Annotated in this window: 61 protein-coding genes, 2 pseudogenes and 1 riboswitch (1 of these 64 only partly in view); of the genes and pseudogenes, 44 read left to right on the top strand and 19 right to left on the bottom strand. The window is 46.0% G+C overall.

Going from position 1 to position 56,088, the window contains the following annotated elements; genetic code table 11:
* From FZD51_RS26865 to FZD51_RS08065, 4 genes and pseudogenes are all read right to left on the bottom strand, one after another.
* Positions 1–106 (bottom strand): annotated as a pseudogene (locus FZD51_RS26865) (methyl-accepting chemotaxis protein) (its annotated part extends 527 nt beyond the left edge of the window); the annotation flags it as partial.
* 342 nt (positions 107–448) lie between these two features.
* A pseudogene (locus FZD51_RS26860) lies at positions 449–1,039 on the bottom strand (CHASE3 domain-containing protein); the annotation flags it as partial.
* Between the two features lie 300 nt (positions 1,040–1,339).
* On the bottom strand, positions 1,340–1,732 hold the full coding sequence (locus FZD51_RS08070; protein WP_148974320.1) for a hypothetical protein: 393 nt from the start codon (positions 1,730–1,732) through the stop codon (positions 1,340–1,342).
* Positions 1,733–1,870: 138 nt separating this feature from the next.
* On the bottom strand, positions 1,871–2,134 hold the full coding sequence (locus FZD51_RS08065; protein ID WP_420886221.1) for a YuzF family protein: 264 nt from the start codon (positions 2,132–2,134) through the stop codon (positions 1,871–1,873).
* A 163-nt stretch (positions 2,135–2,297) separates the two neighbouring features.
* Between FZD51_RS08065 and FZD51_RS08060 the strand changes: the two genes are divergently transcribed.
* The 9 genes from FZD51_RS08060 (at position 2,298) to FZD51_RS08020 (ending at position 12,012) form a co-directional block, all read left to right on the top strand.
* The gene (locus FZD51_RS08060; RefSeq protein WP_187445681.1) at positions 2,298–3,677 is read left to right on the top strand and encodes an aspartate aminotransferase family protein; all 1,380 of its coding nucleotides are present in this window, start codon (positions 2,298–2,300) and stop codon (positions 3,675–3,677) included.
* A complete protein-coding gene (locus FZD51_RS08055) occupies positions 3,674–4,366 on the top strand; it encodes a CoA transferase subunit A (RefSeq protein WP_148974318.1) in 693 nt (230 codons plus the stop codon). The genes FZD51_RS08060 and FZD51_RS08055 overlap by 4 nt, the downstream gene beginning before the upstream one ends.
* The gene (locus FZD51_RS08050; RefSeq protein ID WP_148974317.1) at positions 4,351–5,013 is read left to right on the top strand and encodes a 3-oxoacid CoA-transferase subunit B; all 663 of its coding nucleotides are present in this window, start codon (positions 4,351–4,353) and stop codon (positions 5,011–5,013) included. Before FZD51_RS08055 ends, FZD51_RS08050 begins: the two co-directional genes overlap by 16 nt.
* 21 nt (positions 5,014–5,034) lie before the next feature.
* Positions 5,035–6,294: a peptidase gene (locus FZD51_RS08045; protein WP_148974316.1), complete on the top strand. Its 1,260-nt coding sequence runs from the start codon at positions 5,035–5,037 to the stop codon at positions 6,292–6,294.
* A gap of 104 nt (positions 6,295–6,398) precedes the next feature.
* The gene (locus FZD51_RS08040) at positions 6,399–7,820 is read left to right on the top strand and encodes an aldehyde dehydrogenase family protein (RefSeq protein ID WP_148974315.1); all 1,422 of its coding nucleotides are present in this window, start codon (positions 6,399–6,401) and stop codon (positions 7,818–7,820) included.
* A gap of 74 nt (positions 7,821–7,894) precedes the next feature.
* Positions 7,895–8,761 carry a putative beta-lysine N-acetyltransferase gene (gene ablB / locus FZD51_RS08035; protein ID WP_148974314.1) on the top strand — a complete coding sequence of 289 codons (867 nt, stop codon included), beginning with the start codon at positions 7,895–7,897 and terminating at the stop codon, positions 8,759–8,761.
* A 52-nt stretch (positions 8,762–8,813) separates the two neighbouring features.
* Complete coding sequence (locus tag FZD51_RS08030) at positions 8,814–10,196, top strand: sigma-54 interaction domain-containing protein (protein ID WP_148974313.1); 1,383 nt, start codon at positions 8,814–8,816, stop codon at positions 10,194–10,196.
* A 128-nt stretch (positions 10,197–10,324) separates the two neighbouring features.
* Positions 10,325–11,740, top strand: coding sequence for a lysine 2,3-aminomutase (kamA, locus tag FZD51_RS08025; protein ID WP_148974312.1), 1,416 nt, complete (start codon positions 10,325–10,327; stop codon positions 11,738–11,740).
* A complete protein-coding gene (locus FZD51_RS08020) occupies positions 11,737–12,012 on the top strand; it encodes a YokU family protein (RefSeq protein ID WP_148974311.1) in 276 nt (91 codons plus the stop codon). Before kamA ends, FZD51_RS08020 begins: the two co-directional genes overlap by 4 nt.
* A gap of 107 nt (positions 12,013–12,119) precedes the next feature.
* Here the strand turns inward: FZD51_RS08020 and FZD51_RS08015 are convergent, their stop codons facing one another.
* Entirely contained in the window at positions 12,120–13,025 is a 906-nt protein-coding gene (locus FZD51_RS08015; protein WP_262380804.1) for a Ppx/GppA phosphatase family protein, read from the bottom strand.
* A gap of 290 nt (positions 13,026–13,315) precedes the next feature.
* On the opposite strand from FZD51_RS08015, the gene FZD51_RS08010 reads away from it, so the two are divergent.
* From FZD51_RS08010 to FZD51_RS07995, 4 genes are all read left to right on the top strand, one after another.
* A complete protein-coding gene (locus FZD51_RS08010) occupies positions 13,316–15,544 on the top strand; it encodes an RNA degradosome polyphosphate kinase (RefSeq protein WP_276528727.1) in 2,229 nt (742 codons plus the stop codon).
* 96 nt (positions 15,545–15,640) lie between these two features.
* Positions 15,641–15,832 carry a hypothetical protein gene (locus FZD51_RS08005; RefSeq protein WP_148974309.1) on the top strand — a complete coding sequence of 64 codons (192 nt, stop codon included), beginning with the start codon at positions 15,641–15,643 and terminating at the stop codon, positions 15,830–15,832.
* Between the two features lie 181 nt (positions 15,833–16,013).
* Complete coding sequence (locus tag FZD51_RS08000; protein WP_022544087.1) at positions 16,014–16,241, top strand: YozE family protein; 228 nt, start codon at positions 16,014–16,016, stop codon at positions 16,239–16,241.
* Positions 16,242–16,409: 168 nt separating this feature from the next.
* Positions 16,410–17,105, top strand: a complete 696-nt coding sequence (locus FZD51_RS07995) for a hypothetical protein (protein ID WP_022544086.1) — start codon at positions 16,410–16,412, stop codon at positions 17,103–17,105.
* 2 nt (positions 17,106–17,107) lie between these two features.
* On the opposite strand, the gene FZD51_RS26085 is transcribed toward FZD51_RS07995, so the two are convergent.
* Positions 17,108–17,272 (bottom strand): hypothetical protein, encoded by a 165-nt coding sequence (locus tag FZD51_RS26085; protein WP_187445680.1) that lies wholly within the window; start codon positions 17,270–17,272, stop codon positions 17,108–17,110.
* Positions 17,273–17,416: 144 nt separating this feature from the next.
* Here FZD51_RS26085 and FZD51_RS07990 point away from each other — a divergent pair, with 144 nt between their 5' ends.
* A complete protein-coding gene (locus FZD51_RS07990; RefSeq protein WP_009795467.1) occupies positions 17,417–17,587 on the top strand; it encodes a YozD family protein in 171 nt (56 codons plus the stop codon).
* 76 nt (positions 17,588–17,663) lie between these two features.
* Here FZD51_RS07990 and FZD51_RS07985 read toward each other — a convergent pair whose 3' ends face one another.
* On the bottom strand, positions 17,664–18,797 hold the full coding sequence (locus tag FZD51_RS07985; protein ID WP_187445679.1) for a DUF2515 domain-containing protein: 1,134 nt from the start codon (positions 18,795–18,797) through the stop codon (positions 17,664–17,666).
* Between the two features lie 154 nt (positions 18,798–18,951).
* Between FZD51_RS07985 and FZD51_RS07980 the strand changes: the two genes are divergently transcribed.
* The gene (locus tag FZD51_RS07980) at positions 18,952–19,722 is read left to right on the top strand and encodes a sporulation protein (RefSeq protein WP_148974307.1); all 771 of its coding nucleotides are present in this window, start codon (positions 18,952–18,954) and stop codon (positions 19,720–19,722) included.
* Between the two features lie 253 nt (positions 19,723–19,975).
* Here the strand turns inward: FZD51_RS07980 and FZD51_RS07975 are convergent, their stop codons facing one another.
* Positions 19,976–20,974 carry a glycerophosphodiester phosphodiesterase gene (locus FZD51_RS07975; RefSeq protein ID WP_187445678.1) on the bottom strand — a complete coding sequence of 333 codons (999 nt, stop codon included), beginning with the start codon at positions 20,972–20,974 and terminating at the stop codon, positions 19,976–19,978.
* A 219-nt stretch (positions 20,975–21,193) separates the two neighbouring features.
* Between FZD51_RS07975 and FZD51_RS07970 the strand changes: the two genes are divergently transcribed.
* Complete coding sequence (locus tag FZD51_RS07970; protein ID WP_009795472.1) at positions 21,194–21,508, top strand: YodL domain-containing protein; 315 nt, start codon at positions 21,194–21,196, stop codon at positions 21,506–21,508.
* Between the two features lie 47 nt (positions 21,509–21,555).
* On the opposite strand, the gene FZD51_RS26560 is transcribed toward FZD51_RS07970, so the two are convergent.
* Positions 21,556–21,681, bottom strand: a complete 126-nt coding sequence (locus FZD51_RS26560; protein ID WP_009795473.1) for a hypothetical protein — start codon at positions 21,679–21,681, stop codon at positions 21,556–21,558.
* A gap of 31 nt (positions 21,682–21,712) precedes the next feature.
* On the bottom strand, positions 21,713–21,841 hold the full coding sequence (locus FZD51_RS26555; protein ID WP_009795474.1) for a hypothetical protein: 129 nt from the start codon (positions 21,839–21,841) through the stop codon (positions 21,713–21,715).
* A gap of 157 nt (positions 21,842–21,998) precedes the next feature.
* Between FZD51_RS26555 and deoD the strand changes: the two genes are divergently transcribed.
* The 8 genes from deoD to FZD51_RS07930 all read left to right on the top strand — a co-directional run bounded on the left by deoD (position 21,999) and on the right by FZD51_RS07930 (position 29,204).
* Complete coding sequence (gene deoD / locus FZD51_RS07965) at positions 21,999–22,700, top strand: purine-nucleoside phosphorylase (RefSeq protein ID WP_009795475.1); 702 nt, start codon at positions 21,999–22,001, stop codon at positions 22,698–22,700.
* A 146-nt stretch (positions 22,701–22,846) separates the two neighbouring features.
* The gene (locus FZD51_RS07960) at positions 22,847–23,701 is read left to right on the top strand and encodes a M15 family metallopeptidase (RefSeq protein WP_148974305.1); all 855 of its coding nucleotides are present in this window, start codon (positions 22,847–22,849) and stop codon (positions 23,699–23,701) included.
* Between the two features lie 76 nt (positions 23,702–23,777).
* Entirely contained in the window at positions 23,778–23,984 is a 207-nt protein-coding gene (locus FZD51_RS07955; protein WP_262380803.1) for a heavy-metal-associated domain-containing protein, read from the top strand.
* A 248-nt stretch (positions 23,985–24,232) separates the two neighbouring features.
* Complete coding sequence (locus FZD51_RS07950) at positions 24,233–25,636, top strand: lmo1851 family serine protease (RefSeq protein ID WP_222928615.1); 1,404 nt, start codon at positions 24,233–24,235, stop codon at positions 25,634–25,636.
* A gap of 147 nt (positions 25,637–25,783) precedes the next feature.
* Positions 25,784–26,686, top strand: coding sequence for an LCP family protein (locus FZD51_RS07945; protein WP_148974303.1), 903 nt, complete (start codon positions 25,784–25,786; stop codon positions 26,684–26,686).
* Between the two features lie 163 nt (positions 26,687–26,849).
* The gene (locus FZD51_RS07940) at positions 26,850–27,761 is read left to right on the top strand and encodes a CobW family GTP-binding protein (RefSeq protein ID WP_148974302.1); all 912 of its coding nucleotides are present in this window, start codon (positions 26,850–26,852) and stop codon (positions 27,759–27,761) included.
* A gap of 56 nt (positions 27,762–27,817) precedes the next feature.
* Positions 27,818–28,219, top strand: coding sequence for a MarR family winged helix-turn-helix transcriptional regulator (locus tag FZD51_RS07935; protein WP_148974301.1), 402 nt, complete (start codon positions 27,818–27,820; stop codon positions 28,217–28,219).
* A gap of 151 nt (positions 28,220–28,370) precedes the next feature.
* Positions 28,371–29,204: a hypothetical protein gene (locus tag FZD51_RS07930; protein ID WP_148974560.1), complete on the top strand. Its 834-nt coding sequence runs from the start codon at positions 28,371–28,373 to the stop codon at positions 29,202–29,204.
* A 70-nt stretch (positions 29,205–29,274) separates the two neighbouring features.
* Here the strand turns inward: FZD51_RS07930 and FZD51_RS07925 are convergent, their stop codons facing one another.
* On the bottom strand, positions 29,275–29,517 hold the full coding sequence (locus tag FZD51_RS07925; RefSeq protein ID WP_022544079.1) for a hypothetical protein: 243 nt from the start codon (positions 29,515–29,517) through the stop codon (positions 29,275–29,277).
* A gap of 131 nt (positions 29,518–29,648) precedes the next feature.
* Between FZD51_RS07925 and FZD51_RS07920 the strand changes: the two genes are divergently transcribed.
* From FZD51_RS07920 to FZD51_RS07895, 6 genes are all read left to right on the top strand, one after another.
* Positions 29,649–29,918 carry a hypothetical protein gene (locus FZD51_RS07920; RefSeq protein WP_148974300.1) on the top strand — a complete coding sequence of 90 codons (270 nt, stop codon included), beginning with the start codon at positions 29,649–29,651 and terminating at the stop codon, positions 29,916–29,918.
* 124 nt (positions 29,919–30,042) lie between these two features.
* Entirely contained in the window at positions 30,043–31,029 is a 987-nt protein-coding gene (locus tag FZD51_RS07915) for a YncE family protein (RefSeq protein WP_148974299.1), read from the top strand.
* On the top strand, positions 31,022–31,705 hold the full coding sequence (locus tag FZD51_RS07910) for a response regulator transcription factor (RefSeq protein WP_148974298.1): 684 nt from the start codon (positions 31,022–31,024) through the stop codon (positions 31,703–31,705). The genes FZD51_RS07915 and FZD51_RS07910 overlap by 8 nt, the downstream gene beginning before the upstream one ends.
* Positions 31,702–33,093 carry a sensor histidine kinase gene (locus FZD51_RS07905; RefSeq protein WP_148974297.1) on the top strand — a complete coding sequence of 464 codons (1,392 nt, stop codon included), beginning with the start codon at positions 31,702–31,704 and terminating at the stop codon, positions 33,091–33,093. Before FZD51_RS07910 ends, FZD51_RS07905 begins: the two co-directional genes overlap by 4 nt.
* Before the next feature lie 527 nt (positions 33,094–33,620).
* Positions 33,621–34,394, top strand: coding sequence for a CAP domain-containing protein (locus FZD51_RS07900; protein ID WP_148974296.1), 774 nt, complete (start codon positions 33,621–33,623; stop codon positions 34,392–34,394).
* Positions 34,395–34,601: 207 nt separating this feature from the next.
* The gene (locus FZD51_RS07895) at positions 34,602–35,099 is read left to right on the top strand and encodes a GNAT family N-acetyltransferase (RefSeq protein ID WP_148974295.1); all 498 of its coding nucleotides are present in this window, start codon (positions 34,602–34,604) and stop codon (positions 35,097–35,099) included.
* A 13-nt stretch (positions 35,100–35,112) separates the two neighbouring features.
* On the opposite strand, the gene FZD51_RS07890 is transcribed toward FZD51_RS07895, so the two are convergent.
* A complete protein-coding gene (locus FZD51_RS07890) occupies positions 35,113–35,580 on the bottom strand; it encodes an Hsp20/alpha crystallin family protein (RefSeq protein WP_148974294.1) in 468 nt (155 codons plus the stop codon).
* A 50-nt stretch (positions 35,581–35,630) separates the two neighbouring features.
* Complete coding sequence (locus FZD51_RS07885; RefSeq protein ID WP_148974293.1) at positions 35,631–36,119, bottom strand: Hsp20/alpha crystallin family protein; 489 nt, start codon at positions 36,117–36,119, stop codon at positions 35,631–35,633.
* 227 nt (positions 36,120–36,346) lie between these two features.
* Here FZD51_RS07885 and FZD51_RS07880 point away from each other — a divergent pair, with 227 nt between their 5' ends.
* On the top strand, positions 36,347–37,126 hold the full coding sequence (locus tag FZD51_RS07880) for an SDR family oxidoreductase (RefSeq protein ID WP_148974559.1): 780 nt from the start codon (positions 36,347–36,349) through the stop codon (positions 37,124–37,126).
* A 167-nt stretch (positions 37,127–37,293) separates the two neighbouring features.
* Positions 37,294–38,787 (top strand): HD-GYP domain-containing protein, encoded by a 1,494-nt coding sequence (locus tag FZD51_RS07875; protein WP_148974292.1) that lies wholly within the window; start codon positions 37,294–37,296, stop codon positions 38,785–38,787.
* A gap of 121 nt (positions 38,788–38,908) precedes the next feature.
* Here the strand turns inward: FZD51_RS07875 and FZD51_RS07870 are convergent, their stop codons facing one another.
* Positions 38,909–40,018, bottom strand: a complete 1,110-nt coding sequence (locus tag FZD51_RS07870) for a mechanosensitive ion channel family protein (RefSeq protein ID WP_148974291.1) — start codon at positions 40,016–40,018, stop codon at positions 38,909–38,911.
* A gap of 419 nt (positions 40,019–40,437) precedes the next feature.
* Between FZD51_RS07870 and FZD51_RS07865 the strand changes: the two genes are divergently transcribed.
* Positions 40,438–40,593 carry a YflJ family protein gene (locus FZD51_RS07865; RefSeq protein WP_022544074.1) on the top strand — a complete coding sequence of 52 codons (156 nt, stop codon included), beginning with the start codon at positions 40,438–40,440 and terminating at the stop codon, positions 40,591–40,593.
* Positions 40,594–40,737: 144 nt separating this feature from the next.
* Complete coding sequence (locus FZD51_RS07860) at positions 40,738–41,526, top strand: hypothetical protein (protein WP_148974290.1); 789 nt, start codon at positions 40,738–40,740, stop codon at positions 41,524–41,526.
* 58 nt (positions 41,527–41,584) lie between these two features.
* Here FZD51_RS07860 and FZD51_RS07855 read toward each other — a convergent pair whose 3' ends face one another.
* From FZD51_RS07855 to FZD51_RS07840, 4 genes are all read right to left on the bottom strand, one after another.
* Complete coding sequence (locus FZD51_RS07855) at positions 41,585–42,148, bottom strand: GNAT family N-acetyltransferase (RefSeq protein ID WP_148974289.1); 564 nt, start codon at positions 42,146–42,148, stop codon at positions 41,585–41,587.
* Positions 42,149–42,474: 326 nt separating this feature from the next.
* Positions 42,475–43,596 (bottom strand): amidohydrolase, encoded by a 1,122-nt coding sequence (locus tag FZD51_RS07850; RefSeq protein ID WP_148974288.1) that lies wholly within the window; start codon positions 43,594–43,596, stop codon positions 42,475–42,477.
* A gap of 24 nt (positions 43,597–43,620) precedes the next feature.
* A complete protein-coding gene (gene uptA / locus FZD51_RS07845; protein WP_187445693.1) occupies positions 43,621–44,199 on the bottom strand; it encodes an undecaprenyl phosphate transporter UptA in 579 nt (192 codons plus the stop codon).
* A gap of 24 nt (positions 44,200–44,223) precedes the next feature.
* On the bottom strand, positions 44,224–45,006 hold the full coding sequence (locus FZD51_RS07840; protein WP_148974286.1) for an undecaprenyl-diphosphate phosphatase: 783 nt from the start codon (positions 45,004–45,006) through the stop codon (positions 44,224–44,226).
* Between the two features lie 261 nt (positions 45,007–45,267).
* Here FZD51_RS07840 and FZD51_RS07835 point away from each other — a divergent pair, with 261 nt between their 5' ends.
* The 5 genes from FZD51_RS07835 to FZD51_RS07815 all read left to right on the top strand — a co-directional run bounded on the left by FZD51_RS07835 (position 45,268) and on the right by FZD51_RS07815 (position 49,301).
* Positions 45,268–45,567: a DUF4870 domain-containing protein gene (locus tag FZD51_RS07835; RefSeq protein ID WP_050767316.1), complete on the top strand. Its 300-nt coding sequence runs from the start codon at positions 45,268–45,270 to the stop codon at positions 45,565–45,567.
* A gap of 148 nt (positions 45,568–45,715) precedes the next feature.
* Positions 45,716–46,567 carry a patatin-like phospholipase family protein gene (locus FZD51_RS07830; RefSeq protein WP_148974285.1) on the top strand — a complete coding sequence of 284 codons (852 nt, stop codon included), beginning with the start codon at positions 45,716–45,718 and terminating at the stop codon, positions 46,565–46,567.
* 792 nt (positions 46,568–47,359) lie between these two features.
* The gene (locus tag FZD51_RS07825; protein ID WP_148974284.1) at positions 47,360–48,139 is read left to right on the top strand and encodes a hypothetical protein; all 780 of its coding nucleotides are present in this window, start codon (positions 47,360–47,362) and stop codon (positions 48,137–48,139) included.
* Between the two features lie 84 nt (positions 48,140–48,223).
* Positions 48,224–48,550, top strand: a complete 327-nt coding sequence (locus FZD51_RS07820) for a four-helix bundle copper-binding protein (protein WP_148974283.1) — start codon at positions 48,224–48,226, stop codon at positions 48,548–48,550.
* 175 nt (positions 48,551–48,725) lie between these two features.
* Positions 48,726–49,301, top strand: a complete 576-nt coding sequence (locus FZD51_RS07815) for a TlpA disulfide reductase family protein (RefSeq protein WP_148974282.1) — start codon at positions 48,726–48,728, stop codon at positions 49,299–49,301.
* A gap of 3 nt (positions 49,302–49,304) precedes the next feature.
* Here the strand turns inward: FZD51_RS07815 and FZD51_RS07810 are convergent, their stop codons facing one another.
* Positions 49,305–50,141 carry an EcsC family protein gene (locus tag FZD51_RS07810; protein ID WP_148974281.1) on the bottom strand — a complete coding sequence of 279 codons (837 nt, stop codon included), beginning with the start codon at positions 50,139–50,141 and terminating at the stop codon, positions 49,305–49,307.
* Positions 50,142–50,302: 161 nt separating this feature from the next.
* Positions 50,303–50,449: riboswitch (FMN riboswitch) on the top strand.
* Between the two features lie 140 nt (positions 50,450–50,589).
* Between FZD51_RS07810 and ribD the strand changes: the two genes are divergently transcribed.
* From ribD to FZD51_RS07785, 5 genes are all read left to right on the top strand, one after another.
* Positions 50,590–51,705, top strand: coding sequence for a bifunctional diaminohydroxyphosphoribosylaminopyrimidine deaminase/5-amino-6-(5-phosphoribosylamino)uracil reductase RibD (ribD, locus tag FZD51_RS07805; RefSeq protein ID WP_148974280.1), 1,116 nt, complete (start codon positions 50,590–50,592; stop codon positions 51,703–51,705).
* Entirely contained in the window at positions 51,686–52,336 is a 651-nt protein-coding gene (ribE, locus tag FZD51_RS07800) for a riboflavin synthase (RefSeq protein WP_148974279.1), read from the top strand. The genes ribD and ribE overlap by 20 nt, the downstream gene beginning before the upstream one ends.
* A gap of 97 nt (positions 52,337–52,433) precedes the next feature.
* A complete protein-coding gene (locus FZD51_RS07795) occupies positions 52,434–53,627 on the top strand; it encodes a bifunctional 3,4-dihydroxy-2-butanone-4-phosphate synthase/GTP cyclohydrolase II (RefSeq protein WP_148974278.1) in 1,194 nt (397 codons plus the stop codon).
* Positions 53,628–53,641: 14 nt separating this feature from the next.
* Complete coding sequence (gene ribH, locus FZD51_RS07790; RefSeq protein WP_148974277.1) at positions 53,642–54,112, top strand: 6,7-dimethyl-8-ribityllumazine synthase; 471 nt, start codon at positions 53,642–53,644, stop codon at positions 54,110–54,112.
* 114 nt (positions 54,113–54,226) lie between these two features.
* Positions 54,227–55,522: an NCS2 family permease gene (locus FZD51_RS07785; protein ID WP_148974276.1), complete on the top strand. Its 1,296-nt coding sequence runs from the start codon at positions 54,227–54,229 to the stop codon at positions 55,520–55,522.
* Positions 55,523–56,088 lie beyond the last annotated feature (566 nt).

Here is a 56,088-nt window from a genome sequence, read left to right as displayed (position 1 = left end):
GTTCTGAAATTGTGCTGATGATGGAATTGATATCAGCAGATTTTCTTCCAAGTGCTTCGATCAGTACTGTATTCTGCTGCATCCTTTTTTCAATCAATCTGATCTTGTCAGAAGCGAGCTGGACATTCTGCTGTCCCTCATCTGCAGCCAGCTGCATGGATTGAGAAGCAGAGCTGACCGAATCGGCACTCTCCTGGAGGGAGGCTGATGCCTGATTGAGCTTTTCCATTGCGATAAGGGAAGCAGACATTTTACTATTGGTTTCTTCTGAACCGCTGGCTATCTGGCCTGCGCTGGCAGCGATCTGTGAAATTGTTTTGGATGTTTCCTCGCTGGAAGCATACAGCTCCTGGCTGCTGGATGAAACATTGTCAGCCAGGGAGGATACTTCCCTTACCAGCCCCGCAATTCCTTCTATCAGCATATTGGCATCAGAAGCCAGCTTTGCCAGCTCATCTTTGGACTTTACCTCGATCCTTTTCGTCAGGTCTCCGCCTGCCTGGGCGATCTCAATCATGGATAAGCTGATTGCACTTGAGCTCCGTTTAATATTTCTGGATAAAGTAAATCCAAACAGTGCCGAAAGCAGAAGTGCTGCAACGGCAAGGACCATGGTGCCGGTCTGTGCAGCTGACACCTGGCTGTTCAGATGAGCAATCCTTTCTTCAGAAGCCTTCAGCTCATCTTCCTCAAAAGACTGAATCTGGCTTTTCAGCTTATCCATTGTTTCTTTGCCCTTTGCTGATTCAACAAGCTGGGAAGCCTCTTCTTTTGAAAAGTCCCTGCGTGTTTCAATTACAGTATCAATCCAGACGAGCCATTCTTTGTATGTATTTTCAATTTCAGTGATCTTGTCCATTCTTGCTTTGCTGCCGGCACTCAATTCCTTGAGCGTTTTCAGATTGTTATCAACCATATTTTTGCCATTGCCATATGAAGCAAGAAACGACTCTGAGCCTGTGATAACGAAACCGCGTTCCCCGGTTTCAATATCTGAGTAGGCTTTGGACATTTGCTGGAGCTGTTTGTGGAATTCCATATCATGCCCGATGATATAATTCGTTTCTTTTTTCAGATTGTGAATGCTCAAAATAGACCCTGCAGATAGCGCAGCAATGACGACCAGCAATATTCCAAAGGATAGATTGACCTTCCCTCTGATCGTTTTAAAATATGAAATCACTTTTTTCATGGTGAACGCTCCCCCTCTAGGTAAAAAGACCTTTACAGGCTCATAGATCAAAAGACTGCCAATATAGAAAATTATAGCAGGTTTTAGAGGGGGACTCTGCAAAAATTAGCGAAATTCAGAAAAAAATCTGCAGCAGGGTTTTTTCTTTTATTTTAAAGTGAGCTGAAGTCTTTCTTGTTTGCCATCCAGATTGATCAGAACTGTAAAATTCTCTTCAATGTCAGCAGGGAATTTGACGTGTTCAAAAACATGTTCTACAGATGCTTCTTCTTTGCTTGAAAAATCGGTTTGGTAGGCTGCTTTAGAATGGCCGGGAAGTGAAACCCAAAAGGCAAGCTCTTTTTCTTCCTGGATTTCTTCGCCGTCATACATCAGTTTAAGAGTGATTGAGGCCTCGCTGATTGTTTCATCTGCCTTTATTTCCATCTCGCCGTCCCAGTTCTCGCTCTCCCCCTCGTATGTATAGTAGGAAGGTGTTCCGCATCCCGCAATCAACAACAGAAATAAACTGGCTGCAATCATGACTTTCTCCAGGCCCATTCCAATTCCTCCTTTGTATCCGGACACTGTAATCTTTTTCTATTCTTACCCCCGATGGAGAATTTAAATGACATGTCCAGCCTGAATTTAAAAATAAATAAAGAAGCCATGCACTTAACATGGCTTCCTGTTTTCATCTCAATCGGGCATGATTGTCACAATCTGTGCAATTCTGATAAAAAAGATTTCATCTCCGGACTTAACAGCTATATGATCCGGCTTTACATCCATCAATCTCCCCCGCAGTGTATCTTTCACCGTTTCGACAACGAGATTCCTGCCAAATACACTTTGAAGCGTCTGATAAACATAAGGGTCGAAATGAAAAACGGGGGCGGGCGCCTGCATTTGCTGAGTGCCCATCATATTTACATCTGCAGGGATGTTTCTATGATACTGCATTTTTTACATCTCCTCCTGTTCAGTTAACAATATGCACTGGCCAGGCCTACGGTGCCCGGAATGATGCATGAGAGTGGTGAGCGTGGAATTTATTCAGAAAGATTCCCGGTGGACATTCATATAATGAAGCGAGCGGGGCAGCACACGCGAGACCAGTGAGTGAATGGGGGAAGCGACATTGGATCAGCCGTCGTTTTTGATAAAACCTATGCTGGATGCCGATTATCCAACGATTGAACGGGGCAGAGGCATCTACTTATATGACAAAGAAGGCAAGAAATATCTGGATGCCTGTTCAGGAGCTGTGACAGCGAACATCGGGCACGGAAACGAAGAAGTGATCCAGGCCATGATGGAACAGGCTAAAAAAGTTTCATTTGTATACAGATCCCAATTCACCAGCGATGCAGCCGAGAATCTTGCCAGGAAAATAGCAGAAATTTTGCCGGGTGATCTGAATTGGTCATTTTTTGTGAACAGCGGCTCAGAAGCCACAGAAACTGCGATGAAAATAGCCATCCAATACTGGCAGGAAAAAGGGATAAGAACAAAGACAAAAATTTTATCCCGATGGGTCAGCTATCATGGCATCACATTAGGGGCGCTTTCCATGTCAGGCCATCCGGGGAGGAGGGCAAGATTTGTCCCGCTCCTGGAGGATTTCCCTTCCGTTCATCCGCCATACTGCTACCGCTGTCCATATGGGCTGGAGGCGCCTCAATGCGGACATCTGTGCGCAGCAGAACTCGAAACGGCGATTAAACGCATTGGAGCCGATAGGATTGCAGCTTTCATTGCAGAGCCGGTCATCGGGGCAGCGGGAGGAGCAATTTCCCCTCCAGACGGCTACTATAAAGTCATAAAAGAAATCTGCGAGAAACATGATGTTTTATTCATAGCCGATGAAGTGATGACAGGATTTGGACGGACCGGTACGATGCTCGCCTGTGAGAGCTGGGCGATCCAGCCTGATATAGCGGCTTTTGGCAAAGGCATGGGAGCAGGCTATGCACCGATAGCAGCTGCTGTAGTCTCCGACAAAATAATGGAGCCTATTATGGCAGGAACAAAGTCAATCATGAGCGGACATACATTGAGCGCCAATCCGCAATCTTGCGCTGTTTCTCTGGCAGTGCTTGAATATCTGGAAAAAGAGCAAATCATCCCAGAGGTGGTCAGGAAGGGTAAGTACCTGAGTGACCATCTCCGAAGACTGGAGAAGAAGTACAGCTTCATTGGCGACATCAGGGGGAAGGGACTGCTTCTTGGTGTAGAACTGGTTAAGGACAAAGTGTCAAAGGATCCATTCAGCCGGTCCCTGATGGCAGGACAAAAGCTGGTCAGTGCTGCCCAGGAGCAGGGCATCCTGCTGTACCCCGCCGGTTCAGGGATAGATGGCATACATGGGGATGCGGTCATCATTGCACCTCCTTTGAACATCACCATGGAGGAGCTGGACGAATTGGCAGCACTCCTAGACAGGGCTTTGTCTGAATTCCACAGAATCATTGAACAGGAAAGCCTGAAGGGAGGGGGCTCATGAACAGCTCTTTTAATAAAATCGTGACTGCAGCAAAGGCAATGAATGATTTTCATGATGGCATGTCCATAATCGCAGGAGGATTCGGAGGAATTGGCACGCCGCCGACCCTCATAGAGGAATTGATAGAAAAAGGGACAAAAAATATCACCCTTATCTGCAATGATGCCGGATTTCCCCACATAGGCGCAGGAAGGCTTGTTACATTGGGGAGGGTCAAAAAATTGATTGCCTCGCATATAGGCTCCAACCCGGAGGCTGGCCGCCTGATGAATGAAGGCAAGCTCGAAGTGGAGTTCTCACCCCAGGGAACGCTTGCTGAAAGGATCAGGGCTGGAGGTGCCGGCATTGCCGGAATATTGACAGATATCGGCATATCAAATGAGATGGTTTCAGCGGGGAAGGCAACTCACACTATCAGCGGGACAGAATATCTGATTGAAACGGCGATCACAGCTGACGTCTCGATTGTGTATGCAAAAAAGGCGGATCCGTTCGGCAATCTTATTTTTGACAAAAGTGCACGGAATACCAACCCCCTGGCAGCCATGGCAGGGAATAAGACGATTGCCGAGGTGGAGGAAATCGTCCCTTTAGGCGCTATTGATCCGGATGAGGTCATGACGCCGGGGGTATTTGTGGATTATGTTGTTCCTTCAAAGGGAGTGAACTGGAAATGGGCATGGGAATAGAGAACCGCAAAAAAATGGCCAGGAGGGCAGCGGAAGAAATCAGAGACGGAATGATTGTAAATTTAGGAATCGGCATTCCTTCCCTTGTGCCTGATTTTCTGCCGGAATCCATAAGTGTTATGTTTCATGCGGAAAACGGCATAACAGGGATGGGGCCAAGCCCTGTTAAGGGTAAGGAAGATCCCCATCTCTGCAATGCGGGCGGCTTTCCGGTTACCAGCGTCAAGGGGGCTTCATATTGCGACAGTACCATGGCTTTTGGGATGATCAGGCGCGGGAGGGTTGATTTGACTATTCTCGGCTCACTGCAGGTCAGCGGGAAGGGAGATCTGGCCAACTGGATCGTTCCCGGCAGGAAGGTACCGGGGATGGGAGGGGCGATGGAGCTTGCACAGAAAGCGAAGAAAGTCATTGTTGTCATGAATCAGACAGATAAAAATGGCATGCCGAAAATCCTTGAGCTTTGTACACTGCCGCTGACATCGCCTTCGTGTGCATCGCTTGTCATAACCGAAATGGCCGTGTTTGAAATTGCGGAAACAGGAATGATCCTGAAGGAGCTGTTTGCTCCCTATTCAATAGAGGAAGTGAAGAGCAAGACAGGCTGCAGGCTCCAGGTGGCAGAGAATTTGAGGATAATAGTTTAGCAGGCGGGGGAGGCGGTTTTATTGAGTGAGAGTGATGGAAGCGTAAAAGAGTGGCTGAACAAAAACAGGCCCAAAGGAATCAGGCTTCTCCAAAGGCTTGTCCAGGAACCAAGTATTAGGGGAAATGAGGCCGGTGCGCAGGCTGTGATCATCGAGAAGTGCCGGGAAATGGGGCTCGAGCTGGATATATGGGAAATCGGCAAAGATGAGCTGCCCTCACATCCTCTATTCTGTTCTGACAGAAAGGATTTCAGCGGCAACCCGAATGTAGTGGGAGTCTGGAAGGGAACCGGTGGAGGCAAGAGCATCATCTTGAATGGCCATATCGATGTGGTTCCTGAAGGCAGCAGGGATGATTGGAAATACGACCCCTACAGCGGACAAATAAAGGATGGGAGGCTTTATGGCAGGGGGGCGACCGACATGAAGGGCGGGACAGTATCCCTTTTGCTGGCGCTTGAGTACTTGATAGCGTCGGGGAAGGAATTGAAGGGAGATGTCATTTTTCAGAGTGTTATAGAAGAAGAAAGCGGAGGGGCCGGGACGCTTGCTGCTGTGATCAGGGGGTATAAAGCAGATGGAGCGATCATCCCTGAACCGACAAATATGAAGCTTTTTCCAAAGCAGCAGGGCTCTATGTGGTTCAGGATTACAGTCAAGGGCCGTGCTGCACATGGCGGCACCCGCTATGAGGGTATCAGTGCGATTGAAAAGGCCATTGCAGTGATAGCTTCTCTCCAGGAACTGGAAAAAACGAGAAATGAGCGGGTTGCAGATCCTTTATACAAAGGAATACCTATCCCGATTCCGATCAATATCGGAAAAATCACGAGCGGGGAGTGGCCATCCTCTGTACCGGATACCGCCGTCATTGAGGGAAGGATAGGGGTTGCTCCTGAAGAAGATATGAAGATGGCAGAAAAAGAGCTGGAAACGGTATTAAACTCCCTATCCGAAAAAGATGGCTGGTTCAGTGAAAATCCCTGCAAGGTCGAGTGGTTTGGCGGGAGATGGCAGCCTGGGAATCTGGACATTGGCCATCCCCTGATGAACGTGCTGTCAGCCAGTTTTGAAAAAGTGGCAGGGGAGAAGCCCAAAATAGAAGCATCTCCATGGGGAACAGACGGAGGGATCCTGTCCGGTGCGGGCGGGACGCCTGTTATCGTCTTCGGTCCGGGAACTACAGAGGCAGCCCATGATGCGGATGAATCCATCTCCCTGGACGATATGTTCAATGCTGCTGAGATCATTGCCGAATGCATCATGGAGTGGTGCAGCTGACAGAGGCGGCGGAACAGACATTTGTCTACAGAGGATGCCGATTGATGGGATTTTTCAGCTCAAGAATTTATACTTAAGCTACATTGTCTTTAGGAGGTAATGATATGAAGCAGGATTTATGGATCAATGGCAGTTTTGAACCCGGAAGTGAATACAGGGAGCTTAGAAGCCCTTATAATCAGGAGAAGCTGGCAGATGTGGCGGCGGCTGGAAGCGAAGAAATAGAGGCAGCCATCGCTTCTGCAGAGAAAGCATCAAAATTGATGGCCGCAATGCCTGCGCATAAAAGGGCTGAAATTCTTGAGAATGCAGTCCAAATACTCAAGGAAGAGAAAGAACAGTGTGCAAGAATTATTTCGCAGGAAGCCGCAAAGCCGATAAAAGCAGCACGGGCAGAGGTGGAAAGGACCATCACGACATATTCCTTTGCAGCACAGGAAGCCAGAAGGCTGTACGGTGAAACCATCCCGATGGATGCAGCGCCTGGAGGCGAGGGGAGGCTCGCCTACACGGTTAAAGAGCCGCTGGGGGTCATTGGTGCGATTACCCCCTTCAACTTCCCGATGAATCTCGTTGCCCATAAAGTCGGACCGGCGATTGCGGCTGGCAACACAGTTGTCCTGAAGCCGGCGAGCCAGACGCCTTTAAGTGCCTATAGGATTGCTGATATTTTCCATCGTGCAGGGCTGCCTGCCGGTGCACTTAATGTTCTTTCCGGCAGCGGAAAAACGATCGGAGACAGCTTTCTCTCAGACAAGAGGATCAAGATGATCACTTTTACGGGAAGCCCTGAAGTAGGCACTTATATCAGGGAAAACGCCGGGCTGAAAAAGGTGACCCTCGAGCTGGGTTCAAATTCAGCCGTCATTGTTGATCAAGATACCGACCTTGATAAGGCAGTCCCGCGAATTGTATCAGGGGCCTATGCCTTTCAGGGCCAGGTCTGTATTTCTGTGCAGCGGATCTATGTCCATGAGGCCATTTTTGAAGATTTTACTGAAAGGTTTGTCCATGAAGCAGGCAAACTCCAGGCAGGGGACCCGCTTGATGAGACGACCGATGTATCTGCCATGATCTCCCGCGATGATGCAGAACGGGCAAAATCGTGGGTGAAAACCGCTGTGGACGGGGGAGCAAAGCTAGCTCTAGGAGGAAGCGGGGAAGGTTCTGTTTTCCAGCCGACAGTTTTGCTGGACGTTGATAAAGAACAGAAAATCTCCTGTGAAGAGGCATTTGCCCCTGTTGTCCATATTAACCGCTTCTCAGGTATAGATGAAGCGATCGGTTATGTGAATGATTCCCAGTATGGGCTCCAGGCGGGTATTTTCACAAAGGATATCAATTCAGCGCTGAAGGCGGCACGCGAGCTTGAAGTCGGCGGCGTGATGATCAATGATTTTCCGACCTTCCGTGTGGATCATATGCCATACGGCGGGGTCAAACTGAGCGGGACTGGCCGGGAAGGAATTAAATATGCGGTCGAAGAAATGACAGAGCTTAAGCTTGTCAGCATAAAATATGAATAACCGTCAAACATGGACAGCTGTAAAGAAAAGGGGCGCTCGGTCAGAGGGGCCCCTTTCTGTAAAGGAGGAGGAAAATGGATCAGTCATCAGTCAGAATGATCAGGCAGGACAACTTTTCTCTCGAGGTTTTCATTGACCCGTATAATAAGAGAATCAGAGTGGATGACTGTCTTGGAAACCGTAAAAGTGCGCTTTCGTTCGCATACGGTCTAAGAGAGGAAATCCAGGCAGAAAAAATGATAATCAAAGCCAGGGCAGAGGAGGCAGATTTTTATCTGGAGAATGGCTTCCAGGCGGAAGGCAAGATCGACGGCTATTTTTTAGGCTCTGATGCTTATTTCATGTCCAAGTATTATAAGAGCAGCAGGAGAACCAATCCGCACTGGACTGAGGAGGATGAGGTGGCAGAGAAAGTGCGCAGCCTCGAAAGAACCGGGAATGATTCCAGTCTTCAGCCTCCATTCCGGCTTGTCCGCTTCAAGCCGTCAGATGCCCGTGAACTGGCTGAGCTGTATAAGGCGGTATTCCAAATTTATCCCGTTCCTATGGATGACCCCCGGTATATTGAAAAGTCGATGGAAAACGGCACTATATTCATGGGAGTGAAACACGAGGGGAATATCGTGAGCGCTGCCTCCGCAGAAATCAATTCCTTCTACCGGAATGCAGAATTGACAGATTGTGCCACATTGCCTGACTTCCGAAAGCATGGATTGATGAAAATACTGATTGGCAAACTTGAGGAAGAGCTGGCCTGCCAGGGAATCTTTTGCGCATATTCCATCGCCAGAAGCCTTTCATATGGAATGAATGCAGCTCTTCATCAGCTTGGGTACAGCTACAGGGGCAGGCTGGCCAATAATTGCTATATCTTTGATAAGCTTGAAGATATGAATATCTGGGTGAAAAATCTTGCCCTGATGCCAAAAATCCGGCACTAGACTGACAATTTTCCGGCACCTTTTCATATAGATGAATAAGGGGGTTGGACATATGAAAGAACAAGTGCTTACAGCGATATTGAAGGGGATTGACGAAGGCATTCATGCCGTGGATATAAATGGGATTACTATTTTTTATAATGAAGTTGCTGCTTTGCATGATGCTATGGGTATCGATGAGGTGCTTGGAAAGCCGCTGCTTGAGAGCTTTCCTTCTTTGAGCTTGAAGTCAAGCACCCTCCTCCAGGTAATGAAAACAAAACAGCCGATATACGATCAGTCCCAAAGCTATATCAATCTCCATGGCAAGAGGATTGAAACACTGAACACCACGCTTCCCATTTTTGTGGAAGGAGAGCTTGTAGGGGCTGTGGAAATTGCTAAGGATTATTCCCGGCTGAAGATATTGTCCGAAAGGCTCCTGGATCTTCAGAAGGCAAGCGTGCCAAGTGAAAAAAAGCTGCGGCCGGCAGGAAGCACAGTATATACGCTGGATGATCTGCTGACCGGGAATGGGCATTTCAAACAGCTGAAAAAGGAAGCCTTAAAGCTTGCTGCCTCTTCTTCTCCCATCCTCGTATTTGGGGAAAGCGGATGCGGGAAGGAGCTGTTTGTCCAGGGAATCCACCATGCATCAGCCAGAAGGGAGAAACCTTTCATAGCACAGAATTGTGCTGCTATCCCTGAGACGCTCCTTGAAGGAATCCTTTTCGGTACAGCGAAAGGAAGTTATACGGGAGCCGTAGAAAGACCCGGGCTGTTTGAACTGGCAGATGGGGGGACGCTGTTCCTCGATGAACTCCATACAATGCCGGCGCTTCTGCAGGCAAAGCTGCTGAGGGTGCTTGAGGACGGTGCTGTCCGGCGTGTCGGCGGATCCAGAAACATAGCCACTGATGTCCGGATCATCGCGGCCATGAATATACACCCGCATGAGGCCATGGAGCAGGGGATACTCCGGCATGACCTTTACTACAGGCTCAATGTGTTTACATTCGAACTGATCCCTCTGCGAAAGAGGCCTGAAGATATCGGGCTTTTGGCGTGCCATTTCCTTGATTCCTTTAACCGCAAGCTCGGGAAAAATGTAAAAGTGATCGGCAGTACAGCAGCAAAGTTCTTCAGCAGCTACCACTGGCCGGGAAATGTTAGAGAATTAAAGCATACGATTGAGTATATGGCCAATGTTTCAGAGGGAAGCGAGCTTACGGAAGAAGATCTGCCAGCCATGCTGAAACAGATGAGGAGTAAAAGCGGAAGCAGGGCAATGGCGTTATCCTTAAAAGAGCGTGTGCAGGCAGCAGAAAAAGAGATCATTGAGGCTGCAATAGCCGAAACAGGCGGGAATATCCTGCAGGCTGCCAGGCTCCTGAACATCCCGAGGCAGACGCTTCAATATAAGCTTCATAAGCATCAGCTTGGAAATGCCGAATAACCGGCATTTCTTTTTATTGTTCTCCCGCTCCTGCCGCTGTGCATAAGGATTAACAATTGGCATGGAAATTGCATGTAATACAGCATAAGCAAGCTGCAAACTTTACCATTAGCTGGGAGGAATTGAAAATGAAGCTGGACTTATATAAAGCAGACCGCCATTGGAAGGATATAGAGCTTTGGAAGGATGTAACAGAAGAGCAATGGAATGACTGGCTATGGCAGCTGACCAACACGATAAGAAACCTGGAGGATTTGAAAAAAGTCATCAATCTGACGCCCGAGGAAGAAGAGGGCGTAAAGATTTCAACTAAAACAATCCCATTGAATATTACACCTTATTATGCTTCCCTGATGAATCCGGATGATCCCCGCTGTCCTGTCAGGATGCAGTCTGTCCCGATTTCTCAGGAAATCCACAAAACAAAATATGACCTGGAAGACCCCCTCCATGAAGATGAAGATTCACCTGTACCCGGATTGACGCACCGCTATCCTGACCGGGTGCTGTTCCTTGTCACCAATCAATGCTCCATGTACTGCCGCTATTGTACAAGGCGAAGGTTCTCCGGACAGATCGGCATGGGTGTCCCTAAAAAGCAGCTGGACGATGCGATAGCGTATATCAGGAACACACCTGAAGTCCGCGATGTGCTCATATCAGGAGGAGATGGACTGTTAATCAATGATAAAATCCTTGAATATATATTGAAAAACCTGAGGGAAATCGATCATGTGGAAATCATCAGGATCGGCACCAGGGCTCCGGTCGTTTTTCCCCAAAGAATAACAGAGAATCTGTGCAATATTTTAAAGAAATACCATCCGATCTGGCTGAACACCCACTTCAATACGAGCATTGAAATTACCGAAGAAGCTAAAAAGGCATGCGAAATGCTCGCCGATGCGGGAGTGCCTGTCGGCAACCAGGCAGTCATTCTGGCGGGCATCAATGACAGTGTCCCGATCATGAAAAAACTGATGCATGACCTTGTTAAGATCAGGGTGCGCCCTTACTATATCTATCAGTGCGATTTATCAGAAGGCATCGGCCATTTCAGGGCGCCTGTTTCAAAAGGACTGGAGATTATAGAAGGACTGAGGGGGCATACATCCGGCTATGCTGTGCCTACTTTTGTGGTCGATGCACCTGGCGGCGGCGGGAAGATTGCGCTGCAGCCGAATTATTTGATCTCCCAGAGCGCTGAAAAGACAGTGCTCCGCAATTTTGAGGGAGTCATAACCTCTTATCCAGAGCCGGAGAATTATGTCCCGGGCAGGGCAGAGGACTATTTCAAAAGGATTTATCCTGATATGGACCAGAAGAAAAGCAATACAGGAATATCCGCACTCATGAATGATTCACAGTTCAATCTTGTTCCTGAAGGCCTGCGGAGGCTGGACCGCAGGGAAGAGTATCAGCAGGATCCGGGGCACCATTCCCTCAAGGATAAACGGGAAAAGCGCGATGAATTAAAAGATAAGAAATTTGAAGCGCAGATGAAGAAGTGGGGACAGCAGGAGAAGGGAGAGGAACAATCATGAATTGTGATTGGTGCTCATCTGATGAAACGGCGAGGCAGACAACTTCGGTCTTCTGGGAACTGCCGGATGGAACAAAAGGGATTGAGATAAGAGAAACACCCTGCATTGTCTGCAGCGGGTGCGGAATGATATATCACGAAGAAAAGATCATAGAGGAAATCGAAGACCAGCTCTTTTTAATAGATACTAAAAAGCTTGAAAAATCGCTCACTTTTGAAGAGTTGATGGCTAAACCGAGGTTTCTTAAAAGAAATTACTTCAAATTTGATTAAGAACAGTGGAAAAGGCCCGGGATGACCGGGCCTTTTGGACTTTAGAATTCCTTTTGTTAAAGCAGCAGCGCGGTAGCCTCTGCTGTTATTGAAATGCCTGCAGCTGTTTATTGCTTATCTTCAAGCATTTTGTACATGATCCCATCCCTGACCGTTTTATCGCAATAAACGAAATGGGGAGACCGGGCAGTCTCCATCAATTGGCATACAATCCCAATGGCAGGGAGAATGATATCCCTTCTTTTTTTGGACAAACCCTTTATTTTTGAACGCTCATCTACATTCAAGGAGGAAAGCTCAGAGAATATGCTGCTGATTTCATGGAGCTTCAATTCATCACCTCCAAATTTAGCGTTATGTATTCTGGACAGGTTTTTTGCGCTTCCACCGATTCCGATAATGGGGAGGCCGGTGTTATTCAGCCAGGGAAGGGTCTGGATGCTGTCCGAAATATAGCGGCGCAATTGAGTTAATTGATCCTCAGTTACTCTTTTTTCCTTAGTATAAGCTTCATGCAGATTGACTGCACCAAACTGAAAACTGTGATAATGAACCATTTCCCTGTTTCTGAAAAGGGTAATTTCCGTGCTTCCGCCGCCGATATCTAGAGTAATCCCCTCAACCGCATTCATTGAATTAATCACACCAAGATAGCCATAGCAGGCTTCTTCATATCCGCTTATCACAGAAATGGCAATGTCCGTCCGGGCAGCGATTTCAGCCAGGATCTCCTCTTGATTAAGGGAATTTCGTATAACAGCAGTAGCATAGCCGGTGATGCGGCCTGTACCGAATTTTTCAGCGGTCTTTTGGAATTCCTTAAAGATGGTGATGATAAGCTGGATGCCTTCCTCTGTCAGAAAGCCCTGCTCATTTAAATGATTGATAAGCCGTGCTGCGACCTTGACCCGCTCTACTTCATGAAAAATCCGAAGATCCTCATTGACATTGTAAATGGCCATTTGAATGGAATTGGACCCTAAATCGATCAGGGCGATTGTCTGGTTGTTCAAAAAAAGGACACTCCTTTGATGACTTTTATACATTCAATTTTATATGAAAACAGAGAAGTCGAATGTAAAGCTATTGTAAATATACAGTACTGCAGTATTTTAAACAGCAAGAGGCAGAGCGTAGACTTTAAAACCAGCATATGTGAGACGAGCAGCCTATCAGGAGACATTCCTGTGAATGTGAAAGCACGATATATAATTTACAAAACTTAACACTATCACTCTAGTTATTTACATCCTTATTTGCTAATTTTATCCTTGTCGAAGATTGCAGAAGGGGATGTAGAACCATGTACATAAACCATGAAAAATCTGATATTTCTAATCTGGATAATCCTTCCTATTACAATAATCGCGAGCTGAGCTGGCTGGATTTTAATAATAGAGTCCTGGAAGAAGCAGAAGATAATCAAAATGCGTTATTGGAACGATATAAATTCCTTTCTATATTCAGCTCAAATCTGGATGAGTTTTTCATGGTCAGGGTAGCTGGGCTGCTGGATCAGGTAAAAGCCGGTTTCAATAAACCCGAAAACAAAGCTGGGCTGACCCCAAAAGAACAGCTGAGCGCCATTTCTGAAAAAACACATACCCTTGTTAAAAAGCAAGATGAAATATATTGCAATGAGCTTACTCCCCTTTTAACAAAAGAACAGATAGAAATATCCAGAATTAAAGATGTCTCATCAAAGGACTTGGCTTTTCTTGAAAACTTCTTTGAGGCATATGTTTATCCTGTTCTGACTCCCATGGCGATCGATGCATACCGCCCTTTCCCGATGCTGTTAAACAAATCATTGAATTTAGCTGTGATCATAGAAGAAAAATCGCCGGATAAAAAGAAGCATCTGAGCCTGGATGGAAATCTGGTCATCGTACAGGTCCCGTCTGTAATCGACCGCCTGGTTGAGCTTCCTCAGAAAGGGCAGGCCAGGAAGTTTGTGCTCTTGGAAGATGTTGTTATTTATTGCATCCACAAACTGTTTACGGGATATAAAGTTCGCTCTGCCACTCCATTCAGAATTACCAGAAATGCCGATCTTGCCATTCATGAGGATGAAGCGGAAGATCTGCTGCAGGAAATTGAAGAAGAGCTTAAGAAACGGAAAAGAGGTGCAGCGGTCCGGCTGGAATATCAGCAGGCTGAAAACAGCAGCCAGGTCATTGAATTTCTAAGGAAAGAGCTGGAGATACACGGGAAGGATATCTATCCAGTCGAAGCCCCCCTGGATCTGAATTTTCTTTTTTCATTTTGTAAAAAAATCCAGGCAAGCCATGAGCATTTGGCGGCGCAGTCCTTTATTCCCCAGCCCCCGCGGGATTTAGAGGGTGAGGGTGGAATATTTGAGAAAATACGGAAAAGGGATGCTCTGCTGCATCATCCTTATGAATCTTTTGAACCTGTTGTAGATTTCATGAGGGAAGCCGCAGAAGATAAAGATGTATTGGCAATTAAGCAGACTCTTTATCGTGTCAGCGGAGATTCACCGATCATTGAAAGTTTGAAGCGTGCGGCCGAAAATGGGAAGCAGGTGACGGTGCTTGTGGAGCTGAAGGCCCGATTTGACGAAGAAAATAATGTACAGTGGGCGAAGGAACTGGAACAGGCAGGCTGTCATGTAATTTATGGCATGACACTTCTGAAGACGCACAGCAAAATTACATTGGTAATCCGCCGGGAAAAAGGAAATATCCAGAGATATGTCCATTTGGGGACAGGAAACTATAATGATGCGACCGCAAGGATTTATACAGACATGGGGCTGCTTACTTGCAATCATGAGCTTGGAGAAGATGCTATTAACTTTTTCAATTATCTGAGCGGCTATATGGAGAGGCCTTCCTATCAGCAGTTATCTGTTTCACCTTTCGGCATCAGAGATACTTTCATCAGGCTCATTGATCAGGAAATAGAGTTTCACAGGATCTATCAGAATGGAAGAATCATAGCAAAAATGAATTCTCTGACTGACAAGAAAATCATTAAAAAATTGTATGAAGCCTCGATAGCCGGGGTTAAGATAGATCTTATCATCAGGGGTGTCTGCTGCTTAAGGCCCGGCATTGCAGGTGTCAGTGAAAACATCAAGGTCCTTAGCATTGTGGGTACATTCCTTGAACACACCAGAATCTTTTATTTCAATCATCAGGAAGCTAAAAGGGTTTACCTTTCTTCGGCAGACTGGATGACCCGTAATATGGAAAACCGGGTTGAGATTCTTTTTCCCATTCTGGAGGAGCGGCTTAAATCAAGGATTTATGGTGTACTTGAGCTTATGCTGAAAGATAACTGCAAAGCAAGGGAACAGGACCATGATGGCCGTTATCGCTATGTGGACCGTAAAAACGGCGAAAACCGTATAAACAGCCAGCAGCTGTTATGTGAAGAAGCTGTCCAGTTTAAGCTTTTGGCGAAGACTGCAGACAGCTATCCTCCTGCACATCGTCAACGACCGGCTTCACTTGCAGAATCTTACTTACTGAAGCTGAAGGAGTTTATTCCTTTGCTTAACAGATAGAAGGTTCACAATTCATACATGAATAAGGCAGTCGTTTCCCCCTCAGGGTCCTATAATAAAGATGCAAAAAACTTCAGCGGGGGGGAGGGGGTTTTTATGCGTTATGCTTTGCTGATTATGCTTGTGTCTTCCATGTCTGTCCTTTTCATTTGCGGTTATTTCACAGCAGTCATAAAAGCGAAGTACGGGAAAAGCTGGCTTCATGCCGTACCTGCCGCAGTGGCTGTCCTGATGTTCAATATCATTTTTGCACTGGTTGAAATGGCAAAGGCGGGCAGATGGGAGTGAAGCGCGGGGGTGTCTTACGGGTGCCAGGCCTTTTTGACTTCTGGGCAACATCTTTTCCAGTAAGCGGGTCTGTCTTTGTGGACGAACCGGCAGGCATCCTTTATAGTAGACGGTATAAATGCTGAAATTGCGTGCGGCTGTTCAGCCGGCGCTTATTATACCAGAGAAGAAAGGGAGTACCATGTCGAAATCCTTTTATCATTTCCTGATGAAATACCGCCATCCTGAGCCAAAGGACAGCATCAGCTCTTTTGCCAATTCCGCGTTTGAAGACCACAGCTTCCCAAAGACATCATTTGATTATGATGAACTCAGCAGCTATTTGGAAATGAATGGCCACTATCTGGACAGCATGGCCATCTTTGATGAAGCCTGGGAGCTTTATCTGGTGTCGGAAACAAAGAGATAAAAATTTGAATGGAGGAATCCATTCCTGCTGCAAGGGGCTGCTTGATAAGCGGCTCTTTTTCTTATTTTTGAACTTGCCGGCATATGGGCAAATATGGGACCGAATATCTTCTTCCTGCATATGATATCGTAATTAATACTCACGACGATCATTGAGAGGATGGAGGATATGGAAAAGAAGAAAAAGCCAAGATTTAATATCGGTGATACAGTCGTGATCACGATGTATGGAACAGTCGGCAAAATAACAGATGTTAAATGGCTGGACGGAATGCATGTATATGAAGTGAATAAAAGCGAGGGTCTGTTTATGGAATCCAGCCTCCAGATGCTTTCTGAGTATGAAGGAAATATAATGGAGAAAGAACATATAGATATTGAATATAAATTTTTGTTCGGCGATCTGGTGCAGGTGAAGGGCTATGGTTCAGACCTGTTTAAGGTGGTGGGGTTCCGGACCGAAATCTGGCGCTACAAAGAGGATGCCTGGGAAGATGTCATTTATGAACTTTCCAGGATCAATGACGGCGAATGGCTGGAGGCCGGGGAAGAAGAACTGACCCTGCTTGCGGATGCAGAAAGCGCCGACACTTTCATCCAGAAGCTTGGGCTCCTTTATCTAATCAACAAGCAGCAGAAGCCTGTCAATCTGAAGAAGCAGCAGGGCTCTGTGAAACAGATGGAAAAAGAGTTCCTGGAAAGCCGGAAAGAGAAAAAGCAGATGATTGATGGCCTGCTTGATATATACAATGATTACCGGATCCTCTTCCAGCTGTTTGGCGATGATGAATACAGGCATATCATGCAGGTGATCTTGCGGAAGCTGAAGCATCTGACTGGCGCCGACGGAAAAAAGCATGCCTAGCACTACAAGCCGGAAATGAGGTATAAATAGGCAAGATAGGGAAGCCCTCCTGCCAGAAGGATCAGGAACATAGATGAGAGTATTTTTTCAAAGAGATATACAATCATGCTGTTTTCCTGGTTAACATCTTCTTTTACATCATCCACAAACGTTCTGAGCTTATTCATGGTATCCGCCCCCCGACTTTCTGATATAACATTGTATGGCTTGTCCCGGGGGGATATGCTCACAGATGATAGATTAAAAGTTTTTCTCATATTGTGCATGAAAGTAGGAAAAGCATCATACATTCTGAAAAAGGGGGCGTTGCTGTGAGAGAAATCGAAGTTTTTATAGATACGGAGGAAATAGCAGAGTTTTTCTTTCATGAGCTTGTTAAAAGGGGATACGTTCCTGAGGAGATGGAGCTTGAGGATCTGGCGGATATAACCTTCGAATATTTGCTGGATAAGTGCATCATTGATGAGGAAATTGAAGAATAATAGATGACAAGCAGAGTGGAAGCTGGCGCCGGATAGAGCGCCAGTTTTCTTTATATTGAAGCGATATACAGGGGTGTTAAGGGATTATTTGATGGGCAATCGAGTCTGCAGCAGAAAGTAAGACATGCTGCTTTAGAAGCTTCCGCGTTAAATCATAGTCCTTTGTTTCCGGCAAGGCATCCAAATGATAGAGGCAGCTTTCCTGCTCTTTTATAAACCAGTCTGTTTTCCTGGTGAAATAATGCTTCCTGTCCTTCCATGCCTGATCCAGGGCAGGACTGTATAGCATTCCGGATTCTTTACCGGCAGAATATCTGCTGCTCCAATAGTCGGACCGTGAAGCAGTATGGGGCGTTCCCAGGGCGAATTCTTTTATTTTTCTTTGGTGTTTTTTATGGAAAAGGATCTGGTATAGAGATTTGCCTGTGGTTATACGGGCATCTGCAGATTTGAAATCCATTACAGAGACCCCGAGCAATACAGAGGTATTTGCCTTCTTCAGCGGGAATACAACTGTTGTAAAACCAAGTTTTTCCTGAAGAAGGAAAGGCAGATCATCCAGTATGCTGGAATCTGATGCCCCGATCACCCTGTCTTCAAGCATTTTTTGTTCGTTCACGATCATGGCTGCTGTAATCACAGCAGAAGAGCCGTGCTCATAAAAATGATTCCAAAAAGGCTTCATCCAGCCTGATACATGAAACTTAGGGAGCAGGTGAAACAGAGGGATCCCCAATCTCCTGCTGTATTCTAAAAGCAGCAGCTGCGGGTACGCATCCTGGAAGATATAAGCATTGCAGCGCTCAAGAAAAAGGAAGTAACGCTCCTGGTCTTCTTCCGTGAGAAAACCGTCCAGATAAGAGCTCTTTATGTCCGTCATATAATAGCCGCCGTTCCTTGATACCATATGGGCCAGGAATGCCCAGTGGAGATCGGGGTTTCGCCTGTAATATAAAAGGTAAGCTTTTGTTCTCGTAATATTATTGCGGTTATATTTTTCCGTTTCTTTAGAAATAGCCGCTGCGACCTTCTTTTCTTTTTCTGTCAAAATATAAATCGGCGTATCCGTTTTGGCCTGGCTGATTAGTGCCTGTTCGAAGCTGGCCATCTCCCGCCCGCTAAGCAAAGTTTTCTCAGGAATGGCAGGCCCGCTGCGGCGATTCAAAATATTTCTCAGCCATGCAGGATAAAATTCAGCAAATATTTTCATTTTGCCTCCCCGGATATGAAACTTTATCATCAGCCATACGTATTAAAAAATCATCAGGCTGAAATAAACGCATATCGTTATATTAAATGTATGAAAGTACTTTCGGCTTCATGTATGCTGCTTCAGCAGTCTAATTGAAATAGGGGGAAATGAGATGTCATTCTTTAACAAAGTGCTGGCAAGTGTGGGTGTAGGTTCTGCTTCTGTTGATACGAAATTGGAGCGGGACTCCTTTTATCCGGGTGAAATGGCCAGGGGTGTCATTGAAATCAAGGGAGGGAAGACAGAGCAGAAAATCGACCAGATTTACCTGGCTCTGAATACAACTTATATTAGAGAGTCAGATGATAAGAAATATACCACTGCAGGTGTGATCGATAAATACAGGATTGCTGAGACACTGGTGATCCAGCCGAATGAAACGCGGGAAATTCCTTTCTCTATTCAAATCCCTGAGGATTCACCTCTGACATTGGGAAGAACGAAAGTATGGATTTCAACTGGCCTGGATATCAAAAATGCGGTAGATCCCGGCGACAAAGATTATATATCCATTAAGCCGAACAGGCTCATGGACGGTGTATTCCAGGCAGTTTCCGATCTTGGCTTCAGGCTCCGGGAAGCAGAATGTGAAGAAGCGCCACGCAGGCTGCGCGGCAGGCTTCCTTTCATACAGGAGTTTGAGTTCGTTCCGGTTTCAGGGACCTTCAGGGGCAAGCTTGATGAGCTTGAACTGGTATTCCGTCCTGCCGGCGGCGGCCAGATGGAGCTGATGCTGCAGGTTGACAGGAAAGCAAGGGGGCTCGGGGGTTTCCTTTCAGAAGCACTGGAAATGGATGAAACCAATGTGAGGCTGAGAGTTTCAGATTATGATCTCGCTGGCATCAGACAGCAATTGGAAAATACCATTTCACGATATTGCTGAAGAAGAGCTGAGAGGGATCAGAGCTGAAATCCCGTATTGAAGGAAATAATGAGTCACCAGAATTCTTGACGGCATACCGTTAAAGAAGACTGAAAAGGTATTAGAATCGAAAATAGTCCTTTTGTACAGCCAAAGTTTAGAAATCAACAGCCCCTTTAACATCAAAAAACGATGGCAAATAAAACAATATTCCTGCAGTATTTGACGATGGAAAACCATCGTCTTTTTTATGCAGTAAAACCTTCAGTTCTGCTTATGGATCCACAAAAGAAAAGAGCCGTTCTAAAGTGCTGCAGTATTGTAAGGAACTGTCTGGATAAAGGTCCGAGATGATGCCGTTGACCTTCAGGCGCTGCATGGCTGCAAATTGCTGTTCCTGCGTGACCGTCCACGAATTGACACTGTACCCAAATGATTTTGCCTGTGTGACAAAGGATTTAGATAAGAATGCGTGGTGGACAGACAAGAAATCGGCGAAACTTCTGTATGAAGCAAGCTGGAACATATCGAGCGGCTTGCTGACCAGGATTCCTGCCTTAACTTGGGGGGAAAGGGTGCTGAATGTCCGGATATCAGCAATATTGAAAGACTGCACCATTAAGAGATCCGGATCGACGCCTTCCTCGAGTGTTTGGTTCAGCAAGACAGCAATCTCTTTTGCCAGGTTTGCTTCACTTCCTGCCCCCTTCATTTCGATAAGAAGACCGATCTTCCCTCCGAAACGCTTTACCACTTCTTTCAGAAGAGGGATTTTTTCACCTTTATACTGATCGCTGAACCAGGAACCTGCGTCAAGCTCCTTGAGCTGGCTGGCAGACAGCTCTGTTACGAGTCCGTCTCCCCCTGTTGTCCTGCCGACATCTCCATCATGGATGACCACTGGCTGATGGTCGCTGCTAAGCCATACATCCAGCTCAATAAAATCAAAACCAAGTTCATAGGCTTTTTCAAAGGCAGCCATCGTATTCTCGGGAGCAATTTGGACAGCGCCCCGGTGGGCAATTGACTGAAAAGGGGCAAGCGGCTGGAATGCAAAGCTCAGGAAGGAGACAAGGATGCCGAGAAGCAGGGATCCTGCAAAAGTGTTTTTTTTACGAAAAGGAAAGAGGCATGACTCTTTGCGGTAAAGCCGTTCAAAGGCGCTTGATTCTGGCAGATGAATGAAAAAAATGAATAAAAAGATCCTGAATCGGGAGAAGCAGAAGCAGATTCTTCCTGGAAGGGCAGTTTTCATTGCAATTTGGCCCCTCATATAATTCCCCCTTCTGTAAAATGGGTTTATATATAATATGCGGAAGCAAGCTTGTCCGGAAATGATATACGACAGAATTTTCTGAAAAACGATAAAAAAAGAAAATGTTCTTTGAAGGAATCGACAGGACGAAAATATAATAACTGAAGTAGAAAATATAGAGCTGCTGGCTGAAAAGGATGGATCTGGCATAGGGGACCAATAAAGGAGGCTTGCTTCATGCTGAAGGAATTAACGTTGCCAATGTTAAAGCAGAAGGATTATGATGTGACGATCTTCCAGACACCGGAGTTCCGGCAAAAGAAAGGGTATAAGCAGGTGTACAGGCTGCCTATTAAGGGTGCGTCACATGAGGAGTGTCTTGATCATGCTTTCAGGAGTTTCAATGTTCCCGATCGCATGCCGGCTGACTTCAGCGGACGATTTCTGTCAACAGGGGATATTGTCTTCATTGATGAGGGGAGAAGGGGGCAGTTCTACTACCAGCTCAAACCCGGCGGCTGGGCGCAGGTGAACCGGGTGCATATCAGATAGATAAAAGGAAGAGCAGCAGGAAGAAAGTCCCCTGCTGCTTTTGCTTTTTATTTTTTTCGTCTCTCGGCAGAATTCTCTTTGCCATGGGCCTCATGTTCAGCCACGATAGCTTCAGGCGGGATATGATTGTTTTTCTTTGGCGAATTGATGCGGCTGCGGTGTTTTTTTCCCACTGGCGCTTCTCCTCCTCTGATATCACATGGACTATTGTTTATGCTTCCTCCGGACTGTTTTGGAGGTATGCGGTTCAGTATTCGAACGTGAAGATGGATTGGTTTCATTCGCGTGCTGGACAGCCTGTCTCAGCTTTTTGCTCATTGGTTCTTGCGGCATGTTTATCCCTCCTTAGGAAAGACTAATATTAGGTTGCCCGGGGCAGAAAAAAACATGCTGGCATCACTTGGTTTTCCAGCATCAGCGGAAATATGGTATAGTGTGATGTGAAAGCAGTTGCAAACTATGCTTCAGAAAAACATTGGAGGTACAAAACATGAGTGTACATATCGGTGCAGAAGAAAATCAGATTGCAGAGACGGTTCTGCTGCCAGGAGACCCTTTGCGTGCAAAATATATAGCGGAAACATTCCTTGAAGATGCTGAATGCTACAATGAAGTCCGGAACATGTTTGGATATACCGGAACCTATAAAGGAAAAAGGATTTCTGTCCAGGGGACCGGAATGGGAGTTCCTTCCATATCCATTTATATTAACGAACTGATGAACAGCTATAATGTCCAAAACCTGATCAGGGTAGGTACATGCGGCGCCATCCAGAAGGATGTAAAAGTAAGGGATGTTATCCTGGCTATGAGCGCTTCAACTGATTCACAGATGAACCGCCTTACCTTTGGAGGCGTGGATTATGCTCCGACCGCTGATTTTGACCTTTTAAAAAGAGCCTATGATGCCGGTGAGAAAAAAGGCCTGAACCTTAAGGTTGGCAATGTTTTCACAGCGGATATGTTCTATAACGACAATTCAGAGCTGGAAAAGTGGGCAAAATATCAAATCCTCGCAATAGAGATGGAGACAGCTGCCCTCTATACCCTTGCAGCTAAATTTGACAGAAAGGCATTGTCAGTCCTTACAGTCAGTGATCATATCCTCACTGGTGAAGAAACTACTTCACAGGAAAGACAGACAACTTTCAACGAAATGATCGAGGTTGCTCTGGAAGCTGCGATTAAGTAATGTTAAGTACGATGCCCCATGCCGGGCATCTTCTTTTTTTTGCTGATATCGATACGATCTATGCTTTCGGATGCAGTGCAAAAAGTGTTAAGATAAACATATTGTGAAATACTAACATTGGTACAACAATAGGACAGGTGAAACAAATGAAGAAAATAGTGATCATTGCAGCAGCTGTTTTTATCCTCGGGGGATGCAGCAGAATGGAGCCTTTTGTCAGCAAGATTCCCTTTTGGCCTGAAGGCGGACAGGCTGCGGACAGCCCTTCTGATAAAAACAAAGAAACCAGTGAGGCAGCACCGTCCACGGATGATGGACAGGCTGCAGCTGAGAGGGAAGAAGAGTCTGTACCGGACGGCCCTGTTCTGGAAGCAGCCTTTTTCAATCAGATAACCGAAACAGAAGGCAAAAAAGTGATTCAAAACCCTGCCAATATCATGGCGCTTGTAAATAAAGAGTTCATGCTGCCCGGCAGCTATATTCCGGAAGATCTTGTCCGGCCAAATGTTCCATTTTCTTTCGGGGAACAGGATATTGAGAAGAGCTATATCCGGAAGGATGCTGCAGCTCATATGGAAAAGATGTTTGCTGCAGCAAAGCAATCCGGGATTGAATTGTTTGCCGTTTCCGGCTACCGTTCATATGAAAGGCAGGCAGTGATATTGGATGCTGAAATCCAGCGGGCCGGGGAAGAAAAGGCGGTCCAGGCGGTAGCCATGCCCGGCAGCAGCGAACACCAATCCGGCCTGGCGATGGATATCTCCAGCAGAAGCGCAAAATTGGAGCTCTCTGAAGCATTCGGCAGCACTGCAGAAGGAAAATGGCTTGCTGAAAACGCCCATAAATTCGGCTTTATCCTGCGTTATCCGAAAGGAAAGGAAAATATTACAGGCTATCAGTATGAGCCTTGGCATTTCCGCTATGTCGGTCCGGCAGCGGAGGAGATTTATGAGAAAAACCTCACTCTTGAAGAGTATTTCAGCATTGTTAAGAAAATATGATCATCACTCCCTGTTTTTACTTGCCCTGATTGGGGAATAGAATGACTGCAGAACTGACAGAGGGAGGAAGAAAATAATGAATAGAACAACGATGACTGTACCTGAAATAACTTGCGATCATTGTGAAGAATCCATAAAGAACGCCCTCCTTTCACTTGACGGAGTTGCCGGGGTGTCCATAGCACTTCAGGGGAAAACAGTAGAGGTCGACTATAATCCTGAGCAGACTTCAGAATCTTCAATCAAGGAAGCAATTGAAAATGAAGGGTATGGAATTGCCTGATTGGTTTTTGGGGATGGCATGGAAGCAGGCCATCCCCTTTTAATTGGCCTGTTCAAAAAAGCCATCTTTTATTCATAATTTTTTCCGTTTTTGTACATATTTCTTTGTTAATTTACTTTATAAAATGTTATTCTAATTTTTAAGGGTCTAAGGACTTCCTTATGGAGACGAAAGTGGTGAACAGCTTGGATAATAATCATTTAGACCAGGAAAATCCAGACAAGCAGCCTGATTCCGGATATATCCGGATGAAGAAGTTTCACTTTGTCATGCTGCTGTTTTTTATAGTATTCCTGGCAGCGGGGATTACAACCTTCGCGCTGGCATTCGGGGATGAAAAAGCTGTCAGCATCGGCAATGAACGAAACGAATTTGATAAGCTGTATTCTGCTTATGATACATTGAAAGGCAGCTACTACAAAGATGTGGAGCAGAATACGCTCATAAACGGGGCTATAAACGGGATGGTTGAGTCCCTGGAAGATCCCTATTCGGATTATATGAATGAAGAAGAAGCAGCAAGCTTCCATCAGAGCATCTCTTCTTCATTTGAAGGCATAGGTGCAGAGATTCAGGAGCAAAACGGACAGATCATCATTGTTTCTCCGCTTAAAGGCTCCCCGGCAGAAAAGGCAGGCTTGAAGCCGAATGACAAAGTCCTTTCTGTGGATGGAAAGAGCCTTCAGGGCAAGAGCTCTACAGAAGCAGTAACACTGATACGCGGCAAAAAAGGTACCAAGGTGGAGCTTGAAATACAGCGAGCAGGTGCTGATGAAGCTACAAAAATAAGCATCACCAGGGATACAATCCCGCTTGAGACTGTTTATGGCGAAATGATGGAGGACGGAATTGCAAAAGTCCAGATCACCACTTTTTCAGAAAACACCTCGAAAGAACTCATTGATGTGTTGAACGATCTGCAAAAGCAGGGAATGAAAGGCCTTGTCCTCGATTTAAGGCAGAATCCGGGCGGATTGCTGAACCAGGCGATCAGTATTTCAAGCCTGTTTGTGCCGGAAGGGGAAATATTATTCCAGATCGAAGACAGGGAAGGCAATCGCGAAGTGGTAAAATCCAATTCTGAAGGCAGCCCTGACATCCCGCTTGTGGTGGTAATCGACAAAGGCAGTGCAAGTGCTTCGGAAATACTGGCAGCGGCTGTGCACGAATCTGCAGGTGTCCCGCTTGTTGGTGAGAAGTCATTCGGGAAAGGCACAGTACAGCGTGCAGAAGATTTCACAGATGGATCCAATATGAAGTTCACAACAGAGAAATGGCTGACACCGGAAGCAAACTGGATTCACGAAAAAGGAATAGAGCCTGATTATAAAGCAGAGCTTCCTTCTTATGCATCTCTTCCGTTCATCAATCCTGACAGCGAACTGAAGGTATCTTCTTCTTCCGCTGAAGTGAAGGCGGCACAGGAAATGCTCAAGGCACTGGGCTTTGAACCGGGCAGGACAGACGGGTTCTTTGATGAAAAAACAGAGCAGGCAGTCATCCAGCTCCAAAAAGCCCATAAACTTGAGCAGACGGGTGTCATTACAGGTGATACCACCGTAAAGATGATGGATCTCTTAAGAGAAAAGCTACTTAAAAACGATACACAGATTCAAAAAGCAGTAGAAGTGCTTAAGAAAGAACTGCAGTAAATATTAAATGAAAAGGACTGGCCTGCTGGCCGGTCCTTTTCATGCTGCTCAAACGAGCCGGAATTTTACAAATATTAACCCGGAGGTATAGGGCTGCCCTCCGATGCCCGAAAATGAAAGTAAACGAATAATGGAGGCAGGCCAGTGATGAAAAAACTATTGCTTATCATATGCTTCACCACCCTATTGACGGCATGCTCTTTGCCTTTTGACAATGGAGCGGATGAGGCAGCCCCCGGCATACCGGGGACAAGCGGAAATGAAGATATATTATACGGACAAGGTGCAGCGGGCACTACATTCCTCCTGATAGGAATAGACAGCAGGGGAGAAGCACACTCAAGGTCTGATGCAATCTTAGCGGCAAGATATATGCCTAAAGAGAAGGAAATCAAGCTGATTTCTTTGATGAGGGACAGCTATGTGGAAATACCGGGCACCGGAAAACGCGCCAAACTTAATCATGCCTATTATAAAGGTGGAAAAGAATTGCTTAAAGAGACAGTTGAAGCGAATTTCGGGCTGAAAATCGACTATACTGCCATCATAGACTTTAAGGGCTTCATTGCTGCAGCAGATCTGATTGCTCCTGAAGGGCTGGAGCTTGAGGTTTCAAAGGAAATGGCAGAGGATATGAAGCTGGATATGCAGCCGGGTAAGCAAACTCTTCATGGAGAAGAACTTTTGTCATATGTCCGCTTCAGACATGACGGAGAGAGTGATTTCGGCCGGGTTGAGCGGCAGCAGGAGGTATTGGCTGCCCTCAAAAATAAGCTGACTGAAAGATTCAGCAGTATAGAGGGAGTCCTTGATTTCCCGGCGGTCGTCCTTGAGGCAGCCCAGTATGTAGAGACAGATATGGATGCCGATGAGGCAGTTCCATTGGCCGTATCCTATCTGCTCAATTCCGCTGAGAACGTTCAGACATTGAGGATTCCAGTCAGTGACAGCTTTGAAAATAAACTTGTCGAGGAAGCAGGAGCAGTGCTGGAAATTGATTTGGAAGAAAACAAACAGGCAATCCAGCAGTTTATTGGAGAAAAACAATAAAGCGGCAAGATAACAGCCGATCTATGCCCTTTATACATATCCGGCGGGGTAATCTTCAAGCTTAAATATGCCTTAACAGCTTTTTTGCTTTCAAACAGGGCAAAGTTTAGGTAACATATGATTGGAGCGTTAACCAATTTTGTCAGGAAGTGAACATGCTGAAATGGTAAATAAAACAGAAGTATATATATTATCGGGATTCCTCGGCAGCGGAAAGACCACTTTATTGAAAAGGCTGCTGCTGCAGGAAAAAAAGGATGGCCGGAAGACAGCTGTTATGATGAATGAGCTTGGAAAGGTATCCATTGATTCAGAAGCAGTTGACGGGGAGGTCCCGTTGAAGGAACTGCTTGGCGGATGCATCTGCTGCAGCATCCAGGATAAACTGGAATCCCAGCTGCAGTCGCTGCTTTTGGATGAAAAACCTGAAGTGATTTATATTGAAACGACCGGCGCTGCCCATCCTGTGGAAGTGCTTGATGCAGTGCTGTCGCCGCTGTTCGCAGATAAACTGCTGGTTAAAGGCATCATGACTGCGATTGACGGGATGAGATGGCTTGCCCGAAAGTCGCTGAGCCCGCAAGTTCAGCAGCTGCTCATAGAGCAGGTGCGGCATGCCGACCTGATCCTGGTGAATAAATCAGATGAAATGAGCAGTTCAGAACAAGCCTCTGCAGTCATGGATATACAGTCTACCAACCAGCATGCGGTGCCTATTCTCACCACCTACTCCAAGGTTTCCTCCGATGCGGTACGGGGGCTTAAGACGAATCGGAAGACTGGGGCTGAGAAAGCCTCCCTCAAGGATCTGAACCTTGGATCCTATGTCCACACCTTCAAGGGCCCAGTCAGCCAGGAAGCATTCGAATCTTTTTTGAGAGAGCTTCCTGATTCGGTCTTTAGAATAAAGGGATATATTAAGTTTTCGGCTGAGGGCTATCCTTTCCTGTTCCAATTTTCTTATGGAATGCCTTTATATATGAAGGAATATATGAATATGCCCCTAAACATGGTATTTATCGGCGAAAATATAGACTGGGAGCAGATCAGCCGGAAATTAAAGGATATGGAGTAAATGATATAATATCACTGAAAGATCATTTAGCCCATATAGGGAAAGGACGGTTTTCTTTGAAACAAGCAGCAGAACTGGAAAGAGCATTCCGGACTGTTTTTCGGACTTTAAGGCAGGAAGTGAATAAGCTGATGGGCGATGAAGTCACCAGCAATGAATTCACTGTGCTGAAACTAATAGCAGACGGACCCAAGATGGCTTCTGCCATTTCTAAAGAGCTGAATGTATCGGCAAGCCACATTACGAGTGTAACTGATTCTCTTGTCAGGAAAGGCTATATGACCAGAAGCCGTTCCGAAAACGACCGGAGAGTGGTTGAATTGGTGCTTACAGAAACCGGCCAGGAACTTGTTGAAAAACTGGAGGAAAAAAAATCAGCCTATTTGCAGGCAAAGTTCCGCTCTTTTACTGAAGAAGAGCTGGATCAGCTGGTAAAGCTGTTTCAAAAACTTATGTAAATGATTTATAAGAGCCCTGCGCGCCAGCAGGCTCGTTTTTTGTTTCATTTTATTCTGTCAGTATGGGACGCCGGTGCATAAAAGAAGGCTTGTGTGGGACACTTTTCATTGAGGGCCGCATGACCCATCCTACCAAGAGAGAAATCGAGTGATGATGATGAAGTTCTTAAAACAGCCGGCAGCCCTAATTCTCGCCAGCTTTCTTCTTCAGGGGTCCATTTTTTATGCTGAAGCATCCGGCAGGCCTGCCCCACTGGATTGGTCAGAAGTCAATGAGCTGCTTCCCAGATACAGTACATTTACAGTTGAAGATGTAGAAACGGGAAAGAAGTTCAAAGTGCAGCGAAGGGCAGGAAGCCGCCACGCAGATGTCCAGCCATTGACGGCGAAGGATACAGCCGTGATGAAGGAAATTTATGATGGAAAGTGGAGCTGGAGGCGGAGAGCCATCATTGTAAAATCCGGAAAATTGAGAATAGCGGCTTCAATGCATGGAATGCCCCACGGAGCCGGGGCCCTTGCCAATAACTTTCCCGGCCACTTCTGCATTCATTTTAACGGAAGCACCACTCATCGAAGAGATGAGATGGACTTATCTCATAAATTGATGATTTTGAAGTCAGCAGGCGAACTGGAGGCATACACCGGAAGTGCAGAACCGGAAGAAGCAGCTTCAGCATTCATTGCAGGGCTGAAGCAGCAGGACGAAGATATTGCGGGCATGCTTTCTTTGCAAAAGCTGCCATGGAAAAAAATCCTCCCGGCTATTGAGAATGTTCAGCTGGAAAATGCTTCAGGCGGCTTCAGCATGGAAGAAAAGCAGAACCAGCTTCTGGATGTTTCCGTTGAAGTTGACTGGTATATAAAAAATGAAGGAAAAAGGCATTACAAAGGAAAAATCGAAATGGTAAAAATGTCAGCTTTCGACGGCTGGAAAGTAAACGCGCAAAAATTCCTTGAAGAAAACCGCCTATTCGAAAGATAAGCGGTTTTCTCTTTGCAGTGCAAAGGGCTGCAATAAAAGCAAAAGGGGAATGCTATGGCATCCCCCATTCTTATTTCATCTCTCCAAACTTCGCAAATGTCTTCTCATCCTCTACCAGCCCGCAGGCTGCGCACTGCACCCTGACTTCAGGCCCTTTATAAGCCATATGGAAAGGGCTCAGCTGTTCTTCAGCGTATTCTTCCAAAACAATGCCTGAGCCGGGATCAAGCTTTACTGGCTGTGCTACCTGCCTGATGATGTTGAATCTGCTTCTATTGGTTTTGCAGTTCGGGCAGCGGTAAGGTGTCCCCATGAACATCCTCCTTTCATTCTTCCTGCAGATTTGCCAGTGAATGTATTTTTTGCCATTACAGTCTTCTTTATGCATATATAGTAGGGGTATACTAGAAACGATGATAAGACACAGGCAAGGAGAGATAGAAGATGAACAATGATTATGCTTATTTGCTTGGCAGGTACAGGCAGCTTTGGAACAACCGCAGGCTTGAAGGTGCCGGCTCAGCGGAGGATATCTTAAAGGAAGCAATCCGGAGAGAGCTGAAAGATGAAAATGCCCATCCGCGCGCCAGAAAGCGGGAATCGGAAAAGTTCTACCTGGCTGTTAAGAGGATAACAGAATCGGACATGGCACAAGAGGATAAACTTTTTCTGATAGATTTGCATTGTGAGTTATATGAACAGATCAGATCCTGAGCGTTCCCAGCGGCATATGCCCTGCTGTTGAGAATGATCTGAAAATATGATCAATAATTTTTCACAAATATTTCACAGTACAAGGATATAATCTTCTTATACATAGCAGAAAAGGGGAACAATCATGAGGGCAATTGCACTTACGCTGGGATATGCATGCATGCTGCTGGTGCTGGCAGCCTGCAGTTCTGAACAATATCCGCCAATTGCAAAGGACAAAAAGGTGGCGGCAACCGTCAACATCAAAGATATGTCTTTGACCTTCATTGATTTGGATATAATGGGTGAAGCGGCGACATGGGATTTACAGAAGCCTTATACGGGCGGCATGATCCTCCCTGATGGAGATTCCTTGTTATTATACGGCAAACAGCTGGAAACCGTTGATTTATATTCATTAGAAAAAGGGGAAAAGATCGGTGAATGGCCGGCAGGCACCGGGATAGTCAATGGCAGGCTCCTTTCAGGCAGGAAGGAAATTGCTTTTGCAGACCAGGACAAAGATGAAGTCAGGTTCTATGATTTGAATGGCAAGGAAACAGGAGCTGTTAAGACAGAAGCCGATCCCTTGACCATCCTCGAAGAAAAGGAAAAAGGGAGACTATTTGTCTCAAGCTTCAAGCAGGAAATCATGACTGTCATAGATATAAATCAAGGCAGGAAGATATCATCTTTCAAAATCCATCCTTCTGCAGCAGGAGCCCTGATCAGGGAAGAAGAGGGAGAACTTTGGATAGGCGGCCATGGAGAAGGGGCAGAAGCTGAGAAAGACATCCATGTTTACAGTCTGGAAACAGGCAGGCTGGCAAAAACTATCCCTGCCCCAACGATGCCGGTAGGCTTTGCAGAGCTGAAAGGATCTATTTTTGCTCTCAGCCACGGCTCCAGTACACTTTATAAGATGGACGGCGGCAGTAAAGAGGCAGGCAGCATCCAGGTTGGAGCCAATCCTTTTGAAATGCTTCCTTTCGGAGAGTATCTGATTATTGCGGGCTACGACAGCAATGATGTCCATCTGATTGATCCGGGACCGCTCCAGGTCATAAAGACGATCAAAACAGGAGAAGGGCCATTCCAGATCATACTCCGGGGGGATGTTGGAAATGAATGATATAGAAATATTGATTGTGGATGATGAAGAAGATATGCGTCACCTGATCGGGATGTATCTGGAAAATGCCGGCTTCAGCTGCCGTTATGCTGCAGGAGGGAAAGAGACGCTGGAAGAATTACAGAAAAACCTTCCTGATCTCATTCTTTTGGATATCATGATGCCAGGTGAAGATGGATTCTCAGTGTGTGAGAGAGTGCGTGCCCAATATGAAGTACCCCTCATTTTTTTATCTGCAAAAGGGGAAGAGTGGGATAAGGTCAAAGGACTGCAGATCGGGGGAGATGATTATATCGTCAAGCCTTTCAGCCCTGGGGAATTGACTGCCCGCATACATGCGGTCCTGAGAAGAAGCGGCAGCATCAGCGGAGCAGATTCAAATATAACCTCCGCCGGAAAGATAACGATAGACAAAAAGGCGCGTAGCGTGAAGGTGGAAGGCAGCAGTATCATGCTGACACTCAAAGAATATGAACTGCTGATGTTCTTTATCGGCCACCAGTCCCATGCGCTGAGCAGGGAACAGCTTTTAGAGCAGATATGGGGAATGGATTATCTGGGGAGCTTAAGGACGGTGGATACCCACATTAAAACACTAAGAATGAAGCTTGGTGCAGGAGATTATATAAAGACGGTCTGGGGAATCGGCTATAAGTTTGAGGTGCCCCGCGAATGAAATACTTCTCAGGCAGCCTGGCAAGGAAAATCTGGCTGGCGATCATGGCCGCCATTGTCATCACCATCGTTTACTCATATTTTCTGTCCTATTTGTTTTATGAAAACCTTTATGTCTCACATATTGAGGAAGAGCTGCTGCAAGAGGGCGGGCGCCTCGCCTCGCAGTACAGTTCAGGCCCGATTACCGAACAGTATAAAGAAAAAGTGGAATGGTATAACCAGGTATCGGATGCGGAAGTGTTTGCTGTCAGCAATCCGAGGGAGCTGAGCGCCTGCCTCCCATTTGATATAGATTATGACACGCTGATCGGCCCTGAAGAAAGAGAACGGCTTCTAAAAGGCGACCATATCCTTAAAACCGGGTATGAAGAGCGGTTCGGCCGAAAAATCATGGGAGTTATCATTCCCTTGCTTGATGAAAACAGGCTTGAAGGTATTTTATACTTATATATCCCGGTGGAAAACATCTCTGAAGTCACAAAGGATTTTGCCTACTGGTGGGTAGCGGCTGCTTTGCTGTTTCTTGGAGCTGCCTTCATCTTTGGGACAAAAGTGATCCGAAAGCTGACACACCCGCTTGCAGATATTAAAAAGGCAGCGGAAAGAGTGTCCTCAGGAGATTATTCAAGCAGGGTCCATATTCGATCGGAAGACGAAATAGGGCGCCTTGCCAAAGCGTTTAATCAGATGTCATCCTCCATCCAGAAGGAGGATGAAAGAAAAAAGGAGTTTCTGGCTGATATTTCTCATGAGCTCAGGACACCTATCAGCTACATTAAGGGCTATAGTGATGCAATTTTAAATGGGATTGCGGATAAAGATGACAAGTATCTTCATCTTATCAATAGAGAATCGGTCCGGATGGAAAGGCTTGTCGGAGACCTGCTTGATTTATCGAGGCTGGACACCGATGAATACCAGCTGGTCAGAATGCCTCTTCCCCTTGCTCAAGTCATTGAAGACAGCCTGGTGCGGTATACCCCGGCTTTGAAGGAAAAGAGTATAGAGCTGCGCACAATGCTTGATCCGGACATCATTATAATGGGTGATGAAGGAAGAATCGGGCAGATCGTGCAGAATATCATGGACAATAGCATCCGGTATACAGATAATGGCTATATTGAAATTACCCTGAAAGCTTCCAATAGGGAATGCATTCTTACAATAATTGATACAGGAGGCGGAATCCCGCCGGAAGATCTTGAAAGTATCAAGCAGAGGTTCTACCGCGTCAATAAAGCCCGAACCCGGGATGACGGAGGGACTGGACTCGGCCTTGCCATTGCAGAAAAGCTCATCCAGCTGCATAATGGATCCCTATCAATAGCGAGCAGTCCAGGAGAAGGGACAACGGTAACCATAAAATTGCCAATGCTCCAGGATTAATATGGAAACCCGGGATATTTCCGGGTTTTTGCTTGTTTTTAGGCTGAGTTAGTATACCTTGTTGATTTTGGGCTCATGTGTGTGTGACTTTGTTTCGCACGCATTTCAGCACATCTGGCTAAAGTGAGCCCAAAATCAACAACAATGTTAATAAAGCCTTTTTTAATATACGAATTTCTTTCACAGTTGTCATTCCAGTGTAATAAAAGTAAACAAAGGATGCCCCCAGAAAATCTGTCAATAAGACTTCTTTATCATATGTTTGGAAAAAAGCCATGTTCACTTCCACTTTACCAATTATTATCCATACAATAATATTCCAGCCATTAATCCTAAGATATCTTGATAGAACAGGCTTTTCCTGCTTAATTAGTCCCAAAGTCAGTATGCGCAGCCTATGGATGCACTTACAAACTGCTAATATGTAAAATCCTCCCTCTAATATTACAAAAATCGTATGCTATGATATTACTGCAAGCAAGAGAGCAACAAAAAACAAACTACGATTATCAGGGAGGATTTCATACATGAATAAAAAAGTGATCTTTTCAGTAGCAGCGGCAGCAGCATTGCTTGTATCACCAGGATTGAATAAAGCAGATGCAGCATCTAATTGCCCGACTCCACAGCAAGTGAAAGTAAATTACTCTGGAAACCTGAATAACGAGCAGATTAACAGCCTGCTTCAAAAATATCTGAAACAATACAATATTAAATGGGAAAATGTACAGGTAAACAAGCAGCCGGCCAAAGCAGAACAGCCGAAACAGGAAGCACCTGCACCAGCCAAAACAGAACAGCCAAAACAGGAAACTCCTGCACCTGCAAAAGCAGAGCAGCCTAAGCAGGAAGCACCTGCACCTGCACCAGCTAAACAGCCTGCACAAGCAGAACAGCCTAAAGCTGCACCATCAGCATCACAAGTAAGTGCGTTTGAGCAGAAGGTAGTCGAACTGACTAACCAGGAACGCGCAAAAAATGGTGTGCCTGCCCTTAAGCTTGATACAGAGCTCAGCAAGGTTGCACGCGAAAAGTCTAATGATATGAAAACAAAAGGCTATTTTGACCATAACAGCCCAACTTACGGTTCTCCGTTTGATATGATGAAGAAATTCGGCATCTCTTACAGAACAGCCGGTGAGAACATTGCAATGGGCCAGCGTTCACCTGAAGAAGTGGTAAAAGCATGGATGAACAGTGAAGGCCACCGCAAGAACATCATGAACGCCAACTTCACACACATCGGTGTAGGCCATGTGGCAGAAGGCAACTACTGGACTCAAATGTTCATCGGAAAATAATATAGCATTCAAAAAAGGAGACAGCACCCGCTGTCTCTTTTTTTTGAACAGTTTTAGACGATCCCGGGGAATGACTGTCTTATACGTCTTAATCTCATTAAGGCTCCGGCCCAGAAGGTTTAACAGTAACTGAGGGTGCTTTTCCTTCATGATTTTTCCGAAAAAGGATACAATACAACCTAGAGTTAATATAGATAGGGGATTTCTATGGACATCAGAAAAGCAGAACCAAACGATATAAGCAAAATTATGGGAATCGTAAAGAAAACTGTAGAAATAATGAAGCAGGAAAATAACGATCAATGGACAGATGAATATCCTGCAGAAACTGATTTCCTTCATGATATCAAGAACGGAACGATGTTTACGGCAGTGATGGATGGAGAACCCGCCGGGGCTATAACATGCGATCAGGTCCAGGCAGAGCAATACAGCCAGGTTTCCTGGCAAAAGGCCGCTGGTGAATGCTATGTGTTCCACCGCCTCGTTGTAGATCCTGAAATCAGGGGAGCCGGGATTGCCAGCCGTCTCATTTCGTTTGCTGAACAGCATGCTGTTCAGCAGAATGTACCATATATGAGGACTGATACATATTCACTTAATAAGAAGGCCCAAAGGCTGTTCGAGAAAAACGGATACAAAAAAGCCGGTGAAATCTATATGGACAGGGAGCATCCGTTCTTTTGCTATGACAAACTTCTTTAAGCATGCCGGAAGTTCAAGTATCCATCTGAAAAGGAATATCTACAGCTTCCTCATCTTCATGTATGGGTATGATAATGACAAGAAGACCTTCTTCAAAAGAGGTTTTGATCTCTTGCCGTATGACCTGAAATGGAATGGATAATTTCTTCTCAAACTTCAGGCTGGGGCGCTCTTTTATCAAATATTCCCGGTTGGGGAGAAGAGTCATATATTTACCTTGAATGATGATTTCTCCATTTGCCAGTTGAACCTTGAAATTCTCCCTTTCAATGCCGGGAAGTTCTGCTTCAACAATGATGGTGTTCCCGGATTTATAGACATCACATCTGGGCACAGATCCCTGATGCCCGAAAAATGCTGAGCCGGGGCTGGATGGCATAATCTGCCCCTCGGAATTCTTTTTGCTCAAACTGCCCATCAGCGGATCATTCTGGACTTGGGTGCTCCATTCCAGAAGATGCCTGAATTGTTCCAAAGACATACCTTGTTACCTCCTTTAATGAATGGGAGCTCAGAGCTAAAAGGAAAAGCTTATAGGATTTCAGTTACTTCAATCTCAGAAAACTGCATATCAATATTCTTGGGTATCCTGACTTCCAGCATGCTGTCTTTGAAGCTCGCAGAAGAGCCTTTCCTTTTTACAATGGCAGGAAGGGTAATCGTATGCTTATTATCAAACTCAGGAATATGCTCCAGGATGATCTGGTTTGAAGTATGATAAAGCTTCAGCTGTTTGAGCCAGGATTCATCTTTTATCCCGATCCTGACAAAAACATAATCATGTGTTTCGTAGACAGAGGTATCGAGTTTGGAAGAGCCGGGAGGAGAGGGATCAGGGTTCCCCTGCTGAAATGGGCTGAATCCCTGCATCATATTCTGTGGCCCTCCCATTCCCTGCATCGATTGGGGAAAAAGCTGCCCCATCATACTCTGAACATATTTGTCAATCTCGTCAGGCTTAAGCTGCTGCATCGTTTTTTTCATGTCTTTGTTAAACGGGAAAAGGTTCCAGGGAAACATATGATACATCCTTTCCTAGTGAGGCGTATATGCCCCATGTTCGGTATATGCTGCTGTATTATATGCAGGCAGCAGCCTAACCGTTAATCTTCTCGCATACAGAAGACTAGCTGCCAGTCCAATGGCTTATATTTTCTTCCAGCCTCTTTTTATTTGCATATCTCAAGTGTTCTTCATAGTATAGTGATTAAGAGAGCAGAAAAAAATATTGCGGGGTATGTATCTTGGTGAATGTAAAGACGGCTTTGATAACCGGCGGAGCGGCCGGCATCGGAAAAAGGACAGCTTTTGAATTGGCAGCTAATGGGGTTTCGCTTGCAATCAATTACCGCAGCAGCCGGGAAAAAGCTGAGCTGCTCGCAGAAGAATTGACTGAAAAATATGGGACTCAAAATATTGCGGTCCAGGGTGACATCGCTTCTGCAGAAGACTGCCGGCGCATAGCTGAGAAGGCACTGGATTGTTTTGGCTCAATCGATATCCTTGTCCATAATGCCGGGCCATACATACATGAACGAAAAAGAATGGCTGATTATTCCCTTGAAGATTGGAGCTATCTGATGAATGGAAATGTAAACGCAGTCTTTTGGCTGACAAAGCTCCTTCTGCCGGCGATGAGAGAAAAAGGCTGGGGAAGAGTCATTACCATTGGATTTGATAGAGTCGAAACGGCGCCAGGGTGGATTTACAGATCAGCTTTTGCTGCAGCAAAAACAGCGGCGGCATCCCTTACAAGGACTCTTGCCCTGGAAGAGTCTGAGTACGGGATAACAGCCAATATGGTCTGTCCCGGTGATATCGTAGGTGAATGGAAAGAGAAAGAAATCATTCAGGCAAGAGAATTGATCGGAGATTTGCCCGAAAATGAAAGAGATGCAACCGGAGAGGATATCGCACGGGTCATTTCGTTTTTAAGTGATGATAAATCTGCCTTTATAAATGGGAGCATTATTCCTGTCACAGGAGGAAAGGATATATTGGGAAAAGCATACAGGCTTGATGGCTAAGAAGTGCACATTGCTGAAGGCAATGTGCTTTTCTGCTGCAATTGTGCCAATAACAGAGAAAGTTTGAAAGAAACCTGCTGCAGAAACGAGTACGTATAGTTTTGAAGGTGGAAGGATGATAAAGTAGTAGGAAATAACTATAAATTTGATGCAGGGTGCTGTGGCATATGGACATATATAACAGGTTTCTTAAAAAACTCCTAATCAATTACATATTCGGCTCTTTGATTGCAGTGCTGGCAATCGGTGCAACCTTTATCTTTACCACCATTGATGCGAGGGGATATGATAAAGCCCTTATATGGCTGATTCTGGCAGGGTCAATGGTCATCATGTTTTTTACGGAGGGCTTTTTCTTCAGGCAGCATATCAGGCCCATTCGAGCTGTGTTTCTTTCAGATGGAATGGATGCAGAGTCTGTCAAAAAAGGAATCCTCAGGCTGAAGCAGTTTCCAGTTTTAACGGTCAAGCGGATTATGCTTCCGCATCTGCTTGGACTGACGATACCGGCAGCATCCGCTTCACTTTATCTGATCTCAGCCGGAGAGCTCAAGCTCTCCTATTATATGGTGCTTTATGCCGCCATTGCCGCTTTTCTTGTTGCCAGCATGCACGCCCTTGTAGAATTCTACTTGACGCTCCGGGCGATCAAGCCGGTGCTGGCCCATTTCAAAGCGGCCAATAAAAGCGGGTGGCTTGCTCAAGAAACTCCATCCGCCATTCCGATCAAAAAGAAATTCCGTTTAACAGTCCTTGCGATCGGTGTCCTTCCTGTCCTGATTTTCATGGTAGCTGCCCAAATCAAACTGGAAGGAATGGGTATGGGAACGGCCGTTTTTTGGCAGTGGGCGGCTGTTGTGATCTTCATAACAGTTTGCTATGCCATGCTGACCGCGAAGTATATGGCGGAGGATATTGAAGAGCCGATTTCACGCCTTCAAACGCTGATGTCCGAGGCGGAAAATCAGAACTTTGCCTACTTGAAGGATAATGTGTATACAGACGAATTCTCAGAGGTATTCACAGGCTTCAATATTATGATAGCGGCCCTGAAGCAAAGGGACGAGACGAACCGGCAGCTGCTTGAAAGCTTCATGACGGTCCTGTCGGCTGCACTTGATGCGAGGGATCCATATACTTCCGGCCACTCCATGAGGGTAGCATCATTCTCCCGCGACATAGGGAAGAGGCTTGGCCTTCACGATGAAGAACTGATGCAGCTTTATCAGACTGCTCTTCTCCATGATATTGGAAAAATCGGTGTCCCGGATGGAGTTCTGCAAAAAGAAGGCAAGCTGACTGACGAAGAATTCGAGTATATAAAGGCCCATCCGGTTATAGGTGAAACGATTTTAAAGCAGGTACAGCCGGCAGGCGAGGTGGCCTCCTTGCTCCCCGGGATCCGTTCCCATCATGAAAGAATCGATGGACAAGGTTATCCTGATGGACTTCAGGGGGAAGAGATACCTTATTTTGGCCGTATCATCGCAGTAGCGGATTCTTATGATGCCATGACTTCTGACAGACCTTACCGCAAAGGGATGCCGCCGGAAAAAGCATTGCATATACTTGAAAGTGGAAAAGGCACACAATGGGATCCACAGGTGGCAGACGCTTTTATTGAGCTGGCCAGAAAGATGGTGCAGACTGAAGCATCATGATCTTTCAGGTTCTCTATGGTCTTTATAAAGACCTTTTATGTCCTTCAAACAAGACAAAGGCCGCACCAGATTGGTGCGGCTTTATCAATGCACGCATATTCTTCCCGCAGCATGAAAGAATTCATGAGGAACGCAGCAATGCCTTCTCTTCCTGAAGGATTCCGCTTCCGGACTGTACCTCCTCCGATTGGACCACCAGGGTCCGTGTCGGGAAAGCCATGCTGACCCCTTCCTCTTCCAGGATCAGCAAGATCCTGAAATTAACGTCTTCTTTGATGGAAAGATAATCTGCAAAAGACGTTACATTCGTAAAAAAGTACAGGTAAAGATCAAGGCTGGAATCATTGAAGCGGTCAAAGCGGACTATGATCGTATCATTATGGATTTCCTCATGTTCAATCAGCATCAGCTCAATCCGCCTTGCGATTGCCTGGAGCTTTTCTCTTGAAGTGGAATACGTAACTCCCAGATGAAAGGAAATCTGCCTTTTTCCCATTTTAGACCAGTTAATGATCGGCTCGTTTGCGAGAGTTGAATTGGGAACGGTCACAAGAGCCTGGGCAAAAGTACGTATCTTCGTGCTTCTAAAGGTTATATCCTCAACTGTTCCCTCGACGCTGGGAGTCTTAATCCAGTCGCCTATTGTGAATGGCTTTTCGGTAACAATTACTATTCCCCCAAAAAGGTTGGAAACTGTTTCTTTCGCAGCCAGGGCAAAAGCCAGGCCGCCAAGACCCAACCCGGCAATGAAACCGTTGATATTGAAGCCCCATTCTTCAGCAATCATACTTCCGCCAAGAACAATGACAAGAGTCTTAGCCATCTTAGAAACAAAAGGGACGACCAGCTTATCGACATTGATATCGAGCCTGCTCATCAGTTTAGGGAAGAGCACCGTAGTCATGCTGCTTAAATTGAAAAGGCCCCAGGCCGCAAGCACAACGAAAACTGACCGGAACAGCTTTTTTTCTGCCGTATCGCTGATCAGGTCATATGGGAAAAACTGCAAAGCCAGCTGAAGGCCTATAACGACAAACAGCCATCTGACAGGTTTTTGGAAAGAATTAAGGATGGAAGAGGCTGTGGTGATGCCTTTTTTATCAGTATAATCAATAATCAGCTTGAAGATATATCTTGTAAACACTTTGCGGAGCAGCAAAAATAGAATCAGGATTCCGGCAGAAAGGGCAGAATTTGCCCAAAAATCATCGGTTAACAGGTAAGTCATCATTTTCCTCCTTGATGTAAAACTGAGCAGTGATAAACATTAGAACACTTTACCACTAACTGTGGAAAAATTTAATAGGTTGAAAGACGTAACTTTTAATAAGGCTCTGTGTACTTTCAAAAGGGGGAAGAGAAAGTCCCGTCACCCATTTTAAAAAGTGCCTGTCTGCTATACATACCTATGCGAACATTAATCACGAAAGTACAGGAATGGACAGACCATTTTTTTTTCGGAGTCTAAAATATAGGCATGGCTGTTCCTGGCTTTCGGTTTGCAAATGCAATCAGTGTGTTCAGCCCGCAGATTTAAGCTCTAAAGAATAAGGATGCTGCCTTAGCCGCTGAATTTTTGCCGTGAAGGTCTTCAGCTGCTTCTTTGCGCATATAGTATACGGACAAGCGATTTGGAGAGGGGAATGAAGAGTGGCATATCAGGGGTCGAAAGGCTGGTATATTCAGAAGCTGAAGGAAATGGGAATCAATAAACATCCGATAGACCGCAGAAAAATAGAATTATACAAAACTTATATTGTCAGAAAACTATACATCGAAGAATTAAAGAAAAATCCGGGAAAATAAGCTATGGGGAGGCTGCATAAAAAGCAGTCTCTTTGTTTAGGCAAATGTATGGCGGTCTATGCCCGGCACATGAGCCTGCGCTTTTCTTTATGGCATGATGGAAAGCGGCAAAGCATATGATGAGGGAGAAAGGGGCGGGGGATAGTGAGATCTCTTATTGCAAACAAGCTGGCCGCCATTTGGAAGGAAATCGGGGAAAGCTGCCTTGACTCTCCGGTAAAACACGGAAGCAAGGTGGACGCAGTCCGGCAGCAGATTTATTTGCTCCAGCACTATCCTGTCCTGCTCCATGAATATTATTTGATGTCCAGTCTGATTCTCGAAAGCAAATGGATTGTCCCTCCATGGAAACTGATCTCCTTTAAATGCGGCAGCCCAATTGACTATGATGCCTTTTATGCTGCAGCATGCGAGCAGGATATCGACATTTTTACATACACCGGCATCGACGAAGAAATCTGGTGCGGCCAGAGTGAAGTCCCGCCCAATAAACTAAAGCTGGTCAGGTCAGCTGCATCAGATTTGCCAGGCGGGGAATTGGATGAGGTGAGTCTGATTGTGTTCCCTAAATCATTAAAGAGCTTTACCAGCAGGGATTTTGAAGCTATAAGCCTGCAGCTGCAAAGGGCTGATATGAAAAGGAAGAGACTCTGCATGGCTTTTTCGGCATCCGACCCTGAAAGTCCGGAATATGAGCTGAACCGGTTTCATTCACTCCTTGAACAGGCGGCGAGGTGGCAGAAGTACAGAATCTGCAAAGAGGAGACTGTGCATATTCAAACTGAAACAGCCTTCGAATATGCCGATGGCCGTTTTGAATATCCCCAAAAAATAATGGCGAAGATGCGGGAAAAAAGGGTCCCTTCCTCAATATGGCCTGTGGAGCGGCTTGAACATGCGTATATGAAGGCGGTTTTTCTGGAAGCAAGGTAATTTTTAATACACGAAAAAGCCAGTCCGGAATGACTGGCTTTGTTCATTTCTTGTATTCTTATGCCTCCATCAGCTGGGTGACATCCTGAACCGGCAGGACTCCGCTCCGCATGACGTGAAGTGTATATAAGTCCTTTGGAATTTCATAAAGATTGTAGATAAGTTCCTGCTTGTTCAGCTGTTCAAATATATGTTTCCTTGTTTCATTGGCCTGGATAATATACGGAAGCTTCTCGGCAGCTTTTTGGGAGCGGATATTGACATTTCTGATCCTCATAAAAATCGTTTCAATTCCTGCTTCATAAAAAAGCTCATCAAAAAAAGCATCCTTGGCTGTCTTATTATAGCCTTTCCCATGATAGGGTTTGCCGAGCCAGGTGCCGAGGAAACCGGCCTGATCCTGAATATCGAACAGATTGATGGTCCCGATCGGGGCACCCCATTCATCGAGGATGGTGCGGGAAATAAGCTCACCGCGTTCCTCTGCTTCAATCGTCTGCTTGGTCATAAATAAAAATTCATCATAGGAATAGGCTTTTTGGCGCACAAAAGGGAAGACTTCCGGGTGCGTCATCAATTCGTACAAAGCATGGCAATCATGAAGATCGCGTTTCTTGAGCATGTATGTTCCCTCCAGCCCGAGGTAGTCCTGCTCCATGCCAAATAGAGCTCTGGTCCCACCCTCGAAATTTTTTGTAATGTTGCTAAAAAATTTCGGGGTGGGAATCGAACCCACTAGAACCATCCTTGGATTGGATGGTGGCGCACCATTTGCCTTCCCTATATCTATTGCATTCCATTATGTGTTTGGTCAAAGGCAGAAATTCAGCAGAATCTTTGCCACTTAAGGTATCATACTAAAAAAAAATAAAAAAAGAAATAGGTAAATTGTTAATATTTCTTGAAAAATTTACAGCAAAATTCGGCAGCGGATTTTGACAAAATCCATCACTCAGAATAGACGAATTCACCATCAATCATCGTCCAGGACGGCTTGGACAAAAAATGGAAAGGATGCAGGCTCCAAAGGGCCAAATCTGCATCCTTGCCCGGCTCAATTGATCCTAGCCTGTCTTCAACTTTCAAGTTCCTGGCCGGAATGAGTGTGATTCCCTCGAGTGCTTTCTGTTCAGCAAGACCTTCCCTCATAGCAATGGCAGCACAGACATTCAGATATTGTACCGGTGTATAAGGATGGTCTGTCGTTATCGAGACTTCAATTCCCATTTTCGTCAGTTCGCTGTATGTCCTCCATGTTTTATTTTTCAATTCTACCTTCGATCTTCGGGTCAATGTCGGACCCACAGACACTTTTAAATTCCTTCCCGACAGCTCGTCGGCAACCAGGTGGCCCTCTGTGCAATGCTCAATCCTCAGATCAAGGTTGAATTCATCTGCCAATCTTACCGCAGAAATAATATCATCTGCCCTGTGTGCGTGGATCCTTACAGGAATGGAACGATTAAGGGCTAGCAGCAGCGGTGCGGTGCGGAGATCTTCCGGTGATGCCGAGATTTTTGCAGCATAAAAAGCCTCCCTGAGCATTCCCATGATGCCCATCCTGGTAATCGACTCTTTATTGCCGTGGCTGTGAATCCGCTTGGGGTTTTCCCCAAATGCGATTTTAAGGCCTGCCGTTTTCTGAATCGTCATCTTTTCAATATTTTTGCCGGCGGTTTTAATGACAGAAGTGGTTCCGCCGATAATATTGGCGCTGCCCGGCATGATATGGACCGCCGTGATCCCATGCCGCACAGCATCAGAAAATGCAGGGTCGAGCGGGTATACGCCATCCATGGCCCTGATATGCGGACTGAGCGGCTCTATGGTTTCATTGGCATCATTCCCGGCCCATCCGGTCCCTTCATCATAAAGTCCCATATGTGTGTGCACATCGATGAAGCCTGGAAGCAGATGCCTGCCGCCGCAGTCAATGATCCTGACGGCGGAATCCATCTTAATTGAAGGGCTTGCCCTCTCTATCTTGCCGTCAGAAACAAGGACGTCACCCCTGAAGGGTGCTGAAACAATCGGGTAAACAAGCGCATTTTTCAACAGCATCCTTGGCATGATCGCGCCTCCTTATATTTTGCATCAATCTTTTCTGCGCTGCTTGACAGCAATATATCCGGCAAGAAGGACAGCAGCAGTGCCGATGATCGGTGCCAGATATGGTTTTGCATAATCCTTTACTTGATTCCAATGGTCGCCAAGCTCCATTCCCAGCAGGAGAAAAAGAACAGTCCAGGGGATAATGGCCGCCACAGTGTACAGAAAAAAGGTTCTGAGGGGCATCTTTGCTATTCCTGCCGGTATGGAAATGGCATGCCGTACGACAGGTATGAACCTGGCAGTGAAGATGACGCCGGTGCCGTAGCGGTTAAACCAGTCCTCGGCAGCCTCCAGATGACTGCCTTTAATCAGCAGATATTTCCCGTATCTCTCGAGGACAGGCCTGCCTCCAAAATAACCGAGCCAATAAAGAAAAAGCTGGGCAGCGGTGCCGCCTGCGACCCCGGCGAGCAAAGCTCCGGCAAAATGGATCTCTCCGCTTGCTACCAGGTATCCTCCATAGCTCAGGACAATTTCACTGGGGATCACTTCTGCCATCAATCCAAGGGCTATGCCCAGATAGCCGAGGCTTGAAAGGAACTCAAATAACTGAATGACCATTTCCTTCACTGATACATGCCTCCCTTAAAAAATCCCTGTCATCTGAAGGGCGAGGACAGCAAAGCCCAAAACCCATACATAAACAGCAAAAATCTTCAGGGATTTTCTTTTCAAAAATGAAATCATCCAGACTACAGCTGCATAGCCGAACAGCGCTGATGAGAGTGTGGCGATCAATAGGCTCCCAAAAGGGATGGCCTCGGTATGGCCGGCATACATTTCTCCTGCCTGCATCACTATCCCCCCGGCTATCGCTGGAATGGAAAGAAGAAAAGAAAAATAGGCAGCTGTTTCTCTATCCAGCTTCCTGATAAGGCCTGCGGCAATCGTCAATCCGGAGCGGGAGAGTGCAGGGAAGATGGCTGCTGCCTGGAAGGTGCCGATGAAAATGGCATCCCCCATACTGATATCGTCCATCTTTTTCCTGCCTTTTTTAATTCCATCGGCAGTCCAAAGGATAAAGCCGGTAAGCAAAAATTCCCACCCGATGGTTACGCCGGACTTTGACAATGAATCGAGAAGGTCCCCGAGAAGGAGACCTGCAATCACTGCAGGAACTGTTCCGGCTGCAAGGAGCAGGGAAAGCCGCCCGAAAGGTTTCCTGGCAATTTGGAGGAGTTCATCTTTGTAAACAACAAGAACTGCCAGCAGGGTGCCGACATGCAGCATGGTATCAAGGAACAGGCCTGCCTCATCAAGCCCGAACAGGTGCCTGCCAAGATATAAATGCCCGGTGCTTGAAATCGGAAGAAATTCAGTCAGGCCCTGGATCATGCCGAGAATTAGCGCTTCTATCTTAGAAAGCATCTTATCACCCTTTACATCTTTTTGAAGTATTGAAGAAGGCTCCTTTATTGTTGTATTTGCCGATATATGCCCTCACTAATTAGTATTCAAGTTGTCCCAAACAAGAACAGGGAAAGGAAAAGATGCGGGTAAAGAATAATTTAAGCGGAAGAATGAAACCTTTTTAGATGTGGGGCGTAGTAATAGTTATAAGAAATCATTTTAATATTGGAGGAATTATGAGTGGAATACCAAAAAAACTCCAGCAGTGATGAAAGGCTGATGGCATCCCTGATTTATATATCCAGCCTGTTTACGACCTTTCTAGGGCCGCTTATCATCTGGCTTTTGAAGAAGGATGACTCGGAGCTTGTGAATTATCATGGAAAAGAGTATTTTAACTTTCTTATCTCTTATGGGGTGTACAGCATCATCAGTACCGTCCTGATGATTGTCCTTATCGGCTTCATCACCATCTGGATCGTCGGCGCTCTGGCCCTGGTCTTTACCATTGTGGCGGCAGTAAAAGCCTATGAAGGCAATGAATACAGAATACCGCTGGTTTTTCGTCTGATAAAATAAGACAGCATAGCTGCTGATTCCTTTTAAGGGGATCAGCAGCTTTTTTGTGCCGCAGTCAGGCGGAGCCTGTGACAAATGCGGATTTTTTTTGTTAGAATATATCCATTATCAAGCAATAATAGCCATAAAAAAGAGAGGAGTCTTGATCATGCTCAATGAAACCGGCCTGGTGCTCGAAGGCGGCGGGATGAGGGGGGTCTATACGGCAGGCGTGCTGGAATACTTTATGGAGCAGGATCTGTATTTTCCCTACATAATAGGAGTTTCGGCAGGAGCCTGCAATGCTGCTTCCTATATCTCAGGGCAGAAGGGACGGAATAAAACTGTCAATGTAGATCTTGTCAGCGATCCCCGCTATATATCATGGCGCAACTATTTCCGGAACCGGCAATTCTTTGGAATGGATTTCATTTTTGATGAAGTCCCGAACAAGCTTGTCCCCTATGATTATGATAAGTTCCATAACAGCCAGTCGGAGTTCGTCATTGGCACGACCGACTGCCATACAGGAGAACCTGTTTATTTTAACAGGGAAGGCTACGGGCAGGATGTGCTGCAGGTGCTGAAAGCTTCGAGCTCACTGCCATTCATTGCGCCGGAGATAGACTACAACAGCAGAAAACTGCTGGATGGGGGCATCAGCGATCCGATTCCGCTGAAAAAAGCCCAGCAGGACGGATTCCAAAAAAATATAGTCATACTCACAAGAAATAAAGGCTATCAGAAAAAACCTTCAAAGTTCCATTTCCTTGTCAGAAGAAAATATCCAGCTTATACTGGCCTCCAAAAGGCCATGGAAAACCGCTACCGGCAGTACAACCAGACACTCGGCTATCTGGCAGAAGAAGAACAGAAGGGCACCACCCTTGTCATCCAGCCATCAGAGCCGCTCGAAGTGGGAAGGATGGAAAGGAACCCAGCCAAGCTGGAACACCTCTACAACCAGGGGTACAGCGATGCCAAGAAGCAATATGGGCGGATTCAGTCTTTTATTGGGTGACATTTATGTTGGTGACAGGCACCTGTACCAGTTGTAGACCAGTTTATAATAACCTCAGCTAAATGTTGGCTGGGGTTATTAACTTTGACAAGAGTCTAGATTTTTTTTATAGAAGGATGCCCGTTTTGAGAAAAATATGGCATTGAACTACCTGAGAGAAGATAGAGGGTGCCAGTGCCACCGTCTAAGACCCTCTGAACCAATTAAAATTAAATAGAGGGTGCAGTGCGGCCGACTAAGACCCTTGAACCCATGCAAAGTTAAATAAAGGGTGCCTGTGCCACCGTCTAAGACCCTCTGAACCCATGTAAGGTTAGATAGAGGGTGACAGTGCGGCCGACTAAGACCTTCTGAACCAATTAAAGTTAAATAGAGGGTGCTAGTGCGGCCGACTAAGACCCTCTGAACCAATTAAAGTTAAATAGAGGGTGCCAGTGCCGCCGACTGAGACCCTCTGAACCAATTAAAGTTAAATAGAGGGCGCTAGTGTGGCCGACTAAGACCCTCTGAACCAATTAAAGTTAAATAGAGGGTGTTAGTGCGGCCGACTAAGACCCTCTAAAACCTTTTAAATCAAATAAAGGGTGTCAGCAGCGTTTTTTGCCAGCCTCTGGATCATAAAATTTCCACTTTAATGTACTTCCTCTTAAACAAAATGCTGCTCCACAATAACCAACGTACAGATATCCCCGCCTAATCCCTGGCATGATTTCCCCCCGCTCTTAATAGAATTAAAGAGAAGCCAAAATTTGAAGCAGAACCGCAACCAAATTCTTCACGGGAGACTTGCTGATGAATATCCAAAAGCATTACAGCCGATTAGCAGATATATCTCTTAACAGCAGCCTGGCATCGCTAGTGCCTCTATTTTTTATCCTTCCGGCTTGCCTGGTTATGCTGCCGGGCAGGGAGCTGGTGCTGGCAGCTGTGCCTTTTCTTTTGTACAGCTTTGGCTGCTATCAGATGAGTGTGGTTCAACAATCAAGATCAAAAGCGGTGGACAGGCTCGACGGCTGCCAATATAAAGGGAAGCTGCTGGAAGAAAATCATCTTCTGGTTTCCCATCTTCCTTCATCTTTTTTAAGAATGCTATTATTCACACCTGACGGCCAGCTGGCTGGAGAACTGAGAGATTTGGACGAGACCTTACTAGGGAAACTTTGCCCCTCTTTTCTTTCCGTGTCATGTCAGCGGGAATACGGATTATATAATCGATCAGGCAGCCTGATGATCCTTTTTCTGTCCAGGAAAAATAAAGTGGATATTTTCAGGGCTGACCGCCGCTATATTGGGACGATGGAATTTATTCATAAACCAGGAGGATCGGCTGTCATACTCTTTCGCCAGAAGACGCTTTCTGTTCGAAGGGAAAAATTTTTTCTGGATTGCAGGATTGAATGGGAAGATGGGAAAGAATTGATGAACTACAAAAAGGGTCTGATGCCTGTAAGCTGGGCTGAGACATTTCAAAATCCTAATATGGAGATTATGGAATTTAATGACAATGCAGGGCCGAAGGAGAGGATCTTGGCATTGGCAGCGATCGCTAAGCTGTTTGCTGACGGATGGTGATCGCAATCAGTCAGGTTTTGATGTGCTTATATATGGGAATCTATCACTAAGATCGTATACTGCAAAAGAGCGGAGGATAAAGTGATGGATAACAGCTATGAAAATTGCCTGAAGGCTTGTCTTGATTGCCTGGAAGCCTGCGAGGTTTCTTTCAGGAAAACCCTGGAAGAAGCAGATGCAGGGAAGAAGTCTGACGCAATCAGGCTGTACAGAGAAAGTGCCGATATTTGCGCACTGACAATCAAGGCGCTTGAGTCAGAAAGCGATTTTATAAAAAAATATACTCTGCTTTGTTCCAGGATAGTGGATCAATGTGCAGAAGAATGCAAGCAGTTTGAACAAGCTCATAGCATGAGCTGTGCAGAGAAATGCTATCTTTGTGCAGAAGAATGCAGAAAGCTTGCTGCTTGATGAGATATTGAAATAGACGAACACAATCCGGCCGGCGTGCCGGTTTTTTTATGCCGGCTGTTTACTTAGATCACATAGCATATTAAAATGGTGTTCTAGCATGAATATTCAGCTTATGCAGGTTTGGCCTGCTAAGGACATGTATAGGAATGCTAATAATAGCCCGAGGTGTAGAATGAAAAAGTTTCTTCTTGTTACAGGGATCATTTTGCTGGCTTTATTCATTATTGATAAGACGGTCTTAAAGGATAAAGGTGTCGTAAACAAGGTGCTGCCGGCTGAAAAATATGAAAGGCTGGAGAATCCGGAGGAAATAGCGGTGGGGATTGAACCGGGCAATAAAGCACCGGACTTCACTCTGACTGATATAGAGGGAAAAACAGTGAGTCTCAGCGATTATAAAGGCAAAAGGGTTTTTCTTAATTTTTGGGCCAGCTGGTGCCCGCCCTGCAAGGCCGAAATGCCTGATATGCAGGAGCTTTACGAAGAAAAAGCAATCGGGGATTTTGAAATTCTGGCCGTCAATATGACATTTATTGAAAAAAATAAAGGCGACGAAATGGACTTTGTAAAGGATAATGGCCTCACCTTCCCCATTCCGCTTGATGTGAAGGGGCAGGTCATGGGGGAGTATGAGATTATGGCTTATCCGACCAGCTTTTTTATAGATTCTGACGGAATTATCAGAAGCAGGGTTATGGGAGCCGTGGATAAGGATTTTATAGAGAAAGAAAGCAAAAGGCTTCCATGATGTTCATGGAAGCCTTTCTTCTGTATCTGCCGGCAAAATATCAGATGATGCTGCCTGCAGGCGTTCTTTGATCTTCCTCTTTCTGTAAAGCATCATGCCCGCTTCCCCGATATCCCCGACTGCTGAGCGGTTGATGAATGCCCCGAAGACAAGCCCGGCAATCGGCACCATCTGAAAAAGCTTCTTCCAGCCAAACTGATCACGATAAGCAAAGACAACTTCACGCCATCCCTGGATTTCTGATGCGATTTCCCGCTGGACCTCTTCTTCCGGCGAATCGATGTCGGACAGCTGCCTGAGAATCGCCTGCTTGCCAACGATGTCAGCAGATACAAATTGCAGCGCCTTGACGATGAACAGCCGCTCTTTCTTGCTTTTCGGATCATAGCCGTAACAGATGGCAATATCCTGAAGGGTCTTCAGCTGCATCCCCAGAAGAACTGGAATATCAAGGCTTAAAGTAAACAATCCTCCAAAGCCTGTCCCTGCCCCCTGAATGGCTGCAAGCTTCTTCCTGGAACCTGTCAGCTTTTCTGCTGCCCCGTCCATCTCCTTGATAGAAAGAACAGCAGTATCCTCAAGAGTATTCACATTCCGTCCCGGATAATAAGATTTAATGGAATTAGAGGTGCTTAAATAGCTGCCGCCCGTCTGTATATAGCTGCCGAGCTCATCAAGCATAACACCCATCTTTTTCTGAATGATGGCTGGGGTCAGCTTGTCCAGAACTTTAAATGGAAGCCTGCCGATTTTTTCCCAAAACCATAGGCCGCTCTGATCTTCTTCCCATTCCTGGCATTTCTGCAGCTCAGACTGCAGCTGTTGTTTCGTCTCCTGCATTGTTAGATTCCTTTCTGCTTATAATATGTATAATACGGTTGTCCCCATCCAAAGGTTTCAGGTGCAAAAGCACTATTTTAAATAAAATTTGCGGCTCTTAAGCTCTTTGAATTGTCGAAAGAGATCATTCATGATAAGATGCCTTTAATATTATAAGAATAATATTCCTTCGGGGTCGGGTGAAAATCCCAACCGGCGGTGATGAGGCATGCCTCTTAGTCCGTGACCCGGCTTCACGCTTAGTGAAGACGGTGGATTTGGTGAAATTCCAAAGCCGACAGTTATAGTCTGGATGGGAGAAGGAATGGATGTATGAACCGCGTTTTTAACATTGTGTTTCGAACGCTTATTTCGTCATGTCTAATTTGGCCCCGTACTGATTCTGTACGGGGCCTGCTGTTTTTTCTGGAGAGAAAAAAATTGAACGTTAGGAAAAGAGGTTGTACATATGACAGATGAAGATTATATGGATCTGGCCCTGTCCCTGGCCAGGAAAACAATCGGGCAGACCAGTCCCAATCCATGTGTCGGCGCCGTTGTGGTAAAAGATGGACAGATTGCAGGAATGGGGGTTCATTTAAAGGCTGGCACCCCGCATGCTGAAGTCCATGCCATCCGGATGGCGGGCGGACTTGCCAGGGGAGCAGAGATTTACGTGACACTCGAACCATGCAGCCATCATGGAAAAACTCCTCCCTGTGCAGACCTGATCATCGAGTCGGGGATCAAGAGAGTGGTCATTGCCTCAATAGATCCTAACCCGGTTGTCGCGGGCCGCGGTATTGCCAAGCTTGAAGCAGCAGGGATAGAAGTGGAAGTGGGAATCAGGCGGGAAGAAGCGGAAGAAATAAATAGCGCATTCTTTCATTTCATGAGGACCAGCAGGCCATATGTAACGATAAAGGCCGCCGCATCATTTGACGGCAAAACAGCAGCGAACACCGGTGACAGCCAATGGATTACCTCTCCAGAATCCAGGGAAGATGTTCACCGGCTAAGACATGAACATGACGCAATATTGACGGGCGTGAACACAGTCATCCATGACAACCCCCAGCTTACCGCCAGACTGCCCCGAGGCGGAAAAAACCCTATTAGAGTAATATTGGATTCCACATTAAGGATCCCCTATGATGCAGCAATCCTGCATGATCAAAAAGCGCCGGTCATCATTTTTACCGGCAGCGGATATGACAAAAGCAAGGCTGAGAAAATTAAAACTATGGGCACGGAGCTTATACATCTTCCTGAGGAAGAGGTGTCAGCAGGCCAGGTGCTCGAAGAATTGGGAAAAAGGCAGGTTCTTTCCGTCTTTGTTGAAGGCGGTTCTGCAATCCATGCTTCTTTCATTAAGGAAGGGCTATTTCAGCAGATCATTCTCTATGCCGCCCCAAAAATCATAGGGGGAAGAAAAGCAGTCCCGTTTGTAGGGGGAGAAGGGATTTCTTCAATGGATCAATCCATTCCATTGGTATTTAAATCGGCCGAACGCATCGGTCCGGACCTTAAAATTACTGCGGTGCCGCAGCCAGAGGAGGGCCATCATGTTCACAGGATTAATTGAGGAAGTCGGCAGGGTTGAACAGATTGTCCACCAGGGGAAAACTTTAAAGCTCAGCATATCGGCCAGCCAGATACTTGAAGATGTGGGAATTGGCGACAGCATTGCCGTAAATGGCGTTTGCCTGACAGTCACTGATTTTACCTCGGGAATATTCAGCGCTGATGTGATGCCGGAAACATACCATTCTACCAGCCTTGCCGAGCTGAAGCGCAATAGCCCCGTAAACCTTGAAAGAGCCATGAAAGCCGGCGGCCGCTTTGGGGGGCATCTTGTATCAGGGCATATAGATGCCAGAGGCAGGATCATTAGAAAAAGGCATGAAGAAAATGCCATCTATTATGAAATCGAAGTGCCTGAGGAATGGTCCCATTTGCCAGTGGATAAAGGCTCCATTGCTGTAGATGGTGTTTCGCTGACAATTTTTGAAGCGGGAGCTTCTTCGCTGACGGTCTCCCTTATTCCCCATACCGCTGGCCATACCATACTGGGAGGGAAGGAATCAGGGGAAACTGTGAACCTTGAGTTTGATATGCTTGGAAAATATATTTACAGCTTTATGAATAAGGCTGCCTCCAAGCCGGAAAAGAAAACTGTCTCGGAGGCGCTTCTCAGAGAAAACGGTTTTTTGTGACAGCCTGGGAACTAAGCTAAAGCAATAAAAGAAGGCATGTCTTTCGCCAGGAATGAATGGGGAAATACCTTCCCTTAACCAAAGGAGAGCTGTAACCATGTTCAATACGATCGAAGACGCTATAGCAGAACTTAAGAAAGGCCGGCCTGTTATTGTAAGTGATGATGAAGATAGGGAAAATGAAGGCGATCTGGTAGCTCTTGCTGAATTTGCCGGTCCGGAAACCATTAACTTTATGGCAAAGGAGGGGAGGGGTCTGATTTGCATGCCTGTTACAGAAGAGCTTGCAGTAAGGCTCGGCCTCCATCCCATGGTTGATGTTAATACAGACAGCCATGGTACAGCTTTCACAGTCAGTGTTGATTTTAAGGAGACAAAGACAGGCATCAGCGCATTTGAAAGGGCACAGACCATCGAAAAACTTCTCGATGAAAATTCATTACCCGAAGATTTTGCCCGCCCAGGACATATATTTCCTTTAATTTCCAAAGAAGGCGGTGTCCTTAGAAGGGCCGGCCATACAGAGGCGGCAGTTGATCTGGCTCGTCTGGCCGGGGCAAAGCCTGCAGGAGTCATCTGTGAAATCATGAAGGACGATGGGTCCATGGCATTAGTGGATGACCTGAAAGAAATGGCCGAGAAATTCAATTTAAAGATGATTACTATCAAAGACCTGATAGAGTACCGGCTTGAACATGATTCTCTCGTTAAAAGAGAGGCAGAGATATCGCTTCCTACTGAATATGGACAATTCAAAGCGGTTGGCTATACAAATAAGCTGGATGGCAAAGAGCATATCGCCCTTGTAAAGGGAGAAATCCCGGAAGGGGAGCCTGTGCTTCTGAGGGTTCATTCAGAATGCCTGACCGGGGATGTGTTTGGTTCGAACCGCTGTGACTGCGGCCCTCAGCTTGAAGCAGCCCTCAGGCAGATAGAAGAAGCCGGGTCAGGTATCCTCCTGTATATGCGCCAGGAGGGAAGGGGCATAGGCCTTATCAATAAAATGAAGGCTTACAAGCTGCAGGAGGAAGGTTATGACACAGTGGAGGCAAACCATATGCTCGGATTCAAGGATGATCTCCGTGATTACGGAATAGGTGCACAGATACTCAGGGACCTGGGCGTAAGGAAAATGCGCCTCCTGACGAATAACCCCAGAAAAATCGCCGGCCTTGAAGGGTACGGGCTGGAAGTAGCAGAAAGGGTACAGCTTCAGCTTCCGTCTAAAAAAGATAATGAAAACTATATGAAAACCAAAAAAACAAAATTAGGTCATTTGCTGACTTTTTAATGGAGGAAAATACGATGAAAAAAGTGATTGAAGGAAATCTGGTAGGTACTGGGCTTAAAATTGGTATTGTTGTTTCAAGGTTCAACGAATTTATTACCGGGAAGCTTCTGTCCGGAGCAGAGGATAGCTTGAAAAGGCATGGTGTCGCAGAGGAAGATGTAACGGTCGTGTGGGTGCCGGGAGCCTTTGAAATCCCTCTTGCAGCTAAGAAAATGGCCGATTCCGGAAAGTATGACAGCGTCATAACGCTAGGGACCGTCATCAGGGGAGCTACACCGCATTTCGACTATGTAAGCAGCGAAGTATCAAAAGGGGTGGCATCAATCAGCATGTCAAGCGGAATCCCGGTTATCTTCGGTGTCCTGACTGTCGATACGATCGAGCAGGCGATTGAGCGTGCCGGAACGAAGGCAGGAAACAAAGGCTGGGAGGCTGCCGCAGGAGCGATTGAAATGGGTAATCTCTACAGGGAAATGGCTAATTAAAGGGTCTCCTATTGGCAGAGAACTCATTGTCTGCTAAAATATATCCTTGTGGCTCACCTGTTTATCAGGGAGAGCGGGTAGGGAGAGGGCTATACAACAGAATAGGTAATACTAATGAAAATGCTAAACCAATTATTCCAGCTTGATGCCAATGAAACAAGCTTCAAGAAGGAAGTGATGGCGGGTGCGATCGGCTTTTTTACCATTGTGTATATCATAGCCGTCAATTCGCTCATTCTTTCGGAAGCCGGAGTGCCGCTGGAAGCTGCCATCATGGCTACCATCATTACTTCAGTTGTCGGCTGCTTCATAATGGGATTCTGGGCGAATGTACCGATCCTTCTTGTGCCTGGAATGGGAATCAATGCCCTGTTTTCTTACACACTCGTGCAGTCTATGGGTCTGTCATGGCAGGAAGCGCTGGCGGTTGTATTTGTTTCTGGGCTGGTTTTTGCATTCGTGGCTTTTTCGCGTTTTGCAGGGAGCCTGAGTGCAGCCATTCCACAGTCGCTCAAGGAAGCTATCACAGTAGGCCTTGGGTTATTCCTGATGCTGATTGGGCTTGAAAAGGGCGGCATTGTGGAAAAAGGCACGAACTCGCTCATTGCGTTAGGCGATCTGGGAGACCCGCAGGTGCTGGCGACGATCATTACATTCCTGCTGGCAATCGTTTTGTTTATGCGGAATGTCCCGGGAAATTTTCTGATCACTGTTGCTGCCGGGACGCTCATTGCCTGGCTGTTTGGAAATATTGATGTATCGCAGGCAAAAGAATCTTCTTTTTCTTTTGGCGATTATCTGGATGTTTTCGGGGCTATGTCCTTTGAAAGCTTCTTTTCCATAACGTTCTGGGTGGCAGTCTTCTCGCTGACCATGGTCCTGGTGTTTGAAAATATCGGCCTGGTTCACGGCCATGTATCGTTCATCGGCAAGCCGGAACGTTTCAAGCGGGCTTTTCAGGCAAATTCCGTATCTGCACTGCTTTCCGGCCTTTTCGGAACAAGTCCGACAGTTTCAACCGTCGAAAGTGCAGCCAGCATGGCTGCAGGAGGCAGGACTGGGCTTACGACAGTGGCTACAGGGCTTCTGTTCATGCTTTCAGCTTTCTTCATTCCGGTAATCAAGCTGATTCCAAACAGTGCGATTGCCCCTATCCTCATCATCATCGGCGGATTGATGCTCCAGAACATCCGCAATCTTGATATGAAGGATATGAGTGAAAGCTTCCCGGCGTTCTTCATCATAGCGATGATTCCGTTTACCTACAGCATCGCAGACGGAATTGCCGTCGGGTTCATCCTGTATCCGATCCTCAAGATCGCGATCGGAAGGGCGAAGGAAGTCTCCGTTGCACTGTATGTAATCGCAGGACTATTCCTGGCAAACTTCGTTTTTCATGTCATCAGCTGATTTTTTAAAAAAGCGCCGTTATCATCGGCGTTGAACTATGTAAATAAAAAGAGGTACGGAATTAACACATTCCGTACCTCTTTTTTTTTTTGCCTATGTTGAGATATTTAGAGAAAGAATGAAAGGGTGGCAGTTTAAAAGAAGATCAAAGTCTCACTGCTTAAAGGTTTTTGTTTTGCTTGCCATCTTGTTACAGGTTTAAATTAAACTTTAAAACCCTGTTGTTTGCAGTGGAAGGCACGAAGACTCCTGTGGGAAATAGCGGCAGGGCTAAGACCCCGCAGGAGCGGCAGCGAGGGCACTGAAAAAGTACATTTCAATAAAAACATTAAACTCTTATACAGTAATGAATTCATTCATTTACCGGTTATCAAGGTGAACTTCTTTTTTTAGCAGTTGAAGGTTGATTTTTCAACTTTCAACTGCTTTTTTATTTTATAATATGGCTAACAACAATTTCTAGGTGGTATCCAAATGATTTCCTTTCAAGAATCGCTCCCTCTAAGCCCATATATAGCTATCTATGATGTCGTTATCCCCAAAGATAATATGCCAAAGATAATATG

This window comes from Bacillus infantis, from assembly GCF_008180445.1.
Classification (GTDB): Bacteria; Bacillota; Bacilli; order Bacillales; family Cytobacillaceae; genus Bacillus_AB; species Bacillus_AB infantis_B.
This window is presented reverse-complemented; position numbering and strand designations above follow the sequence as displayed.

Bases quoted from the DNA above. Each gene is read 5' to 3' on its own strand.
- FZD51_RS08070 (WP_148974320.1), bottom strand. From the start codon at position 1,732: ATGGGCCTGGAGAAAGTCATGATTGCAGCCAGTTTATTTCTGTTGTTG.
- FZD51_RS08065 (WP_420886221.1), bottom strand. From the start codon at position 2,134: ATGCAGTATCATAGAAACATCCCTGCAGATGTAAATATGATGGGCACT.
- FZD51_RS08060 (WP_187445681.1), top strand. From the start codon at position 2,298: ATGGGGGAAGCGACATTGGATCAGCCGTCGTTTTTGATAAAACCTATG.
- FZD51_RS08055 (WP_148974318.1), top strand. From the start codon at position 3,674: ATGAACAGCTCTTTTAATAAAATCGTGACTGCAGCAAAGGCAATGAAT.
- FZD51_RS08050 (WP_148974317.1), top strand. From the start codon at position 4,351: ATGGGCATGGGAATAGAGAACCGCAAAAAAATGGCCAGGAGGGCAGCG.
- FZD51_RS08040 (WP_148974315.1), top strand. From the start codon at position 6,399: ATGAAGCAGGATTTATGGATCAATGGCAGTTTTGAACCCGGAAGTGAA.
- ablB (WP_148974314.1), top strand. From the start codon at position 7,895: ATGGATCAGTCATCAGTCAGAATGATCAGGCAGGACAACTTTTCTCTC.
- FZD51_RS08030 (WP_148974313.1), top strand. From the start codon at position 8,814: ATGAAAGAACAAGTGCTTACAGCGATATTGAAGGGGATTGACGAAGGC.
- kamA (WP_148974312.1), top strand. From the start codon at position 10,325: ATGAAGCTGGACTTATATAAAGCAGACCGCCATTGGAAGGATATAGAG.
- FZD51_RS08020 (WP_148974311.1), top strand. From the start codon at position 11,737: ATGAATTGTGATTGGTGCTCATCTGATGAAACGGCGAGGCAGACAACT.
- FZD51_RS08010 (WP_276528727.1), top strand. From the start codon at position 13,316: ATGTACATAAACCATGAAAAATCTGATATTTCTAATCTGGATAATCCT.
- FZD51_RS08005 (WP_148974309.1), top strand. From the start codon at position 15,641: ATGCGTTATGCTTTGCTGATTATGCTTGTGTCTTCCATGTCTGTCCTT.
- FZD51_RS08000 (WP_022544087.1), top strand. From the start codon at position 16,014: ATGTCGAAATCCTTTTATCATTTCCTGATGAAATACCGCCATCCTGAG.
- FZD51_RS07995 (WP_022544086.1), top strand. From the start codon at position 16,410: ATGGAAAAGAAGAAAAAGCCAAGATTTAATATCGGTGATACAGTCGTG.
- FZD51_RS26085 (WP_187445680.1), bottom strand. From the start codon at position 17,272: ATGAATAAGCTCAGAACGTTTGTGGATGATGTAAAAGAAGATGTTAAC.
- FZD51_RS07985 (WP_187445679.1), bottom strand. From the start codon at position 18,797: ATGAAAATATTTGCTGAATTTTATCCTGCATGGCTGAGAAATATTTTG.
- FZD51_RS07980 (WP_148974307.1), top strand. From the start codon at position 18,952: ATGTCATTCTTTAACAAAGTGCTGGCAAGTGTGGGTGTAGGTTCTGCT.
- FZD51_RS07975 (WP_187445678.1), bottom strand. From the start codon at position 20,974: ATGAGGGGCCAAATTGCAATGAAAACTGCCCTTCCAGGAAGAATCTGC.
- FZD51_RS07970 (WP_009795472.1), top strand. From the start codon at position 21,194: ATGCTGAAGGAATTAACGTTGCCAATGTTAAAGCAGAAGGATTATGAT.
- FZD51_RS26555 (WP_009795474.1), bottom strand. From the start codon at position 21,841: ATGCCGCAAGAACCAATGAGCAAAAAGCTGAGACAGGCTGTCCAGCAC.
- deoD (WP_009795475.1), top strand. From the start codon at position 21,999: ATGAGTGTACATATCGGTGCAGAAGAAAATCAGATTGCAGAGACGGTT.
- FZD51_RS07960 (WP_148974305.1), top strand. From the start codon at position 22,847: ATGAAGAAAATAGTGATCATTGCAGCAGCTGTTTTTATCCTCGGGGGA.
- FZD51_RS07955 (WP_262380803.1), top strand. From the start codon at position 23,778: ATGAATAGAACAACGATGACTGTACCTGAAATAACTTGCGATCATTGT.
- FZD51_RS07950 (WP_222928615.1), top strand. From the start codon at position 24,233: ATGAAGAAGTTTCACTTTGTCATGCTGCTGTTTTTTATAGTATTCCTG.
- FZD51_RS07945 (WP_148974303.1), top strand. From the start codon at position 25,784: ATGAAAAAACTATTGCTTATCATATGCTTCACCACCCTATTGACGGCA.
- FZD51_RS07940 (WP_148974302.1), top strand. From the start codon at position 26,850: ATGGTAAATAAAACAGAAGTATATATATTATCGGGATTCCTCGGCAGC.
- FZD51_RS07930 (WP_148974560.1), top strand. From the start codon at position 28,371: ATGATGATGAAGTTCTTAAAACAGCCGGCAGCCCTAATTCTCGCCAGC.
- FZD51_RS07925 (WP_022544079.1), bottom strand. From the start codon at position 29,517: ATGGGGACACCTTACCGCTGCCCGAACTGCAAAACCAATAGAAGCAGA.
- FZD51_RS07920 (WP_148974300.1), top strand. From the start codon at position 29,649: ATGAACAATGATTATGCTTATTTGCTTGGCAGGTACAGGCAGCTTTGG.
- FZD51_RS07915 (WP_148974299.1), top strand. From the start codon at position 30,043: ATGAGGGCAATTGCACTTACGCTGGGATATGCATGCATGCTGCTGGTG.
- FZD51_RS07910 (WP_148974298.1), top strand. From the start codon at position 31,022: ATGAATGATATAGAAATATTGATTGTGGATGATGAAGAAGATATGCGT.
- FZD51_RS07905 (WP_148974297.1), top strand. From the start codon at position 31,702: ATGAAATACTTCTCAGGCAGCCTGGCAAGGAAAATCTGGCTGGCGATC.
- FZD51_RS07900 (WP_148974296.1), top strand. From the start codon at position 33,621: ATGAATAAAAAAGTGATCTTTTCAGTAGCAGCGGCAGCAGCATTGCTT.
- FZD51_RS07895 (WP_148974295.1), top strand. From the start codon at position 34,602: ATGGACATCAGAAAAGCAGAACCAAACGATATAAGCAAAATTATGGGA.
- FZD51_RS07890 (WP_148974294.1), bottom strand. From the start codon at position 35,580: ATGTCTTTGGAACAATTCAGGCATCTTCTGGAATGGAGCACCCAAGTC.
- FZD51_RS07885 (WP_148974293.1), bottom strand. From the start codon at position 36,119: ATGTTTCCCTGGAACCTTTTCCCGTTTAACAAAGACATGAAAAAAACG.
- FZD51_RS07875 (WP_148974292.1), top strand. From the start codon at position 37,294: ATGGACATATATAACAGGTTTCTTAAAAAACTCCTAATCAATTACATA.
- FZD51_RS07870 (WP_148974291.1), bottom strand. From the start codon at position 40,018: ATGATGACTTACCTGTTAACCGATGATTTTTGGGCAAATTCTGCCCTT.
- FZD51_RS07855 (WP_148974289.1), bottom strand. From the start codon at position 42,148: ATGCTCAAGAAACGCGATCTTCATGATTGCCATGCTTTGTACGAATTG.
- FZD51_RS07850 (WP_148974288.1), bottom strand. From the start codon at position 43,596: ATGCCAAGGATGCTGTTGAAAAATGCGCTTGTTTACCCGATTGTTTCA.
- uptA (WP_187445693.1), bottom strand. From the start codon at position 44,199: ATGGTCATTCAGTTATTTGAGTTCCTTTCAAGCCTCGGCTATCTGGGC.
- FZD51_RS07840 (WP_148974286.1), bottom strand. From the start codon at position 45,006: ATGCTTTCTAAGATAGAAGCGCTAATTCTCGGCATGATCCAGGGCCTG.
- FZD51_RS07835 (WP_050767316.1), top strand. From the start codon at position 45,268: ATGGCATCCCTGATTTATATATCCAGCCTGTTTACGACCTTTCTAGGG.
- FZD51_RS07830 (WP_148974285.1), top strand. From the start codon at position 45,716: ATGCTCAATGAAACCGGCCTGGTGCTCGAAGGCGGCGGGATGAGGGGG.
- FZD51_RS07825 (WP_148974284.1), top strand. From the start codon at position 47,360: ATGAATATCCAAAAGCATTACAGCCGATTAGCAGATATATCTCTTAAC.
- FZD51_RS07820 (WP_148974283.1), top strand. From the start codon at position 48,224: ATGGATAACAGCTATGAAAATTGCCTGAAGGCTTGTCTTGATTGCCTG.
- FZD51_RS07815 (WP_148974282.1), top strand. From the start codon at position 48,726: ATGAAAAAGTTTCTTCTTGTTACAGGGATCATTTTGCTGGCTTTATTC.
- FZD51_RS07810 (WP_148974281.1), bottom strand. From the start codon at position 50,141: ATGCAGGAGACGAAACAACAGCTGCAGTCTGAGCTGCAGAAATGCCAG.
- ribD (WP_148974280.1), top strand. From the start codon at position 50,590: ATGACAGATGAAGATTATATGGATCTGGCCCTGTCCCTGGCCAGGAAA.
- ribE (WP_148974279.1), top strand. From the start codon at position 51,686: ATGTTCACAGGATTAATTGAGGAAGTCGGCAGGGTTGAACAGATTGTC.
- FZD51_RS07795 (WP_148974278.1), top strand. From the start codon at position 52,434: ATGTTCAATACGATCGAAGACGCTATAGCAGAACTTAAGAAAGGCCGG.
- ribH (WP_148974277.1), top strand. From the start codon at position 53,642: ATGAAAAAAGTGATTGAAGGAAATCTGGTAGGTACTGGGCTTAAAATT.
- FZD51_RS07785 (WP_148974276.1), top strand. From the start codon at position 54,227: ATGAAAATGCTAAACCAATTATTCCAGCTTGATGCCAATGAAACAAGC.